A 55,822-nucleotide genomic window follows, 5' to 3' on the forward strand; every position below is an offset into this window, starting at 1 on the left:
GGCCCCTGCCATTACGGCGGGTCGACATGAACAACACCATAAAGTCCTGAACGGCACCCGCCAGCACGACACCGGCGATCAGCCAGAGCGTACCGGGCAGGTAACCCATCTGCGCCGCCAATACCGGACCGACCAGAGGCCCTGCGCCGGCGATGGCCGCGAAGTGGTGACCGAAAAGAATGTGTTTGTTGGTCGGAACATAGTCCAGACCGTCATTATTGAGCACTGCGGGGGTGGCCCGTCGCGGGTCGAGTTGCATTACATTGTTAGCGATAAACAGACTGTAGTAGCGATACGCAACCAGATAAATGGCCACCGCAGCGACCACAATCCACAAGGCGTTGATCGCCTCACCTCGGCGCAATGCCACTACACCCAGGGCGCACGCACCGACGATTGCCAGCAGAAGCCAGGGTAAGTGGCGTAGCAGGCTATTATTATTTTTCATTTTATGATTCCAGCCAGAGTGGACAAGAAAGACAGCCACCCCGAGTTTAGCTCGCCTGACGGCAAAGGCCATACCCCGATATGGGTCTAGACACCCGTCTGCGCTGGCAGACCTTGATAATGCGGGTCTATAGTCAGCGTACCTTTTCGAGGATCGCGCCATGATTGCGCACGCAGCTGACCGCCGTCGCTTCAAACGTATCGCGTTCGATGCCAGAACCGAACTGAGTCAGGGGGAGTACATCTGGCCAGTGAAGTTGATCGACCTGTCACTCAAGGGCCTGCTGATCGAGAAGCCAGAGCCGTGGATGGGTAATGGAGAGTGGCATTTCCTCGTCGATATTCATCTCACCGATGACGTTGCCATCAAAATGGATGTGCAACTGACCCACGAAGATCATGGCCAACTCGGCTTCGTCTGCAAACACATCAGCCTGGAATCCATCGAGCGCCTGCGGCGGTTGATCGAACTCAACCTGGGGGATCCAGAGGAACTGGAACGCGAACTCGGCGCCCTGATCGAAGTTTGAAGCGACCACAAATCCACTGTGGGAGCCGGGCTTGCCCGCGATGACGGTTTTCAATTTCAACATCATCATTGAATGACCGATCGCTATCGCGGGCAAGCCCGGCTCCCACAGGGGCGTGGTTTATTCGAACAACGCGTCGAGGGCCTGCTCCAGACGCGTCACCGCAATAATCTGCAACCCCGGCGGGGCCTCTTTGGGCGCATTGCCCTTGGGCACGATGGCGCGCTTGAAGCCGTGCTTGGCGGCTTCTTTCAGACGCTCCTGACCGCTAGGCACCGGGCGCACTTCGCCGGAAAGACCGACCTCGCCAAACACCAACAGATCATGCGGCAATGGCCGATTGCGCAGACTGGACATCACCGCCGCCATCAACGCCAGGTCAGAGGCAGTTTCCAGGACCTTCACCCCGCCAACCACGTTGAGGAACACGTCCTGATCGTGGGTCGGAATGCCGCCGTGACGGTGCAAGACCGCCAGCAACATCGCCAGACGATTCTGATCCAGCCCCAGCGTAACCCGGCGCGGATTGGCTAAATGGCTGTCGTCCACCAACGCCTGGACTTCCACCAGCATTGGCCGTGTGCCTTCCCACGTCGCCATGACCACACTGCCCGGGACTTCTTCCTGAGCGCGGGTGAGAAAAATCGCCGATGGATTGGAAACTTCTTTCAGGCCTTTGTCGGTCATGCCGAACACACCCAATTCGTTGACTGCGCCGAAACGGTTTTTTACCGCACGCAGCAATCGCAAACGCCCATCGGATTCGCCTTCGAAATACAGAACGGTGTCGACCATGTGCTCCAGCACGCGAGGACCAGCCAGTGCGCCTTCTTTAGTCACGTGGCCCACCAGGAAAATCGCGGTGCCGCTCTGCTTGGCATAACGCACCAGCAAAGCCGCGCTCTCGCGAACCTGGGAGACGCCGCCCGGCGCCGATTGCAGTTGTTCGGTGAAGATCGTCTGAATCGAGTCGATCACCATGACTTTGGGCTTTTCCAACCGGGCCGTGGCGATGATCGTTTCGATGCAGGTTTCGGTCATCACCCGCAGTTGATCCTGAGGCAAACCCAGCCGACGGGCGCGCATGGCCACTTGCTGCTGCGACTCTTCGCCGGTGACGTACAGCGCTGGCATGCTCTTGGCGAGGTTGCACAAGGTTTGCAGGAGGATGGTCGATTTACCGATGCCAGGATCACCACCGATCAATACGACCGACCCGTCGACCAAGCCACCACCCAGCACCCGATCGAGTTCGCTGGAGGCCGTGGAAAAGCGCGGAATTTCTTCAACACTGACTTCGGCCAGGGTCTTGATCTGGGCCTGTTGGCCGGTCCAGCCAGTGCGACCGCTCGGGGCGGCGGCGCCACCGCTTTCCACCATGGTTTCGGTCAGCGTGTTCCAGGCCCCGCACTCGCCGCACTGGCCAGCCCACTTGGGGAAGGTGGAGCCGCACTCGGTGCAGCCGTACATGCGTTTGGCCTTGGCCATCTGAACCCCCGGCAAAAACCGCGATGATAGCTCAGCTGACGTCGTTCAGCGCATCGCTGCGGTGTGGATCTCATCGATGCTTATCGCACTTCCTGATTACCGGTGTTCTCGGCAACTTTTGGAGCGTTGAGTGTCGATACAGGAAAACACTCAGCCTTGAATAAGCAACCTGCCAAAGATGCTCACCCACAATCAAGGCAGGCAGATGCCATTGCAACTTTAAAAATTGTCCAACTTTTCGCGCAGAAATCCCGAGAAAGATCTTTGTTTCGCTGAACGCCCCCATATTAAACCTATACAAGCCTTGAGCTTTCAAACGCTAACCGTACAAGCTTCACCTTTAAATATCGCCTTGTTTCAATATATGCAAACAAGCCGTTGATCATTTGACAGAAGTCCTGACCCTACACACTTGTAACTGATTCGGATCGAACTATTAACGCTTTGCGAATGAAGCAGACCGAAAAGTTTTACACCGCACGACCCCGTTACCGTCGGCGGTGTAGAACCCAGTGTCGAAACCGCGAATATCACGCAAGTCTTGCGGTCAACGGTCGCCAGCGAACACCTCCACCCATGCCAGGTCGCCGAGGTCATCGGTCAGGATCACGGTGAAGGTCCATGGACGTCGGTGCCACGCATGACAGCACGCGCTTTCAAACTAAATGCCGACAGGCAGGTCGATTACCTCGAGCATTGTAATTCGGTGTTTCGAGCAAGAGCTGCCGCGCTGATTTACACTGCGTTCACCAACCTCATCTGTAACAGGGAAATAACCTATGGGCGTGATAAGTGAGTTCAAGGCCTTCGCGGTCAAAGGTAACGTGATCGACATGGCGGTCGGCATCATCATCGGTGCAGCCTTCGGCAAGATCGTTACCTCGTTTGTCGGCGACGTGGTCATGCCACCCATTGGCTTGCTGATCGGCGGGGTGGACTTCAGTGATCTGGCCATTACGCTCAAGGCAGCCGAAGGCGATGCCCCGGCCGTGGTGTTGGCCTACGGCAAATTCATCCAGAGCTTGATTGACTTCATCATTGTCGCTTTCGCTATTTTCATGGGGATCAAAGCGATCAACCAACTGAAGCGCGAAGAGGCTGCTGCCCCATCGCTACCACCGGTTCCGAGCAAGGAGGAAGAGTTGTTGAGCGAGATCCGTGATCTGCTCAAGGCCCAGAACAATCAGCCCTGAACGCTGGTTACATTTAAAAACGGCGCCCGTGAGGCGCCGTTTTTTTACCAAAAGTTTTCCACAGCCACCTGGCCTGGTCGTCTGCTGAGGCTCAGGTGCATGTCACGCTGTTTGAGCAGCTTGCGCGTGTCATCGATCATCTGCGGGTTACCGCAGAGCATGACCCGCGAGTGCTCGGGGGTCAGCGCCACGCCTGCTGCCCGCTCCAGTTCGCCATTTTCGATCAGCGTAGTGATCCGCCCGCTCAGGGCGCCGGGGTGTTGTTCGCGAGTGACGGTGGCGATGAACTGCAATTTGTGGGCGTTTTCGGCCAGATAGTCGCGCTGCCCCAACTCGGCGATCAACGCCTGATACGCCAGCTCCCGGGCTTCGCGCACGCTGTAGACGAGGATAATGCGTTCGAACCTTTCCCAGACCTCAAAGTCTTGCAGGATAGACAGAAACGGGGCAATGCCGGTACCTGTGGATAACAGCCACAGATCACGCCCATCGACAAAACGATCAGGGGTCAAATAGCCAAAGGCCTGGCGGTCGACCAGCAACGTATCGCCGGCCTCCAGGCGACTCAGCTCGCTGGTGAACTCCCCGCCCGGCACGACAATGGAGAAGAACTCGAGAAATTCGTCATGGGGTGCCGAAACCATGGAATAAGCACGCCAGACTGTACTGCCATCGGCCTTGGTAACGCCTAATCGGGCGAACTGCCCTGCCCTGAAACGAAAACCCGAATCCCGGGTAGCCCGCAAGGTAAACAGGTTCGGGGTCAACGGCTGGACGTCGAGCAAGGTTTGGCGGGTGAACTTATCGGCGCTGGCGGTCATGGGTCGCTCCATTGGACTGACCTGGCCAGTGTCGCGCAAAGCAGACGATGTAAACACCGGTGATTTGTAGTGTCTTTGAAAAGGAGATCTCTTGTTATTGATATAGCCTGACTATATGTTGCTGAGGCATACACCGACTCGTACAAAAAACGACACATTGAATGATGCACGCCATGTGACTTAGTTGTACTAGCTGTACAACTTCTAAGAACCGAACATACAGCTCAGAAAATTTTCAAGAACAAAATAATTGCAGCATATGTGTAGGATTGCTCCTACACTCGGCACGTTCTGGATCACGGATCCAATTTACACCCCAAAGATATCCGCATGGAGCTGCTGCAATGGAGATGTGGAAGGAATCACAGTTAAGACAGATATCCGATGCCAAGGAAATAAATTCTGCGTATGACGTTTCACTCAATCTCGTTCAGAGTCTTGGCTTCACCTTCTGTGCTTTTTCAATTACATCCCCCGCAGAAGCGCATCATCTCGACACAGTAAGTTTTAATAACTACCCGCTCGAATGGAATACGAAATATCACCACGACCATTTCGGTGACATAGATCCAATACGGAAACATTGCAATCAATCAGAACTGCCGATTCTTTGGGAGGATGAGCTTTTCTCAAAGGCGCCTCAGCTCCGGCAGGCGCAAAAAACACTAGGCTTGCAGTATGGCTGGTCACAATCGATTCATGACGGCAACGGTCTTCGCAGCATGTTTAGCCTGGCCAGAAGCAACAACCCGATCACTGCCTATGAATTGTATGAAAATCTGGGTTACGCCATTTTCATCAACCACCAATTGCATCGGCACGTAGCGCAAAAACTGCGTCATTGCCGGCCGGGCGCATGCGTCCCTCATTTGTCGACACGTGAAATCGAAATTCTCAGATTGTCGGCCGACGGCAAGACGGCGTATGAATGCTCCAGAATTCTCAGCATCAGTGAACGTACCATCAATTTCCACGTGCACAGTGCAATCCAGAAATTTGGCGTGAACAACAAGATTGCAGCGGTGATAAAGGCTGTGAGGACGGGGGCCATCTGAGTCCACGCCACGCCAGGAAAACCTGCGAGTAATCCAGCAGAAAAAAACGTACCATTTGCGGTCCCCTGAGTGATGTCGTGTATAACTTCACGACGCAGTGCACTCAGACGGCCCAGCCCGCGACAACGCCTCCGGCAGCGGGACACCACACTCGTTGATTACCCAGAGCCTCGCCTCATGCCCCTGCTCGAAACGCCCTTCGCCCAACTCGATCTGATCCGTCAACCAGAACAGCAGAATGAACCGCTGCAAGCTTTCGATGCAGCCGACGAATACCTGCTCAACCATCTCGCCGAACAACATCCTTCGGCCGAAACTCGGGTACTGGTGCTGAACGATAGTTTTGGCGCATTGGCCGCCAGCCTCGCGGGCAAGGTCCGGGTGATCAGCAGTGGCGACTCGTTTCTGGCGTTTCAGGGGCTGGAAAAAAATCTGATCCGTAACAACCAGGCGTTTGACGCCGTACCGAGCGTGCCCGCCAGCGAAGCGTTCAACGGCCCGTTTGACCGGGTATTGATCCGGGTGCCGAAAACCCTGGCGCTGCTGGAAGAACAGCTTATTCGCCTGCAAGGCCAGTTGGCGCCGGGCGCACAGGTGATTGCTGCGGCGATGATCAAGCATCTGCCACGTGCTGCCGGTGATCTGCTTGAACGCTACATCGGCCCGGTGCAAGCCTCTTTGGCGGTGAAAAAGGCCCGGCTATTGATCGCCACCCCAGAAACAAAAGCCCCTGTCGTGTCCCCCTACCCTTCGCGCTATCAACTCGATGAACCGGCCATTGAACTGCTGAACCACGCCAATGTGTTTTGCCGCGAAGGACTGGACATCGGCACCCGGGCCTTTCTGCCACACCTGCCAAAGAACCTCGGCACTGCGCGAGTCGCGGACCTCGGTTGCGGTAACGGCGTGCTGGCCATCGCCAGTGCGCTGCAAAACCCTCAGGCGCAGTACACGCTGGTGGACGAGTCGTTCATGGCGGTGCAATCGGCCACTGAAAACTGGCGCGCGGCGCTCGGTGACAGAGAAGTCATTGTGCGGGCCGGCGATGGCCTCGCGGGGCAGGAATCTCAATCCCTGGACGTGGTGCTGTGCAATCCGCCGTTCCATCAGCAACAAGTCGTCGGCGACTTCCTCGCCTGGCGCATGTTCCAGCAGGCCCGAGAGGCGCTGGTGGTGGGCGGTGCGCTGTATATCGTCGGCAACCGTCACTTGGGTTACCACAGCAAGCTTGCACGACTGTTCCGTGGTGTAGAGCAAGTGGCCGCCACGCCAAAATTCGTGATTCTCAAAGCCCGCAAATAAGCCCGAAAAAAACCTTCCACACAGGAGGGTTGTAAATCCGCGCCCCAAGGCAACGGGATGGGATCTTTAGTGCGTGGTCAGGCCTGCAGCATTCATGAACATGCGCATCAGGCTGGCCACGATAAACAGGGCGCCGACGCTACCGGCCCAGATCAGGGCCAGCCAGCCGAGCCGCTGCCACAGCGGTTTTTTTTCGGCTTCTTCGATGTCGTGCAGGGAATGTTTGCCGGTCATGCATCGATCCTCAGTAGATCGATGGCGCCGCTGAGGGCGCCATCGTCGGAACGCCGCCCGGAGCAGGCTCGCTCCCACAGTGTTAGTGATAACCGTCTTCATGGGTCACCTTGCCGCGGAACACATAGTAGCTCCAGAAGGTGTAACCCAGGATGAACGGGATGATGAACAACGTACCCACCAGCATGAACCCCTGGCTTTGCGGCGGTGAAGCCGCGTCCCAGATCGAGATCGACGGTGGCACGATGTTCGGCCACAGACTGATGCCCAGACCGCTGTAGCCGAGGAAAATCAGCACCAGGGTCAGCAGGAACGGCATGTAGTGCGCATGGCGGGCGACGGCGCGGATCAAACCGTACATCGTCGCCAGCACCAGAATCGGCACGGGCATGAACCAGAACAGATTAGGCAGCGTGAACCAGCGAGCGGAAATCTCAGGGTGAGTCAATGGCGTCCAGATGCTGACGATACCGATCACCGCCAACACCACGAAGGCCAGCGGCCGGGCCAGGCCGTACATTTTCTTCTGCAGTTCGCCTTCGGTCTTCATGATCAGCCAGGTGCAACCGAGCAGCGCATAAGCCACCACCAACGCCAAGCCGCAAAACAGTGTGAACGGTGTCAGCCAGTCCAGTGAACCACCGGCGAACTGACGATTGACCACCGGCAACCCATCAATGAAGGCCCCCAATGCCACACCCTGGAAGAAGGTCGCGGTGACGGAGCCACCGATAAAGGCCATGTCCCAGAGGTGACGCTTATCGTCCTTGGCCTTGAAGCGAAACTCGAATGCCACGCCACGGAAGATCAGCCCGATCAGCATCAGGATCAGCGGCAGGTACAGCGCCGAGAGCACCACTGAATAAGCCAGCGGAAACGCGCCAAACAACGCAGCGCCGCCCAGTACCAGCCAGGTTTCGTTACCGTCCCACACCGGGGCGACGGTGTTCATCATCACGTCACGGTCGGTCTTGCCCGGGATGAACGGGAAGAGAATTCCGATCCCGAGGTCGAAACCGTCCATGACCACGTACATCATGATGCCGAAGATGATGATCACGGCCCAGATCAGCGGAAGATCAATACCCATGGTTCAAATCTCCTTGGTCAGGCTGGGGCCGTGGTCACTGGCACCATCATCGTCAGCGGCGGACAGCGGACGGGCCGGCGTACGTTTCTGGCCTGGACCACCGTCATTGGTTTCCTTGCCTTCGTCGATCTTCGGCCCTTTGCGCACCAGGCGCATCATGTAGCCCAGACCGGTGCCGAACAGCGCGAAATACACCACAACGAACAGAATCAGCGTGATGCTCATCTGCATGAAACTATGGTGGGATGAAGCGTCCGCCGTACGCATCAGACCGTAGACCACCCACGGCTGACGACCGATTTCGGTGGTAAACCAACCCGCGAGGATCGCGATCAGGCCAGATGGCCCCATCCACAACGCCAGGTAAAGGAACGGCCGCGAGGTGTACAGCCGGTCACGCTTGCGCAGCAACAGGCTGCACAAACCGGTGAAAATCATCAGCAGGCCCATGCCGACCATGATTCGGAACGACCAGAACACAATGGTCGAATTGGGCCGGTCTTCAGGCGGGAACTCCTTGAGCGCTGGCACTTGCTTGTCCAGCGAGTGGGTGAGAATCAGGCTGCCCAGATACGGAATCTCGACGGCGAATCTGGTTTTCTCTTCTTTCATGTCCGGCCAGCCGAACAGGATCAGCGGAGTCGGCTCATCACCGTGATTTTCCCAGTGCCCTTCAATCGCAGCGATTTTCGCCGGCTGATACTTGAGAGTATTGAGACCGTGGAAGTCACCGATGACGGCTTGAATCGGTGCCACGATCAACGCCATCCACATGGCCATCGACAGCATCGTGCGGATGGCCGGGTTGTCCTTGCCGCGCAGCAAGTGCCAGGCCGCCGAAGATCCGACGAAAAACGCCGTGGCCACGAACGCCGCCGTTGCCATGTGCAGAAGTCGATAGGGGAACGAAGGGTTGAAGATCACCGCCAGCCAGTCGGTGGGGATCACCTGGCCATTAATGATTTCGAAACCCTGCGGTGTTTGCATCCAGCTGTTGGAGGCCAAAATCCAGAAGGTCGAGATCAGTGTGCCGATGGCCACCATGACCGTGGCGAAGAAGTGCAAATTGCGTCCGACCTTGTTCCAGCCGAACAGCATGACACCCAGGAAACCGGCTTCGAGGAAGAAGGCTGTCAGCACCTCGTACGTCAGCAATGGCCCGGTCACCGAACCGGCGAAGTCCGAAAAGCGGCTCCAGTTGGTGCCGAATTGATAAGCCATCACCAGCCCGGAGACCACGCCCATGCCGAAGTTGACGGCAAAGATTTTCGACCAGAAATGGTACAGGTCGCGGTATGTGTCGTTATGGGTTTTCAGCCACAAGCCTTCGAGCACCGCCAGGTAACTCGCCAGGCCAATGGTGATGGCAGGGAACAGGATGTGAAACGAGATAGTAAACGCGAACTGAATTCGGGCGAGATCAAGTGCCTCTAAACCGAACATAAGTCTTCCTCTGTCAGGTAATACGGCTGCTGGCTGGAAGCCTGCACCCAACGGCCCCCACGGTTATGGAGTGCGGCGAATTCGAATTCGTTCTTTTTTTAACAGCATCACAACGCAGGGAGTCTGGCCGGATGGCCGTCGGATCAATTCCTTTTGGTGTTTTGATCTGGATCAATCAATGTTGAAAGAGTAGTCCCATTTCCGGCCATGACCCGCGTGGTCTTTTGCCGCGTGACAACTTGCCCCATGACCTTGGACATGCGTCGCAATACTTTCCCTGTGGGAGAGTTGGGCATTTTCGGGATCGGTATCTAGCTAACTAAATTTCTGGTGGCTGCAACTTTTGGTTACAGGTTGGTGATAATCTCGCCCTTCCCCTCTCCCAGATTTCCCCGCAGATGCCCAGCCAAGAGCCCTTGCTGTTACGTCACCACCGTCCTTTCATCGCTTTCTGGCTGGCTCGGGTGTTTACCGCCAGTGGTTTTCAGATGCTCACGGTGGCTATTGGCTGGAACCTGTATCAACTGACCGGTAACGTGCTCGATCTGGGTCTGGTCGGATTGGTGGAATTTGCGCCGCGCGTGCTGTTCTTGCTGCACACCGGACACGTCGCGGACCGCTATGACCGGCGTAAAGTCGCGGCGATTTGCCAGTCCCTGCAAGCGCTGATTGCCTTGTCGCTGGCCATTGGCAGTGCCACCGATCATGTCACCCGAGAGATGATTTTCATCCTTGCGTTCCTGCTCGGTGCTGCGCGTTCATTTGAAATGCCCACTACTCAAGCCCTGTTACCGAGCATCGTGCCCAGCGCGCTGTTTCCCCGCGCCGTGGCCGCCGCACAGTCGGCACAACAATCGGCCACCATTGTCGCCCCGGCGCTCGGTGGTTTGCTGTATGCCTTCGGCAGTGTCTGGGTGTATGGCCCGACGGTGATTATCTACATCATCGCCTGCGTATTAATGCTCAACCTGCCGGCCCGACAAACGCCGCTGAACAAGGGCAAGGCGACGCTGGATTCATTGCTGGCAGGCATCCGCTTCATTCGCAGTCGCCCGGACATTCTCGGGGCGATCTCTCTGGACCTGTTTGCAGTCTTGCTCGGTGGCGCGACGGCGCTGCTGCCAGTGTTTGCCAAGGACATCCTGCTCACAGGCCCGTGGGGGCTGGGCCTGCTGCGTTCCGCACCGGCAGTCGGCGCGTTATTGATGTCGTTGTTCCTGGCTCGATATGCGGTTGAGCGCAACGTCGGACGGGTGATGTTCACGGCGGTGGGTGTGTTCGGCGTGGCCACCATCGCCTTCGGCCTCTCGACCTCGTTCTGGTTCTCGCTTGCGGTGCTGGTGGTGCTGGGCGCGGCAGACATGATCAGCATGGTGATCCGCGCCTCCTTCGTGCAGCTGGAAACCCCGGACGAAATGCGTGGCCGGGTCAGCGCCGTCAACGGCCTGTTCATCGGCGCGTCGAACCAATTGGGCGAGTTCGAATCCGGGCTGACGGCCCACTGGTTCGGCACCGTGCCAGCAGTGGTCATGGGCGGGATCGGCACCCTGGTGGTGACCGGGGTCTGGGTGAAACTGTTCCCAAGCCTGGCCAACCGCGACCGCATGCATGTGCCGGTGGAAGAAGTGAAGGTCTGAACCAAGTAGCTGGCATAAATTTGCCGACCAGGTGCAATACATAGATACCGCCTTCGGTGTAATGTATCGCCTTACACTCAACCCATGATCAAATCCTTTCAGCACAAGGGCCTTCGTGGCTTCTATGAAACAGGTTCGACTCGCGGGATTCGCGCAGACCATGCGAAGCGTCTGTCTCGAATGCTTCAGTTCATGGACCGGGCAGCACTACCCGGCGACCTCGATATTCCGGGATGGCGGCTGCATCCACTCAGAGGGCAATTGGCCGAATTCTGGTCACTGAGTGTTTCAGGGAACTGGCGAGTTGTTTTTCGGTTTATCGGTTCAGACATCGAACTGGTCGACTATCTGGACTACCACTGACAGGAGGCAGGCAATGCCCATGCACAACCCGCCACACCCTGGCGAAACTCTATTGATGGATGTCTTGCCCGAACTCGGCATCAGCGTTACAGAACTGGCCCGCCATCTGGGTTTTGCACGGCCGCACCTTTCTCGGGTATTGCATGGTCACGCGCCGATCAGCCCGGACTTGGCGGTGCGCCTGGAGCGAGCGGGAATTGGCAAGGCACGCATGTGGCTAGGGGTTCAGACCGATTTCGATCTCTGGCAAGCAGAACACCGCGAGCAACCGGCGATAGAACCCATTGCCATTCACGCCTGACATTTCCTATACCAGCAACTCCCCCGCCACCCCTCCACGCGTGGCTTTGCCGCAAAGTTGTTCCACTAATGTCAGGGCAAATGCCAAGGCGGCCCCGGAACCCTGGGCGGTCACGCAGTTGCCGTCGACCACTACCGGTTGGTCGACGAAGTTGCAGCCCAACAGCTGATGACTGGCCGAGGGCAGGCACGTCATGCGCCGCTGACGCAACACACCAAACTGTTGCAGCGCGACCGCCGGGGCTTCGGCGATACCCGCGAACAAGCGCCCGGCGGCGGCCTGATCCTTGATCAGTTGTTGCAGGGGTTGATGAGCGGCCAGGTGTTGTGCGCCAACGGCGCCGCCAGGCAACGCGATCAGGTCGAACGTCTGGGCCAGCAAATCCACCAGCATGGCATCGGCCGTCAGTCGCGTGCCACGGGCGCAGGTGAGCATGCGCCGCCCCTCGATGCTGGCCACCACCACTTCAACGTTGGCGCGGCGCAGCACATCGATCAGGGTCACTGTTTGCAGGTCATCAATGCCCTCGGCGAGGGTAATCAAAGCTCTAGAGGTCATGAGTGCAGTCCACAAGATGATCTTTAAAGCTTAGTCAGCTTTCCTCACGCTTGTTCGGGCGCAGCCGTTACTTGCTGCCGTTATTTGATATAGAGCTGCGTCGACAGGGTGTTGCCCGGCGCGTTGATCGAGGTATTGCTGAAGGTGAATACGCCGTTCTGCTTGCCGGCAAGGTCCAGGACATACAGGTACCCGACGGTTTTTCTACCGGCGGTGCACTCGGTCAGGTTACCGGTATCAAACGCACAGACCGGCGTGCGGGTGCCGTTCAGTTCAAAACCGTCCAGCGCCACAAATGCCTGACGTCCATAGCCGACTTCCAACACATAGACCTTGATACTCGGGCCGCTGTGGTCGCAGCGCGTCTGTTCCTGCCCCTCGGCAATGTCTTCAAAACCACACCCTGGCGATTCGACCTTGAGCACTTTCAGCTGGCTCAACGGTGGCGCCATCGCGGCGCAGGCGTTTTGCGCGCCCAGCAACAAGGCAAATACGACGCCAATCACGGCGATCACAGGCTTTTTCATGCAATACATAGCGTCTCCCAAAACCGGCGCGCAGTATGGCTCACTTCACTTGACGGCAAAACATCGACGACGATCGCAGCCATAAGCAGCCATAACCCCACGCGACTGGTATGATGCGCGGCTTTTTCCGGCCCACTGTAATTTCCCAGGCGCGTTCAGCGGTCTGTGCTTTGCTGTTGAGGTCGATACATTCACGGCGCCGGGCGCGCCACGGGGAGCGGACATGCTGGAAAGGCTGTTTCAACTCAGAGCACACAACACCAACGTGCGGACCGAGATTCTGGCGGGCGTCACGACTTTCTTGGCCATGGCCTACATTCTGTTCGTCAACCCGAGCATCATCGGCGAGACCGGCATGGACAAGGGCGCGGTGTTCGTGGCCACCTGTCTGGCCGCGGCCTTTGGCTCCACAATGATGGGCCTGATCGCCAACTACCCGATCGCGCTGGCGCCGGGCATGGGCCTCAACGCCTTCTTCTCCTACACCGTGGTCCTGCACATGGGCCATACCTGGCAAGTGGCGCTGGGCGCGGTGTTCATCTCGGCGGTGTGCTTCTTCCTGCTGTCGATCTTCCGCATCCGCGAATGGATCATCTACAGCATCCCCTTGCCGCTGCGCTCGGCGATTGCGGCCGGTATCGGCCTGTTCCTGGCGCTGATCGCCCTGCACAACGCCGGCATCGTAGTCAGCAACCCGGCGACCATGGTCGGCCTCGGTGACCTGAAACAACCGGCGCCGATTCTCGCAACCCTGGGTTTTGCCCTGATTGTTGCCCTCGAAGCGCTGAAAGTGCGCGGAGCGGTGCTGATCGGCATTCTGGTGGTGACCATCATTTCGATCGTGATGGGCTTCACCCCGTTCGGCGGCGTGATGTCGATGCCGCCCTCCCTGGCCCCGACCTTCTTGCAACTGGACATCAAAGGTGCACTCGACATCGGTCTGATCAGCGTGATTTTCGCCTTCCTGTTTGTTGACCTGTTCGACAACTCCGGCACCCTGATCGGCGTCGCCAAGCGCGCCGGCCTGATGGATAAGGACGGCCACATGCCGAAAATGGGTCGCGCGCTGGTCGCCGACAGTACCGCGGCCATGGCCGGCTCGCTGTTGGGCACCTCGACCACTACGAGCTATATCGAATCCGCAGCTGGCGTGAGTGCCGGTGGCCGCACCGGCCTGACCGCCGTTGTGGTGGCGCTTCTGTTCCTGCTGGCGCTGTTCTTCTCGCCATTGGCCTCCAGCGTTCCGGCATTCGCCACGGCACCGGCCCTGTTGTTCGTCGCCGTACTGATGACCTCCGGCCTGGCCGAAATAGAATGGGACGACATCACCGTTGCCGCACCGGTCGTGATCACCGCGCTGGCCATGCCGTTTACATATTCCATCGCCAACGGCATCGCCTTCGGTTTCATTTCCTGGACCGCGATCAAGCTGCTGTCCGGGCGTACCCGTGACCTGAACCCGGCGCTGGTGATTCTGTCGATTCTGTTCGTGATCAAGCTGGGTTGGTTCAACGCATGACTTTTGATTCCCAGGCCTACGCCGTTCAGCTCGAAGAAAAGGTCACGCGCCTGCGTGACCTGCTGGCCCCGTTCGATGCGCCAGAAACTGTGGTGTTCGACTCACCGCTGCAAAACTTTCGCCTGCGCGCCGAATTCCGCCTGTGGCGTGAAGCCGGTGAGCGGCACTACGCGATGTTTTCCCAGGAAGACAAACGTACGCCGATCCTGATCGAAGAATTTCCAATCGCCAGCGTGCGCATCAATCAGTTGATGCCACAGCTCAAAGCGGCATGGAAAGCCAGTGCGGCGCTGAGCCACAAGCTGTTTCAGGTGGAGTTCCTGACCACCCTGGCCGGCGATGCGATGATCACCCTGTGCTATCACCGCCCGCTGGACGAGCATTGGCATGCAGCCGCCACGAAACTGGCTGCTGACCTGAACGTCAGTATCATCGGTCGCTCGAAAGGCAAACGCGAAGTAATCGGTCACGACTATGTAGTCGAGAGGCTCGATGTCGGCGGCCGCACTTTCAGCTATCGCCAGCCGGAAGGCGCGTTCACCCAGCCCAACGGCACCGTGAACCAGAAGATGCTCAACTGGGCTTACGAGGCATTGGGCGATCGCAGCGACGATTTGCTGGAGTTGTACTGCGGCAACGGCAACTTCACCCTGCCGCTCGCCACTCGCGTACGCAAAGTGCTGGCCACCGAAATCAGCAAGACCTCGGTCAACGCAGCCCTGAGCAACCTCAGCGAAAACGCCGTGGATAACGTTACGTTGGTGCGTCTGTCCGCTGAAGAGCTGACCGAAGCGCTGAACGAGGTCCGCCCGTTCCGTCGCCTGCACGGCATCGACCTCAAGAGCTACGAGTTCGGTAGCGTATTCGTCGACCCGCCCCGTGCCGGCATGGACCCGGACACCTGCGAGTTGACCCGACGCTTCGACAACATCCTCTACATCTCCTGCAACCCGGAAACGCTGGCGGCGAACATCGCCCAGCTGCATGACACGCATCGCATCACTCAGTGCGCGATGTTTGACCAGTTCCCGTGGACGCATCACATGGAATCCGGGGTGTTGTTGACCCGCCGTTGATTGCAGTTGCCTGTACAAATCAGCCGTCATGACGACGGCTTTTTTGTGGGCGAATCAAAGAGCCGAATCCGCCTTGCGCGGGCGCCCGCCCTTTTTGCCATTGGCCCGCGCAGCCTCGGCCTTGGCAACACTGCTCTGACGACCATTGCGCGCGGCGATGACTGAAGACGCCATGTCCATCAGTGGCTTGCTCGCTGAAATCAATCCAGCGATGGACACCTGTAAATCCCTGCCTTCATGGCAGAGCGCGGTTCCCGAAAAACCGACCTTCAAATCAACGAAGTCCCCATCGTCAAAGCCATCAAACTCCGGGTAGTTCTTCGCCGGTAGCAGGACGCCACTGCCGTCCTCAAAGCCGATGACCAGGCAATGTCCTGACCATGTCACTGCTGTGGCATTCAAACCGCTACGGCGACTCAATTCGCCTCGCTGAATCGCCTGATCCAGTGATTCTTCCGTGACGGGGCGATCCGCCTGAATGCTCGCCTGTATGGTTTTCATAATTCGATTTCCACTCCCTCCACAGCCCCCAACAGGGCCAACAACGTTTTGTTCGCTTCGGCTTCGTAACTGGCCGAGCCAATCAGGTAGGTCGTGCTGGCAATACGTTTCATCACCACCACTTCATTGCCCTCCCAATCCCACAACTGATTATCAAGGCAAGCTGTGCGCAATTTGCTCCACCAGATGCCACGTGCTCGCCGTAAATGCGCCGGTTGCCGCAGCGCCTGACGCAATCCCTCCAACACCGCTGAAGGGGGGCGCTGCGAATGAGGGACGACATCCCACAGCTCCACGCCGTTGTGCCAGAAACTGAATTTGAAGCGTGCGCTCCACGTTCGGGCATCAACGTGAACATGAGGCGGGCAATGTTCATCGCGCAGCATGACGACCAATGAAAAGCCCTTGTAGCGACATACATTCATGCTAACCCATCCGTTAGGTTATAGAGTACAAAGATTCTCCTTTCCTTGAAGAACCCGATGACAGGTGCTGATCCGTTTGATGATCAATCCGACTTTCAGACTAGCGCTTGAGCACTTTTTGACTGCCCGATTACCGCGCCAAATAGTAAGCAATCCTTTCACCACACCTGCAAAAAGCCGCCGCTTCTGTTGAGTACTGCCACGACGATTTCATCTAAAGTGACGCCATTGAGTCCCTCATTTGATCCCCGGTGTAATCAATCATGCAGCGAGTCTTCGATGATCTTCAGCTGGGCAGCATCGAACTGTTTTGCCTGGCGGCCGAGGCCGGGAGCTTTACCGCTGCCGCGCTGGTGGCGGGTGTGACGCCGGCCGCCGTCAGCCGTTCGGTATCGCGCATGGAAGAACGCCTGGGCGTGCGGCTGTTCGCGCGCACCACCCGTAGCGTGAAGTTGACCGACAGTGGCCGCCGGTATTACGAAGAATGTCGTCAGGCATTGGCACAACTGGTCGAGGCGCAACGCGAGGTCATGGGCCAGCAGCAACAACCGTCCGGCACGTTGCGGATCAGTATCCCCACGACGTATGCACACCACCGGATCTTGCCGTTGCTACCGGCGTTTCGGGCGCGCTTTCCCGAGGTAAAGGTCGAGTCGCACATCAGCAATCGCAATATCGATTTCGTTGGCGAGGGCTATGACATGGCCATCCGCGTACGAGCAATTCCGGACTCAGGCTTGATCGCCCGACATCTGGAGGACGCTGCGTTGGTGCTGATCGCCAGTCCCGATTACCTAATGCGAGCGGGCGTTCCACAAACCCTGGACGACCTGGCGCAACACGAATGCATTCAATACGAACTGCCCAGCAGCGGCCGGCGAATTGCCTGGTTGTTCAATGACAACGGCACACCGCGGGAGATTCTCGCCGAGGGCAATCTCAGCTGCTCCGACGATGTGCTCGGCGGCGTGACCCTGGCCAAACACGGGGCAGGACTGTTTCAGACGTACCGGTTTATCGTCGAAAACGAACTGGCCGATGGCTCGCTGGTGGAGGTGTTGAAGCCGTACAACGGACGTTCACGACCGTTCACGTTGCTGTATCCGCAAAGCCGCCATGTGCCCCTGAAGTTGCGCGCCTTTATCGATTTCCTGATTGAGCATCTGCCCCGATAAACGCCGAAACTGTCCGATCACCGCCCACAAATCACGGCCGAAACATCTCTTCAATTGACCAAACTAACTAGCTAGTACAATTTATCTCCACAGGCTGAAACGACAGCCGATTCCAAAAACAATAAGTGGAGAGACCCTCGATGCCCCCTATCGTTCTGGTGCTCAACGGCCCGAACCTGAACCTGCTCGGCACCCGTGAACCGGCGACTTATGGTCACGAAACCCTGGCAGACATCTCTGCGCTGTGCGGACGTGCCGCTGAAGAATTCGGCCTGGCCGTGGAGTTTCGCCAGACTAACCACGAAGGTGAGTTGCTCGACTGGATTCACGCCGCTCGCGGTCGTTGCGCCGGGATTGTGATCAATCCGGCCGCGTGGACTCACACCTCGGTGGCGATCCGCGACGCCCTCGTCGCCAGCGAACTGCCCGTGATCGAAGTTCACCTGTCGAACGTCCACGCTCGTGAGCCTTTCCGGCATCACTCGTTCGTCTCGGCCATCGCCACCGCCGTGCTGGCCGGCTTCGGCAGCCTCGGCTATCGCCTGGCGCTTGAGCATTTCAGTCTGCAATTGAAGAGGTGAACGCGATGACTCAGCACAACACCGTATTGGCCGGGCTGATCGGCGCCGGCATTCAGGCGTCCCGCACACCCGCGATGCACGAGCACGAAGGCGACGCGCAGGGCATGCGTTACCTCTATCGCTTGATCGACCTGGATCAGTTGCAGCTCGATAGCAGTGCCCTGCCCGACCTGCTGATGGCGGCCGAGCGCATGAGTTTCACCGGGCTGAACATCACCTTCCCGTGCAAGCAGGCGATCATCCCGTTGCTCGACGAACTGTCGCCTGAAGCGCGCGGCATCGGCGCGGTGAATACCGTGGTGTTGAAAGACGGCAAACGCATCGGCCACAACACCGATTGCCTGGGTTTTGCCGAAGGTTTTCGCCGGGGCTTGAAGGACGCTGCCCGTGAGCATGTCGTACAAATGGGTGCCGGAGGCGCAGGCGCGGCAGTGGCCCACGCGCTATTGAGCGAAGGCGTACAACTGCTGAGTATTTTCGACGTGGAAATCAGCCGGGCGCAGGCCCTGGCGGACAACCTCAATCAGCATTTTGGCGCCGGCCGAGCGGTGTCCGGGCATGAGTTGCCAAGCACCATGGCCCAAGCGGATGGTTTAGTGAATACCACGCCCATGGGCATGAAAAAACTGCCGGGAATGCCGGTGCCGGTGGAGTTGCTTCGCCCCGAGTTGTGGGTGGCGGAGATCGTTTACTTCCCGCTGGAAACCGAATTGTTGCGCAATGCTCGCGCCCTTGGTTGCCGCACCCTGGATGGCGGCAACATGGCGGTGTTTCAGGCGGTGAAGGCGTTTGAATTGATCAGCGGCGTGGTGCCGGATGCGCAGCGAATGCTCGCGCATTTCCAGAGCATGAATGGCTGAGTGGATGCAGTGAGGGGGCAATCCCCTCACTGCATATCAAGCCTGCAGGTAGCGCAACACCGACTCGCAAATCATCGCCCGATGACGCTGCTTGATGGCTTCATCCGGCAAGTCGATCTGAAAAATCTCACCGAAGGTATGACGGTTCGACACGCGATAGAAGCAGAACGAACTGATCAACAGATGCACATCCAGCGCATCAAGTCCGCTTCGGAATACGCCCTCCTCGGCACCGCGACGCAAAATCTCGCCCAGTGAATCGAGGAGCGTATTGTTCATCGCCTTGATCGCATCGGAGCGCTTCACGAATTCAGCGTTGTGAATGTTCTCGATGCTGACGATGCGCACGAAATCGACATTGCGATCATGGTGGTCGAACGTGAACTCAACCAGACGACGAATCGCCTCGACCGGCGCCAGCTCGGTCAGGAGCAGACGGTTTTCGGTGCTGCGAATGTCTCCGTAGAGCTTTTCCAGCACTTCAACGTACAGCTGCTCTTTACTGCCGAAGTAGTAATAGATCATGCGTTTTGAGGTGTGGATGCGCTCGGCGATTGCATCGACGCGAGCCCCGGAAAGTCCCTGCTGGACGAACTCGACAATCGCCTCTTGAAGGATGTTCTCGCGGGTCTTTTCCGGATTGTTTTTGCGGCTTTTGCGAGGCTCGACGAGGGGTTCGCCGGGCACTGCGGAGCGTTCAGAAGTCATTGTCATTGCGGGCTCACGGCCATCACTGCACAGGCTGGCGATTATGGGCCGCGCCGCACAGCGAAGGAAGCCGTGCGGCAGCGGTTTGTGATCGACGCTTACGATTTTCCTACAACTTGGCCTGACGAATGGCCCCGCTGCGGGATTTGGCCATCGCCGCCAGTCGAACCGCGACGTTGGCCGCGCCGTAACCAGCATAGCCGTTCTTGCGCTGAATGATTTCAAAGAAGAACCGCCCTTCGAACGGCTCGGTGTACACATGAAACAGCTCGCCGCCCTGGGCATCGCGGTCGTACAGAACGTTGTAATAGGCCAGTTCGCTGAGGAATTCGTCATCGAAGTCGAAGCGCGCGGCGAGGTCATCGTAGTAATTGAGCGGGATATCCAGCAACGGCACGCCCGCCTCTTTCGCCCGGCTGACTTGGGCAAAGATGTCATCACAATCAAACGCGATGTGATGCACACCAGAACCGCGATAACTCGACAGCGCATGTGAGATTGCGGTGTTGCGGTTCTCGGAAATGTTCAACGGCAAGCGGATCGAACTATCACGGCTGCGTAGCGCGCGACTTTTTACCAGGCCGTACGGGTCGGGCAACACCACTTCGTCATCGGCTTCGAAATCCAGCAAGCTCTTGTAGAACAGCACCCAACTGTCGAGGCTGTCGGCTGGCAATGCCATGGCCATGTGGTCGATACGCTTGAGGCCGCCACTGGACACGGCGGCTGGGTCCAGATTGAAGTCGGTGCCGTAGACGTCAGCGTCCTGGTCCACCAGATAAATCAGGCTGCCATCCGGTGCACGTACCGCCGCCAATTCCAATTCATTGGGGCCAACCAGTCCGCGATACGGCTGACCTTTGTAAGCCACGGCCCGTGCCAGCGCGCTCGCACTGTCTTTGACTCGCACGGCGGTGGCGCACAGCGACGGACCATGCGCTTCGAAAAAGCTGTGGGCGAACGAGTAAGGCTCAGAGTTGAGGATCAGGTTGATATCGCCCTGGCGCAGCAGGCTTACGCTCTTGGAGCGATGTTGCCCGGCCTTGACGAAACCCAGGCGCTCCAGCCAATGGGAGAGCTTGGCGCCGAGGCTTTCGTCCACGGCGAATTCCAGAAACTCGACGCCGTTGTATTCGCTGGCTTTCGGTGTCTCGAACAAAATTTCCGGGTGGCCGGCAGGTTTGGCTTCTTGCGCCAGACGCTCGCGGGTTTTCTCTTCGAGGTACAGCAACGAACGCAAACCGTCAGCGGCATTGGCCCGAGGGGGCGCGGCGCGGAAACCGTCGTTGAAGATTTCCAGCGACAGCGGCCCGGTGTAGCCGCTCTTGATGATCGGTGCGAGGAACCCCGGCAAATCGAATTCGCCCTGACCCGGAAAGCAGCGAAAATGCCGGCTCCACTCCAGAACGTCCATGGCCAGGATCGGCGCGTCGGCCATTTGCACGAAGAAAATCTTGTCGCCAGGAATCTCGGCGATGGCACTCGGATCGCCCTTGAGAGACAGGGTGTGAAAGCTGTCGAGCAACACGCCGAGGTTCGGGTGATCGGCCTGACGGACGATGTTCCACACCTGTTGATAAGTGTTCACATGCCGGCCCCAAGCCAGGGCTTCGTAACCGATCCGCAGACCACGCGCGCCCGCGCGTTCGGCCAGCAGGCGCAAGTCGTCGACGAGGATTTGCTCATCGCCGACAGAATCGGCGGACGCGTTACTGCACACTAACACCAGGTCGGTGCCCAGTTCCTGCATCAAGTCGAACTTGCGCTCGGCCCGTTCCAGATTGCGCGGCAGTCGGTCACGGCGGCAACCTTCGAAGTCGCGGAACGGTTGAAACAGTGTGATCGCGATCCCGAGATCGGCGCACATCTGTTTGACCTCCCGTGGGCTACCGTCGTAGTAGAGAAGGTCATTCTCGAAAATCTCCACCCCGTCAAAACCGGCGGCTGCAATGGCTTCGAGTTTTTCCGGCAGGGTACCGCTCAAGGAAACGGTGGCAATGGAACGCTGCATATTTCGACTCCCGGTGGTGGAGACAATCTTGTTATCGATATCGCACGCTTTATGTAGCAGCTGGCGAAGCCTGCGTCCGGCTGCGAAGCAGTCGTGAATTCAGGCGACGCGGTCATACAGGTAAACCGCGTGCACAGGGTTTACGACTGCTTCGCAGCCGGACGCAGGCTTCGCCAGCTGCTACAAGGATCGCGTTTAACGAGGGGGAATTATTGGCCTGGCGGAATCGCACAGCAATGCAAAGTGTACTATCCGGTTAGTTTTGCGTGCGATTATCGAACAGAATGGCCTTTGGCGAATTGACGATTTTTTGTCCACTCCGCAACATTTACTCACATTGAGCCCGATCATGAACCTCGGGCCCGGTTACCAAAGACCCGGAACACCACATAAAAAGAATCGGTGGACTACATGACTCCTTCTCAAAGTTCTCCCGTGGAGCACTCCTCCATGACTCCTGCCAACGACAGCATCGGCGACAAGATCCGCGGCGCCATGGCAGTCGGCAAAACCCGTTGGGGCATGCTGGCGCTGGTGTTTTTCGCAACGACACTGAACTACATCGACCGTGCCGCCCTGGGCGTCATGCAGCCCATCCTCGCCAAGGAAATGAGCTGGACGGCGATGGACTACGCCAACATCAACTTCTGGTTCCAGGTCGGCTACGCCATCGGTTTCGTGCTGCAAGGCCGGTTGATCGACCGGGTCGGCGTCAAGCGCGTGTTCTTCTGCGCCGTGCTGCTCTGGAGTATCGCCACCGGCGCCCACGGCCTGGCCACTTCGGCCGTCGGCTTTATGGTCTGCCGATTCATCCTCGGCCTGACGGAAGCCGCCAACTACCCCGCCTGCGTGAAGACCACGCGCCTGTGGTTCCCGGCCGGCGAACGCGCCGTGGCCACCGGCATCTTCAATGCCGGCACCAACGTCGGTGCGATGTTCACCCCGATGCTGTTGCCGCTGATCCTTCAGGTCTGGGGCTGGCAAGCTGCGTTCCTGTGCATGGCGGCACTGGGCGCGATCTGGTTGCTGTTCTGGGGCTTGAAGTATTTCAACCCGGAAGATCACCCGAGCGTCAAACAATCGGAACTGGACTACATCCAGAAAGAAGTCGAGCCGGAACAGGCCCGCGTGCCGTTCTCGAAAATCCTGCGCATGCGCGGCACCTGGGCCTTCGCCCTCGCCTACTCGATGACTGCACCGGTGTTCTGGTTCTACCTGTATTGGCTGCCGCCGTTCCTCAATCAGCAATACAACCTGGGGATCAACGTGACCCAGATGGGTATTCCGCTGATCATCATCTACCTGACGGCAGACTTCGGCAGTGTCGGTGGCGGGATCCTCTCCTCGTTCCTGATCGGCCGCGGGGTCAACCCGATCAAGGCGCGATTGATGTCCATGTTCCTGTTCGCCTGCTGCATCATCGGCGTGGTCATGGCGGCCGGTTCGAGCAGTCTGTGGGTCGCGGTGGCCGCCATCTCCCTGGCCATCGGCGCGCACCAGGCCTGGACCGCGAATATCTGGAGCCTGGTGATGGACTACACGCCTAAACACATGATGAGTACGGTATTTGGTTTTGGCGGCATGTGCGCAGCCATCGGCGGGATGTTCATGACGCAGTTGGTCGGCCACATTCTGACCGTCACCAACAACAACTACACCGTGCTGTTCACCCTGATCCCGGCGATGTACTTCATTGCCCTGATCTGGATGTACTTCATGGCACCGCGCAAGATTCCTGCCGTTACCGAATAAAGAAAGGTCACCACAATCCCTGTGGGAGCGAGCCTGCTCGCGAAAGCGTACTGTCATTCAACATCGGCGTTGACTGACCTGACGCCTTCGCGAACAGGCTCGCTCCCACAGTTCGTTTGGCAGTTTATCGACGACTCTGCTGCCACGCTGCCGCCAAACCGCTGCAGCAAATCACCGCGATCCCGACCACGGTGGTCAGGGTCGGCGTGTGGGAAAACAGCAGCCAGCCCAGCAGACCGGCAAACACAATCTGGCAATAGCCGAAGGGTGCCAGCAGCGCAGGCGCGGCGTAGCGGAACGCCTGAGTCAGAAACAAGTGAGCCGTCATCCCGCAAGCCCCCAAGGCCACCATCAGCAAGCCGTGCCCAAAGGTTGGCATTTGCCAGAAGAACGGCACCAGCACACACATCACCAAGGTGTTGCACAGGCCGGCGAAGAAGTTACTGGTAGTCGGGCTGTCGATGTTGCTGAGCTTGCGGGTGAGCAATTGATAGAAGCAGAAAAACAGCGCCGAGCAGAACGGCAACAGCACCGCAGGCGTGAACAGATCACCGCCTGGGTGGACGATGATCAATACGCCGATAAACCCACAAATCACCGCGATCCACTGGCCACGGGTGACGTGCTCACCCAGCAACGGCACCGACAACGCAGTGACCAGCACCGGCGCAAGAAAGTTGACCGCCGTGGCTTCGGCCAACGGGATGTATTGCAAACCAGTGGTGAAAAACAGACTGGTGCCCAACAGACACAGCGCTCTCATTGTCTGCAGCAAAGGCCGCTTGGTACGCAGCACGCCCAATCCGGATTGCGGCAGAAAAATCCCGGCCATCAACAAGGTGTGAACCACATAACGCGCCCAAACGATCATGACCATCGGGTAAAAGCCCAAGAGGTATTTCGATATCGCGTCATGGCTGGAAAATAGGAAGGTGGCAAGAACGATCAGCAAAATCCCTTTGAAGGGGCGATTTACGCCGGAGAGCGGGGTGCTGACGGTCATATGGGTTCCCTTGTGCCTGGCGAATTCCAATAATTTAGAACCTGGTTCCAGATTCCTATACAAGCATAAGCCGAAAGTGTTCGAACAACGCACGGTTTTCCGATGAACAGAGTTCACATTGGAGTGGGGGTATGTCCGAGTTAACTGAACAACTCTGAAGCAAGGCTCGCTGCCGACAACTCTTGGGCAAACGCCAACAACAGCGGTGCCAATTCATGCAGCCGCGCCCCGGGCATGCGCGCACTGGGTCCGGCTATGCTCAACACCCCGATTACCCGCCCTTCGCTCGGGTGTCGCACCACGGCAGCAATGGCCGAGGTGCCCACCGCCGAACTCTCTTCAACCCAGGCGTAACCCTGTTCGCGCGCCAGACGCAGACGCTCCAGCAGTTCAATATTGGAACGTGGCGCATTCGGCCCCAGGTCCTTCGGCCGCTCATCGCCCTGACGCTCTACCAGCGACAACGCTTCGGCATCGCTCATGCACGCCAGCCACGCGTGGCCCGACGCGGTATAGAACAACGGCGCATCGCGGCCCATGTCCGGGTCGTATCGCAGGCCGGACCGCGCGCCTTGAGACTTGGCGATCCAGATCTGCCGCTCGCCTTCAATGACGCCCAGGCGCACCAGTTCACCGGTTTCCTCCGCCAGGCGATCCAGCACCGGCTGCACGATATCCGCACCACTGCCCGCCAGATAACGAAACCCCATCGCCACCAGTTTGGTCGACAGGTGATAGCGCAGGTTATCCGGATTCTGCCGCACGTAACCCAAGCGGATCAGCTCGGCAAGCAAGCGATGGGTCGCGCTTTTAGGGATGTCCAGTTGCTCTGCCAACGTCTGCATCGGCAGACCCCGAGGGTCACTGGTAAGACTTTCCAGCACGCTGAAAACACGTTCGATCTGACTGCCGGCCATGGGAGATTCCACACACAATTTGCCTGATTCTAGAAGATGAACCGGATAACGCGAAATCTGGAACTCAACGGTCGATAAGTAGTGGCCATTAACCCATTCCATAAAAACCCGTCGCCTTAAGGAATTCGACGGGCTATCCATGTTCCTACAGGGGCACACACAGAATCCCGGACGACCGGACTGGCGTCGTTCCACCGCACCAGCAACACTCATCTCCACGGACAATCAGAGGATTCCCACATGCTATGGAAAAAAGGCCGACGCAGCGACAACGTGGTCGATGCCCGTGGTGATGATGTCGGCGGTGGTGGCGGTGGGATGCGTTTCGGTGGCGGCAAGGGCTTGAGCCTGACCGCGATTATTCTGATTGTCGGCATCGGCTGGATCACCGGGCAGGACCCGCTGCAGATCCTCGGACAACTCACCGGGCAAATGAGCGAGCAATCGGCACCGGCCACCAACCAAACCCGCAAGGCGCCGCCGGCCAATGACGAAGGCGCCGAATTCGTGCGTTCTATCCTTGGCGATACCGAAGACACCTGGGGTCAGATTTTCCAGCAGGCAGGTCGGCAATATAAAGACCCGACCCTCGTGCTGTTCAGCAATCGCGTCAATTCCGCCTGTGGTCTGGCGACATCGGCAACCGGTCCGTTCTATTGCCCGGCCGACCAGAAGGTCTACCTGGACATGGCGTTCTTCCAGGAAATGTCGCAACGCTTTGCCGCCGCCGGCGACTTCGCTCAGGCCTACGTGATCGCTCACGAAGTCGGACACCACGTTCAGACCTTGCTCGGCGTTTCAGCGAAAATTCAGACTGCCCGCGCGCAAGGCCGGCAAATGGAAGGCGATGGCGGTTTACTCGTGCGTCAGGAATTGCAGGCCGATTGCCTGGCCGGGGTCTGGGCCAATCATGCGCAACAGCGTCTGAACTGGCTGGAACCCGGCGATATCGAAGAAGCCTTGAACGCCGCCAACGCCATCGGCGACGACCGCTTGCAGCAGCAAGGTCAGGGCCGAGTGGTACCGGACTCGTTTACCCATGGCACGTCAGCGCAAAGAATGCGCTGGTTCAAAACCGGATTTGCACAAGGCCAGGTGGGCCAGTGCGATACCTTTGCGGCGAAAAACCTGTAAATGAATAAGTGGCTGTTAGCTGTACTGTTTACCTGCGCAAGTACCCAAGCTGCCGAGCATGGGGTGAAAGAACTCAGCCCCGGCCGGCTGTTGCTCAAAGAAGGCGAAATGGCGGTGGGCATCGGCCCGACGCCCGAGAAAATCGAACGTGTGCTGATCATCATCCACGGCCGTTTACGCAATGCTGAAACCTACCGCCAGAGCGCCGAGCAGGCGGCTGAACTGGCAGGACAAAGCCAAACCACGCTGGTGATCGCCCCACAATTTCTCAACGAAACCGATGTAGCCCTGCATCCCGTGGCTGACACCGTGCTGCGCTGGCAGGGCAATGACTGGATGGCCGGCGGCTTATCCACCGCCCCGTTTGCGCTGAGTTCCTATGGAGCACTGGATCAGATCATCCAGAGGGTCAGCGACCGGAAACAATTTCCGGACGTGAAACAAATCGTCATTGCCGGTCATTCCGGTGGTGCCCAGGTGGTTCAACGTTATGCATTGCTGGCTCACGACCAACCGGCGCTCACCGCTGCCGGGGTGAAAATCCGCTATGTGGTCGCCAACCCTTCCTCGTATGCCTATTTCGATGAGCGCCGGCCCATGGCATTCGATCACGCGAAATGCCCCGGCTTTAACCGATGGAAATATGGCCTGACGGATTTACCCCTCTATGCCAGTGGGCAAACGGCGCCGCAGATTGAAGGCAATTACGTCACGCGTGACGTGACGTATCTGCTCGGGAAGCAAGACATCGACCCGCAGCATCCGGCGCTGGACAAGGGGTGCGAGGCGCAAGCTCAGGGCGCCAACCGCCTGGCTCGCGGGCACAATTATTTCGATTATTTGCTGCGCCGCAATCCTCGCGGGGTAAACCAGCAACTGGTCGACGTGCCGGGAGTTGGGCATAACGGGGATGGGATGTTTACGTCGCCGGAGGGGCAGAAGGTGTTGTTTGGGCAGTGAGTTTGGGGGTGCAGGGTTCCCCTGCAACATAGAATCTCCCACAGTGGATCTCTAGTGGACTCAAATTTTGTATTCCGTAGAGAACCCATGTGGGAGCGGGCTTGCTCCGGGCGGCGTTCCGACGATGGAGCCCTCAAGCCAACAGCATTTCCCGCAACGCCACACAATCCGCCGCATGCCAATCTGTCAGCTCCGGCCACGGGTTATCCGGCAAATTCACCAACACCGTCCGCGCCCCCGCCGCTCGCCCGCAATCCAGATCAAACCGGTAATCACCGACCATCACCATCTCGCTCGCAGGCACCTTCCAGGCTTCGGCCAGTTTCAGCAAGCCACCGGGATGCGGTTTAGGCGGTGCTTCGTCACGCCCCAGCACATCCTCCACTGCGAAACAGTCGGCCAGGCCGATGGCCTCCAGCGTGACGTGCGCCAGTTCCCGGGCATTGCGCGTGAGAATGCCCAGGCGATAGCCACGCCCGGCCAACTCCCGCACCAGCTCAACTGCCCCCGGCGCCGGTTTCGAACCCATCGCCAGATCCCGTTCGTGCTCCAGAAGCCACGCATGTTTAGCCGCCGCTTCATCGGCCGGCAATGCCGCAAGGTGCGTCAGGATGTCGTCTTCAGCCGGGATCGCCAATGCCACGCGAATCGCCGCGAAGTCATGCACGGCCACCGTCAGGGTGCCGTCCATGTCGAACACCCAGTGACGCACCTCGGCCAGGCTCATGCCCAATCCTTGCGATGGCGAATCAGGCCTTCCTGCGTGACCGACGCCACCAGTTGCCCGGCGCGGTTGAACACGCTGCCACGGTTAAAGCCACGGGAATTACCGGCCCACGGGCTGTCCATCGCGTAGAGCAACCAGTCATCGGCACGCAGATCCTGATGGAACCACAGCGCGTGATCGAGGCTGGCGACTTGCATATCTTTGTGCCAGACCGTTTTGCCATGGGGCTGCATCGAGGTGACCAGCAGACCGAAATCCGACGCATAGGCCAGCAAATATTTGTGTAGTGCCGGCGAGTCGGCCAAGGCACCGTCTGCGCGAAACCAGGCGTACTTGATCGGGTCGGACGGCAGCGGGTTGTAGGGATCTTTCTCGGTCACCGGGCGAAATTCGATCGGTTTCGGGCACAGCAGTTTTTCGCGCATGTGCTCGGGAATCAGGTGCGCCCGTTGCTGGGTGAGTTCCAGTTCCGAGGGCAGGTTTTCCGGGCCGACCACAACCGGCATCTCGGCCTGGTGCTCGAAGCCTTTTTCGTCGTACTGGAAGGAGGCGCTGCAAGTGAAAATCGGATTGCCTTTCTGGATCGCCGTCACCCGGCGCGTGCTGAAACTGCCACCGTCGCGCACCCGGTCCACCTGATACACCACGGGCAACGCGGAATCGCCCGGCCGCAGAAAATAGCCGTGCATGGAATGCACATGCCGCGCTTCTTCAACCGTCTGACTGGCTGCCGACAGCGACTGACCGATCACCTGACCGCCGAACAACTGGCGAAAACCCAGGTCCTGACTACGGCCACGGAACAGGTTTTCTTCGATCGGTTCCAGGGTCAGTAAATCGACCAGATCATCCAACACTTGGCTCATTCAGACTCTCCTCACGCAAAACATTGCCGCGCAGTCTTGGCTGCGACGGGCGATTCAATTTCTGGCCCGGGCCAATAATATGGGAGCCATTGTAAACGTCCGCGTCGGCTTATCCATGCAAGGTTTGCAGCCATTGTTCACGGGTGATGCGATAGAGCACATGGTGGCGCAGGGGATGATCGGCCGCGAGCCTGGGATGCTCGAAGTCATCGGCTGAATCATGGTGCATGCCGATGGCCTGCATGACTTTCTCGGAAGGCGTGTTGGTTTGCGTGGTAAAGGACACGATTTCTTTCAGCGCCAACCGGTCAAACCCACACCGCAGCGCGGTCCACGCCGCTTCACTGGCGTAGCCCAGGCCCCAATGTTCGCGAGCCAGGCGCCAGCCGATTTCGGTCGCGGGAGTGAATGGCGCGTCGAAACCCACTACACCCAGCCCTGTAAAGCCGATGAACTGGCTGGTGTCCTTGCGTTGCAGGGCCCACAGGCCGAAACCATGCTCGGCAAAATGCCCGCGTACGCGCCCGATCAGCGAGGCAGTTTCCAGCCGACTCAACGGCGCCGGGAAATAGCGCATCACCTGAGGATCGGCACACATCGCCGCAAACTCCGGCAGATCGTCATCGCGCCACTGCCGCAACAGCAGTCGCGCGCTTTCGAGTTCCAGTATTGGCTCCATCGCGTTCCCCCGTTTCCATGCTGCAAGTCTACATCGCTGGTAGGATCCTTCTCTCATTCCTACATGAAATCATCATGCCGCTGCCGCTGATTTATCACGAAGACTACAGCCCCGAGTTCCCGGCGGATCACCGCTTCCCCATGGACAAGTTTCGCCTGCTGCGCGATCACCTGGTGGACAGCGGCCTGACCCGGGACGCCGACCTGCTGCGCCCGGAACTCTGCCCTGCGCAGATTCTCGCCCTCGCCCATGATGCTGCGTATATCGAACGTTACATGAGTGGCGAGTTGTCCCGTGAAGACCAACGGCGCTTGGGCCTGCCCTGGAGCGAAGCTTTGGCCCGGCGCACGGTGCGCGCGGTCGGAGGTTCGTTGCTGGCGGCCGAACAAGCGCTGGAGCACGGACTGGCCTGTCACTTGGCCGGTGGCACGCATCACGCGCATTACGACTACCCGGCCGGCTTTTGCATCTTCAATGACCTGGCGGTGATCAGCCATTACCTGCTGGAAAGTGGCCGGGTGAATCGGGTGCTGATCTTCGATTGTGACGTGCATCAGGGCGACGGGACTGCACGAATCCTGCACAACACCCCGGACGCAGTGACGGTTTCCCTGCACTGCGAAAAGAATTTTCCTGCACGCAAAGCAGAAAGTGACTGGGACATTCCGTTGCCCAAGGGCATGGGCGATGCCGACTACCTGAAAGTGGTCGACGATGCGCTCAACTATTTGCTGCCGCTCTATCAACCGGATCTGGTGTTGTATGACGCCGGGGTCGATGTACACAAGGACGACGCCCTGGGTTATTTGAAGCTGACGGACGAAGGCGTGGCGGCGCGTGATGAAAGCGTGATGCGCCATTGCCTGGGCCGGGATATCCCGGTGGTTGGGGTAATTGGCGGCGGCTATAGCAAGGACCGCAAGGCCCTGGCGCGACGACATGGCATCCTGCATCACAGCGCGCAGCGGGTCTGGCAGTCATCAGGTTGTCATTGAACCGTGGGTCTTTACCCACAATGCCTGTGGAACTGCCTGTGGATAACCTGAGCGAAAGGGCCTACAGCCCATGCAGCGTATAGGCTACACAGCGATGGTTGTTTTTTAACCACATCTTGAGCACACAACAAATCCCCTGTGGGAGCGAGCCTGCTCGCGATTGCGGTGGGTCTGCTTGCATCAGTGTTGAATGTGCCACCGCTTTCGCGAGCAGGCTCGCTCCCACAAGGGATCAGGCTGGTAGAATGCCCCGCTTATCCCGCCAAACCGCAGCGCATTCCATGACCCAATCCTCCACCGCCCTCTCCCCTCACGTCGCCATCATCGGCGGCGGCCCTGCCGGCCTGATGGCGGCTGAAGTGTTGAGTAAGGCCGGGGTCAAGGTTGACCTGTACGACGGCATGCCTTCGGTGGGCCGCAAATTCCTGCTGGCCGGGGTCGGCGGCATGAACATCACCCATTCCGAGGCCTACCCGGCGTTTCTCTCGCGCTACGCCGAGCGCGCCCCGCAGATTGCACCGCTGCTGCGATCCTTTGGGGCTGAGGCGCTGTGCCAATGGATTCATGACCTGGGCATCGAAACCTTTGTCGGCAGCTCAGGCAGGGTGTTTCCAACCGATATGAAAGCCGCGCCCCTGCTGCGCGCCTGGCTCAAACGCCTGCGAGACGCCGGCGTAATTATCCACACCCGCCACCGCTGGCTCGGCTGGGACGACAACGGTGGATTGCGAATCGACAGCCCAGAGGGAGAAAAAACCGTTAAGGCTGACGCCACCCTGCTCGCCCTCGGCGGCGGCAGTTGGTCGCGCCTGGGTTCGGATGGCGCATGGATGCTGCCGCTGGAGCAATGCGGCGTAGGCCTGGCGCCGTTGCAACCGAGCAATTGCGGTTTCGAGGTGAAGGCCTGGAGCGAATTAATGGTCAGTAAATTTGCCGGCGCACCGCTGAAAAACATCGCCATCGGCCTCAATGACGACGTGCCAAGGCTCGGTGAATGTGTGATCACGGCCACCGGGATTGAAGGCAGCCTGATCTATGCCCTGTCGGCACCAATCCGCGAAGCCATCAACCTCAACGGTTGCGCGACCATTCATCTGGACCTGCTGCCGGGCAAGCCTGTGGATAAAGTACAGACAGCACTGAGCAAACCACGCGGTTCACGTTCGATGTCCAAACACCTGCACAGTCAGCTGGGCCTTGATGGGGTCAAAGCCGCGTTGCTGCGTGAACTGACGCCGGCCGACTGCTTCACCGACCCGGCGTTGCTGGCCAAAGCAATCAAGGCACTGCCACTGACGCTGGTTAAAACCCGCCCCCTGGACGAAGCCATCAGCAGCGCGGGTGGTGTGCTGTTCGAGTCGATGGATGAACGTTTGATGCTCAAGCCATTGCCTGGCGTGTTCTGTGCGGGAGAGATGCTGGACTGGGAAGCGCCGACGGGCGGCTATCTTTTGACCGCGTGCTTCGCCAGTGGGCGTGCGGCGGGGATGGGTGTGGTGGAGTGGCTGAAGCGCCAAGGCTGAAGACCGAGGCGCACCCATCGCGAGCAGGCTCGCTCCCACACTGGATCTGTATCGTTCACAAATCCCCTGTGGGAGCGAGCCTGCTCGCGATGGCGTCCTGACAGACGCCGCCGCTATTTAAGGCTTACGCTTACGCGGCCCAGTGTTGAACACCGGCACTTTGCGCACAGGCTTGATCGAAGGCTCTGGCGCCGAAGCGTCCCCGCTCTCAACCCACTTGCCCAGGTTGCGCTTGCCGCCGCCACTAGAGGTCTTGGGCTTCTTCGGCTTTTTCGGTTTCTTGACTACCTGTCCGCTGGCATCGGTATCCGGCACGCGGTGCTCAGGTTCGAAGTCGTGCTCCATTTGCCGAGGCAATGTCTGACGGGTCAACGTCTCGATGGCCGACAGCAGATTCACTTCATCGGCGCACACCAGCGAAATCGCCTGCCCGGTGTTACCCGCACGGCCGGTACGACCGATGCGGTGGATGTAGTCCTCGGCCACGATCGGCAGGTCAAAGTTGACCACCAACGGCAAGTCCTCGATGTCCAGACCACGGGCCGCGACGTCCGTAGCAACCAGGATCTGCACTTCGCTGGCCTTGAAACGGTCCAGCGCGCGCTGACGCGTGGCCTGAGGCTTGTCACCGTGGATGCCGTCGGCATTGATACCCAGGCCCTGGAGTTTTTCCACCAGCGCGTCGACACCGTTGCGGGTCTTGGCGAACACCAGCACTTGCTTCCACTTGCCTTTGCGCAGCAAGTGAACGAACAGTTCCGGCTTGCGCTTCTTGTCGACCGTCACAACCCACTGTTTAACCGTGTTGGCGGCTACGTTACGCGGGCTGACTTCGATGCTCAGCGGATCGTTTAGCATCTGCCCGGCCAAGGTGCGGATCGCATCCGAGAACGTTGCGGAGAACAACAGCGTCTGACGTTTCTTCGGCAGCGCCTTGTAGATGTTGCCCAGTTCTTCGGAAAAGCCCAGATCGAGCATGCGATCGGCTTCGTCCAGCACCAGGGTTTGCAGCTGATTGAACTTGAGCGCGTTCTGACGGAACAGGTCGAGCAAGCGGCCCGGCGTGGCCACCAGCAGGTCGACGCCTTTGCGCAGTTTCATCATTTGCGGGTTGATGCTGACGCCGCCGTATACCGCGTAAGTGCTCAGCGGCAGGTTCTCGGCGTACTGACGCACGGCTTCGTGAACCTGTTCCGCCAGCTCGCGGGTCGGCACCAGAATCAGTGCGCGTACCGAGTTGGCGGTGACTTTCGGCCCTTCCATGGCCAGCAATTGCAGGAGCGGCAGCGCGAAACCGGCGGTCTTGCCGGTGCCCGTCTGGGCGGCGGCCATCAGGTCGCGACCGGCCAGCACCGCCGGAATGGCTTGCGCCTGAACCGGCGTCGGAGTCTGGTAGCCGAGCGTCTCGAGAGAGCGCAGCAAGGGTTCGATCAGGCCAAGGGTGGCGAAAGTCATGGGAGTACCGTAGGAAAATTCAGCGCGGGTTTTTCAAAACAAGTGTGCAAAACAAGATGCAATGGCGCGCAGTTTACCCTAATTCACACGGGATTCTGTCGGCGCGACTACGGCCGGCTGCTCAGGCACCCGGCGCCACTGCGGCAAACCGATCAACACCACGGCGCTGATGATCACCAGCATCGCCAGCCCTTCTTCGATGCCGATAGTCTCGCCGACAAACACGATGCCCAACAACACCGCCACCGCCGGGTTGACGTAGGCATAGCTGGTCGCCGCCGCCGGACGCACGTTTTTCAACAGATACATATAAGCGTTGAACGCGATAATCGAGCCGAAGAACGTCAGATACGCCAAGGCCGCCCACCCTTCGATCGCCGGCATGGCTTGCAGATGCTCGCCGCTCAATGCACTGCCGATCAACAGCACCACGCCACCGACCAGCATTTCCACCGCACTGGCCATCGCCCCCTCGGGCAACGGCAAGTGTTTGCTCCAGACCGAACCGAACGCCCAGGAAGCTGCTGCGAGCACCAGCAACGTCGCCCCCAGCGGGCTCGATTGCAGGTTCGAACCGAGATTCAACATGGCAATGCCGATCAGCCCGAGCACAATCCCGGCCCATTCGAGACGGGTATTACGCGCGCCCCAGAAATATCCGCACAACAAGGTAAACAACGGCACCGTCGCAATCGCCAAGGCTGCCACACCGGAGGCCACCCCCATGTGCTCGGCCACAGTGACTCCGCCGTTACCGCCAGCGAGCAGCAAGATCCCGATCATGCCGGCCGCTTTCCACTGTGCCCAGGTCGGAGCCGGCGCGCCGCGCCAGCGCAGGAAGGCATACATCAGCGTCCCGGCGACCACAAAACGGATTCCGGCGAGCAACAACGGCGGCCAGTACTCCACACCGATGCGGATCGCCAGATAGGTTGATCCCCAAATCACGTACAACGCGAAAAAAGCAGCGATCAACGGTAAGGGAAAACGACGTAAGCCAGGCATGAGCAGCTCGATGGCAGGACAATGTGAACAGCTATTCTAGAAAGGCCAACGGCGAAAAATAAGTTACAAAACCTGTTTATAGCGCCGGTACACTTTTCAAAACACGGAGTTCGGCGTTATAAACCGTGCTTTCGAAAGTCAGTCATTTTCCAGGTGTACGACGATGGATAAATACGACCGCATGCTCCTCGGCGCCCTGCTGGACAACGGCCGTGCGTCTTACGCCGACCTGGCGCGCAAGGTCAACCTGTCCGCCCCGGCCGTGGCCGAGCGCGTGGCCAAACTGGAAGCCAGTGGTGTGATTACCGGTTACCAGGCGAAAGTCGACATGGCCAAGCTTGGGCTGCCGATCCAGTGCGTGATCGAACTGCGCCTGAACCAGCATGGCAATCAAAAGGCTTACGACGACTTGATCAAAATCCCGCAATTGACCGAGTGCCACCGGGTCACGGGCGATCCGTGCGTGATCATGCAAGCGGCGGTGGGTTCGATGCCGGAGCTGGAAGAGTTGATTAACCGGATTGCCAAGTTCGGGTTCAGCAAGACGTCGATTGTGCTTTCGAGCGCAATAGAAAAACGCGTACCGTTGGGGCACATCGAAGGCAACGGCAAGACGATTTAAAGCTGCAGGAGATCAAATGTGGGAGCAACTGTCTTGATGACTTATTTTTGGGCTTATCGGAAGACAGCTGAACTCCCACAGCTCCAACCCATGCTTGTGTCGCAATTCCCGCGCCAGATGCGCGGTGAGGTTGGCGGCCATTTCAGCATCCTTCATGGCCGGTGAGATTGCCAACATCCCGTCCCCACAGGTGTCACCTAATTCCTGTGGGAGCGGGCTTGCCCGCGAAGCGATCTGTTAGACGCCGCTGTAATTTGCAGACAACAAACCCGGCATATCCCGCAGGCGCACCCAAGGTTCTTTGCGCCAATGCAGCAGCCGCAGCGTTCCGCCCGCCCATTCCATCGCCCGCATATGCGGTGCTTGATTCGAAATGGACCCCGTATCTTCCCGCAACATCGGCACCACGTCGTGTGTCAGCCAACGTCGTAAATGGCGGTTTTCCGGGCAGTAGTGATAGACCAACATCGCGTACACGCCTGACTCGCTGAGCATCAAGGTCTCTTGCGCGTCATCGCTTCCGGACAAACTCATCACCCGCCGCTGATCCGCATCGAGCTTGAGCGCCTGTCTGCCGTTTATATCTACTCCCATCAACCGGCCGATATCGCGGGCACAGAACCAAGGTTCTGCGTGCAATAAAAGTGCGCGCAGCTGGATGTGATGGCGGATGAATGTTTTGGGGGTGAAGTGAGCTGCGCTCGCAACTGATTGCGCAGAATCTTCAGGGGGATTGGGGGTAACTTTGATCATGGCGAATAATCCATCGAAAAGTTGGAGATACCAGCATCACTTGCAGGTGATGGGTGGCAGCTGTGTACGAGTCTGCAAGACCGAGTCGATAGATAACCCCGGCAGACCCAAAGGTCACCCCGTACACAGCCACCATAAATCGATGGTCGCCAAGTAAAGCGACGCGATTATAGGTGCGACTGTAGTTATCTACCAAACCTCGACGAGCTTGCAGGCCCGGTCGCTGAATTGGCAGCGACGTCCCAGAGGTTATCGATGCCGCAGGTACGGGGCAAGACGGACAAATTCCTAATATTTGGTAGGAGCAATCATCGAATTTGAGGCGTGGTTAAACACAAGAACAACGTCAGACACCGACCCTGTGGGAGCGAGCCTGCTCGCGAAGCGATTTACCATTCAACATTGATGTCGACTGACACTCCAAGCAGGCTCGCTCCTACAGGGGATTGGCGGTGGTTTTAGAACCCGCGATGGCGCTTGAGATGTTCATTGATCTTCGCCGCCGGCACTTTCTGCAAGCTGCACAGCAAATCATGGGACAACTCGCGCAACCCATGCTTGCTCCGCAGCTCTTGCGCCAGATGCGCCGTCAGGTTGGCGGCCATTTCGGCATCGGCCATGGCCCGGTGAGCCTTGCCGGTATCGGGCAAGTTGGCGAAGGTGGTGAGGGTGCCGAGTTTGTGATTCGGCGCAGCCGGCATTAGCCGACGGGCCAATAGCAGTGAGCATGCAAAGTTCTGCAACCGCGTGCGCTTGATCCGCCCCAGCTCAAAGTCCCAGAACTTCTGGTCGAACGCCGCGTTGTGCGCCAGCAGCGGCGTGATGCCGACAAACTCGTTGACCTCGTTCATCACTTGCTCGGCCGACGGCGCGGTGCGCAGCATGGCGTTGCTGATGCCGGTCAGTTGCTCGATGAAAGCCGGGACGCGCACGCCGGCATTCATCAGGCTTTGGTAACGCTCGACGATGCGCCCCTGTTCAAGAATCACCACGGCAATTTCCGTGGCCCGGCAGCTGCTGCTCGGGGAGATCCCGGTGGTTTCAAAGTCGATGACTGCTATGCGTTCCAAACCTGTTTCAACTCCGTAAAAGTCAATTCTTGAGCAGCAACGCGCCTTCGATGGGCACGTAACGGCTGGCGGCGCGGATCAGCGAATTGGCGGTCAGGCCCGGCACGCCGTAGGCCACCGCTTGCACGCCGTGTTTACTGATGATGCGCTCCAGCAGCATGTCAAAATCACCATCGCCGGAGGCCAGCACCACTTCGTCAACATGATCGGCGGCGTCCATGATGTCGAGGGTGATGCCCACATCCCAGTCGCCCTTGGCCGAACCGTCACTGCGCTGGATGTAGGGTTTGAGCTTCACGGTGAAGCCGAGATTGCGCAGGATCTGCTGAAACTGCTGCTGTTTGCTGTCACCACGATCGATCGCGTAGGCATAGGCCTCGACGATCTCGCCCTGCTTGCTGATATCGGCCCACAACGCGGCGTAGTTGAAATGGCAACCATAGGCCTGACGCACGGTGTAATAGAGGTTTTGAACATCGGCGAACACTGCGATTTTTTTCACCGCGGACTTCCTCTTGGCGCACAGGCGCGCAGGCGAGATCAGGCACCGGGCCCGAAAAGTTGCCCAGTATGCCAGCCCGAAGGATTGTTCCGCGAATAATCGGCCTGGGGCACGGTTGTGCCCCGGACGAATGGCGTGTCAGACGAAGGAATCGTCGTCGCCGCCGAAGAACGATGAGTCGTCATCACTGTAATCAGTGTCGGCAAAGTCGCCCTGATTGCTGGAGTTGTCAGCCAGGCGCTGGTCGTCGCCCCAGCCATTACCGCTATCGCTCTGATCGCTGACCTGAGCCGGCTCTTCCTTGATCACTTCAGCCACTTCCGGCTGCTGGTTTTGATGGAACAGGCTGCTGATACCTTGTGCCAGCATCACGCCACCCGCCACACCGGCCGCGGTCTTCAGCGCACCACCGAGAAAACTGTTGCCCCCCGCCGGAGCCTGCTGTTGCGGGATGTAATTTTGTTGAGGCGGTGCTGCGCCGAAGTTTTGCTGTGGCGATTGCGAATTGAACGACGGCCGCGCCGGCTCACGCCAGCCGCCCGTGGACGACACTGCACTCTGGGTTGGAGCTGGCTGCGGATCGCGGGCACTGCCCCCGAAGATGCTCGACAAAAAGCCACCACCGCTCGGCGCCGGTGCCGCTGCCTGAGCCTTGGCCGATTGCAGTTCGGCCTGCAATTGCTGCACCTGCCGGGTCAGTTGTTTGTTCTGCTCGTCGAGACTCTTGAGGGCGACTTCCTGAACCAGAATCGCCTGGGTCATGAAATAGCCGGCCGCAGGCTGGCGAGTCAGGTGTTCCTTGATCCGCGCCTCAGCCTGGGCGTCGCGCGGGGCTGAATCCGTTTCGGCCTGCTGTAGCCGGGAAAACAGTCCATCGATCAGGGTTTGTTCTTCGCTGTTCATGGCGACCTCGTAGATTGCCGGGGAAATCGTCGCCCTTCTCCACTGCGGAAAAGGTGCTCATCGGTAATGGAGGCGAGTGCAGGATGTTTCAATGAGCTTTACCGAACGTTTACGTTTGCGCCCAAAAGGGTTTCATCGGTTAAAGTGGGCCACTGCTTCCAACCTGCGATACCGACTGATGAATCCGTTAGATGTACTGCGTGACTCCCTGTATTTCTTCAAGCGCAATCTGCGCCAGATCGTGCAGCTGTGCCTGCCGCTGGTGATCTTCGAGTCGCTGCTGCAACAAGTGGTCGACCACTCCACCGAGCCGGACAGTTTTCCCGGCGTCAGTGTGATCGTCGGCTTGCTGGTTTATCCGCTGTACACCGCCGCCCTGATTCTGTTTCTCGACGCTCGCAGTCGTGGCGAATCGCCGGGCAATCGCGCGTTGCTGTCGAGAGCCGCTTACCTGTGGCCGCGCTTCGCCCTGCTGACCGCCCTGAACACCCTGCTGATCCTGCTCGGCCTGTCGCTGTATTTCCTGCCCGGTATCTATCTGATGGTGACCCTGGCGTTCGGCGAATACCTGCTGGTGCTGCGAGGCCTGGCTCCGTTGGCGGCGATGAAGGAAAGCCTGCGCCTGACCCGTGGACATTTCATGCGCATCCTGGTGTGCATTTTGTGCGTGATGGGGCCGTTGTGGCTGCTCAAGGGCGCAACGCTGGCGGTCTACCCCGAGCCGCAGAACCCGGTGATCTCGCTACTGATCGACAGTGCCCACAGCTTCCTGCAACTGTTCACCAGCGTGGTGCTGTTTCGCCTGTTCATGCTGATCAGCGAGGTCCCTGAAAAAATCGATGGGCCACTCTGACCTTGGGTGACCACCCGTCACTCGGTTATGCTCAGGGTCAATTTCCGTAACGCTATAAGCCGAGCCATGACCCGACTGCTGCGCTACACCTTGCTGGGATTGTTGATCGTGATCGGCCTGACCGGCCTGATGATTTACAACTGGACCTGGCGCCCCGAAGCCCGGGAAGTGCTGCCGGTCAGTTGCAGTACCCCGGCGCCACCCCTGGTTCCCGGCCAGGCGCTGAAGGTGATGACCTGGAACGTCCAGTACCTGGCGGGCAAGCGCTACGTGTTCTGGAATGACCTGGCTTCCGGCACCGACGACTCCCCCACCCCCGAAGACATGGCCTTCAGCCTCGATGAAGTGGCGCGGGTGATTCGCGACGAGCAACCGGACGTTGTGCTGTTGCAGGAGCTCGACGACGGCGCCAAGGCCAGTGATTACCAGAACCAGCTCAAACTGCTGCAGGAACGGGTCGCCGACCTGTACCCATGCAGCGCCCACGCCTTCGACTGGAAGGCTGACTTCATCCCGGATCCGCACATCTTCGGCAGCGTTGGCCGGCAACTGGCAACCCTCAGCCGCTTCAAGATCGAACAAGCCCAGCGCCTGCAATTGCCGCTCGCGACCGCCAACCTGATCAGCCGTCAGTTCCAAGCGAAAAATGCCTTGCTGGTGACCTACCTGCCGTTGAGCGACGGCGGCCAGATTGCCGTGTTCAACACCCACCTGGATCGCGTAACCCAACCTGACGAGACCCTGCAAGCGCAAGTCTCGGCCGTGGCCAGGGAGCTCGACAAACTCGAAAGTAGCGGCACGCCGTGGCTGCTCGGCGGCGATTTCAACCTGTTGCCGCTGGGGCAATACCAACGCCTGCCCAGCGAGCAGCGCACACCCTATTCCGCCGACAGCGCCTTGCATGTGTTGTGGGACAAATACCCGATGATCCCGACCAACAACGAAGCCGGCGGAATCGACCGCGCGCGCTGGCTGACCCACTACCCGAACGATCCTGGCCTGAACGGCCCGGACCGGACCGTCGACTATCTGTTCTACAGCCCACGCATCAAACGGGTCGAGGCGCTGGTCAGGCAGGACGATACCTTGCGCATCTCCGACCACCTTCCCGTCATTGCGCGGTTCCTGTTGCCGGCCAACTGACAATGCAAAAACTTGTGGGAGCTGGCTTGCTCCCACAGGGTTCTTCGCAATTATTGAGGGACTATTTACGCGGTTTGATCCGCGCAGTCGCTTCAGCTACCAATGGATCATCCGGCCAGTAATGTTTCGGGTAACGGCCCTTCAAATCTTTCTTGACCTCGGCGTAGGTGCTGCGCCAGAAGTTCGCCAGATCCTGAGTCACCTGCACCGGCCGCCGCGCCGGAGACAGCAGATGCAGCTTCACCACTTGCCGCCCACCAGCAATGCGCGGGGTCTCGGCCAGGCCAAACAATTCCTGCAAGCGCACCGCGAGAATGGGCGGCTGCTCGCTGTAATCCAGACGAATCGATGAACCTGACGGCACGCTCAAATGATGCGGTGCCAGCTCATCGAGCCGTTGGGGCAGCGGCCACGGCAGCAGGTTGTGGACGATGCTCGACAGGTCCAGATTGGCAAAATGACTGAGCCGCGAAACTTTGCCCAGATACGGCATCAGCCACTGTTCGAGGCTTTTGAGCAACGCGGTGTCGCTGACATCCGGCCACTCGCTCTCGCCCTTGCCGGCTATATCCAACTGACGCAACAAGGCAACCCGCGCCTGCCACTGACGCAGCTCCGGGGTCCACGGCAACAACTCCAGGCCTTTGCGCCGCACCAGATTGACCAGTGCCTGACTGCGCGCGGTTTCGTCGAGGCCGGTCAGTGGTTCGCGGCTGATTATCAACTCGCCAACCTTGCGCTGACGCTCGGCGCGCAACACGCCTTCGCGCTCATCCCAATCCAGTTGATCGACGCAACGCACCTGCTCGGCCAACACTGAATCGAACAGCTCCGGATCGAATTCCGCCGCCAGATAAATCCGTTCCTCGCGCTGGCCCTGACGACTGCTAAGGTCGGCAATCACCAGCCACGCCTGTTTCATCAGGCTGTCAGCCTCGGCGAACAACGCCGCGCGCCCGTTGGCCAAGCGATATTCCGCACCACCTGCACGGCGTTGCTGGGCAACGCGGTCGGGATAGGCCAGCGCCAGCAGCGCGCCGAGCCAGCGCGGATGATCGGGGTCGCTGACCGGCTCCGAGGCTTTTGCGCGCAGATAACCGCGATACTGCCGTGCCAGTTGCCGGGCCCGTTGCACACCGCCCTGAGCACCCCGCGCGGCGCGTTCTTCGCCGGACAGCAGCACCAGGCGGCTGTGTAAATCGGCGCCGGCACCGCGCAAAATATCCCGCTCACCGAGCAACGCCGCGACATCGCAGGCCATGTCAGCCAAACCGAGTGCCTGGCCGCGCAACAACAAATGCGCGATGCGCGGATGTGCCGGCAGTTCGGCCATGGCCTGGCCATGGCGGGTCAGCGCTTCGCCCTCCAATGCACCCAGCCGATCCAGCAAGTCCTGCGCTTGTGCATAAGCGGCGGCGGGAGGTACATCCAGCCAGACCAACTGACCCGGTGTCACGCCCCAACGCCCGAGTTGCAACGCCAGACCTGCAAGGTCAGCCGAGAGAATTTCCGCACTGCCGTAGGCCGCCAGTTGCTCGTGCTGATCCTGCGACCACAAGCGATAACACACGCCCGGCTCCAGGCGCCCTGCCCGCCCCGCACGCTGGGTAGCGCTGGCCTTGGAGATACGCTGGGTGTCGAGACGGGTCATGCCGCTGCCGGGGTCGAAACGCGGCACCCGCGCCAGCCCGGCATCGATCACCACGCGCACGCCGTCAATGGTCAGGCTGGTCTCGGCGATGTTGGTCGCCAGCACCACTTTGCGCTTGCCCGCCGGTGCCGGATCAATCGCCGCGCGTTGGGCATTGAGGTCCAGATCACCGTGCAACGGACAGAGCAGCACCTGCGGGCTATCGCCCAGCGCATCGGCCAGTTGTTGATGCACGCGACGGATTTCCGCTTGTCCCGGCAGGAATACCAATACGCTGCCGGTTTCGTCGTTCAACGCCTCAAGGATGGTCTGCACCAGCCGTGGCTCGATAAATTCACCAGCCTGAAATGGCCGGCCCCAGCGCATTGCCACCGGGTACATCCGGCCTTCACTGCGTAGAATCGGGGCATCGTCGAGCAACCCGGCCAGGCGTTCGCCTTCCAGAGTCGCCGACATCAAAAGAATTTTCAGTGGCTGATCGTCGCGAAACAGCTCCCGGCCGTTCAGGCTCAGGGCCAACGCCAGATCGGCGTCGAGGCTGCGCTCGTGGAATTCGTCGAAGATCAGCAGACCAACGCCTTCCAGTGCCGGGTCATCCTGCAAACGGCGCGTGAGAATGCCTTCGGTAACCACTTCAATACGTGTGTTGGGCCCGACCTTGCTGTCCAGCCGAATCCGATAGCCGACGGTTTCACCGACCTTCTCGCCCAATTCACTGGCTAGACGCTCCGCCGCCGCCCGTGCTGCCAACCGGCGCGGTTCAAGCATCAGAATGGTCTGCCCGGCCAGCCAGGTCTCGTTGAGCAAGGCCAAAGGTACGCGGGTGGTTTTACCGGCGCCAGGCGGTGCTTCGAGCACGGCTTCGTGGCGTGTCGCCAAGGCTTCACGCAGGGCGGGTAAAACTTCATCAATCGGCAAAGAAATCATGCTGGCTCCCAAACAGAGCGGCGAGTATAACGACGAACTGCCGGGCGTTCGTCAGGGTCCTAATTCATATCGACGCCTTTTCGTTTTGAAATTACCCAGGAGATTTCATATGCGTGTTCCCTTTCGCCTGATTGGCGGTGTATTGGTCGCCACCCTGCTGACCCAGGTTACGGCTTGCGGCTCGATTTTCTACCCCGACCGCCGAGGGCAGATCGACGGCAAGATCGACCCGGTCGTTGCGGCACTGGATGCCGTGGGCCTGCTGTTCTACATCATCCCCGGCCTGATCGCTTTTGCGGTCGACTTCGCCACCGGCGCGATTTATCTGGAGCCAGGCAAGACCGCTCAGGTAGCCCCGGAAAAACTCAAGGAAGCAATCGGCGCCGACGGCAAGGTCGATAACCACAAGTTGCAGACTATTCTCGAAACGGAACTGGGCCGCAGCTTCCCGCTGGACGACCCACGCCTGATTCAACACAAGGGCAGCGCCCAGCAACTGGCGATGTTCGGCCTGCAACCCGCCGCGTAAACCAAAAGGAACCGCCGCACTTATGATTTCCAGCTCCGAACACGCCCGCCTGCTGCGGCTGGCGACCCGTGCCTCGGTGGCAGTGGCGTGTACGCTGATTGTCGCCAAAGGTATTGCGTGGTGGTTGAGCGGTTCGGTGAGCATGCTCGCCGGGTTGACCGACTCGGCGCTCGACGGCATCGCGTCACTGCTCAACCTGCTGGCAGTGCAATACGCCTTGCGCCCGGCCGATGACGATCACCGTTACGGGCATGGCAAGGCCGAGTCGCTGGCGGGCATGGCCCAGGCGTTGTTCATTGGTGGCAGCGCGGTGTTGATTGCCTGGCAGGCGTTTGAACGGCTACAACATCCGGAACCGGTGGGTGCGCCGTGGATCAGCATCGGCGTGATTGTGATGTCCCTGGCGCTGACGCTGGCGTTGCTGGTTTTGCAACATCGCGTCGTCAAGGCAACGGGCTCCAACGCGGTGCGCGCCGACTCGTTGCACTACCGCTCGGACATGCTGCTCAACGGCAGCATTCTGGTGGCGCTAGTGCTGGCCGGGTTTGGCTGGCATCGGGTCGACCCCTGGTTCGGTCTGGGGATTGCCGCGTACATTCTTTGGAGCGCGATCCAGATCGCCCGGGAAAGTTTTACGGTGTTGATGGATGAGGAGCTGCCGCCGGACGTCAGTCAGCACATGCTTGAATTGGCGTGCAGTGTGCCAGGGGTTTTGGGTGCGCATGATCTGCGCACGCGAGTTTCCGGCAGCCAGTGGTTCGTGCAATTGCACCTGGAACTGCCGGGGGATTTGACCTTGTCAGTCGCCCATGGCATCAGCGATCAGGCCGCCGATGCGATTCACGCCGCCTACCCGCGAGCCGAAGTGCTGGTGCACGCCGATCCTATGAAAGCAGCTTCGAGCTACAAGCCTTAAGCTTGAAGCTTGAAGCTTGAAGCTTATATCTGCTACTGAACCTGATAACCGCGACTGCTCAGGCAGTTGCCCTGAGCCTGGCGATAGGTTTGAACCACCGACGGGTCCGGTTGATAGGTTGCGGTTCGCGGGTCGAAACCACTCTGCTGCACCGCGTATTGATAGCACTCGTAACCATCCTGATTGACCTGCTCTGCCGACTGCCCATTGGCTGGATACGCCTCTACGTCATATCCGTTGCTGGCGACTTGCGGCTGCTGTTGCGGTTGAAAGGTGCCAACCGGTGGCTCGACCACGACGTAATCCCGGGTGCTCTCCTCATAGGCGTAATACGAGCCCGCCGCCAGGAACAGCACCGACCCGCCGATCAACACCTGCTCCGCGTACTCCGGCAAATAGCTGACGCGAATCCCGCGTGGTGGTTCAACCACCACATAGCGTGGGCCCAGCGGGCGATACCAGTAACCACCGGAGTAGAAATAATCCAGGCCACGGTAAGGCACGCGGTACTCACGATCCGGGAAGCGGTCGATCACGTGTCCGGGGCGATATTGCGGGCCGGGTCCCCAACCATTACCGTGGCCACTCGGGCGCCCCTGCCATTGATTGTCATTGGTTGGCGCACCGATATAGCCGTTCCAGTGCGGGTTGTTGTCATTGCGTCGCGGCACGTCCTGATAGTAACCACGCTGCGGCGGCTGGGTCTGGCGCACGGTGTCGGGCCGGGGCTGGATCGGCAGGTCATTGGCCGGCAGTTGTGGCGGGGGCGGCGGCGATCGAACCGGATTGTTGAAGTCGGGCTGCGGCCGGCTCTGCCACTGGCCATTGTTCTGATTCTGGCCGTTGTGCTCGAAATGGCGGTTGTGTTCGCCACGATTGACGTCGTTGTTCTGCGGATACGGCGGATTATTGCCACCATCGGGCCCACGGTTTTGTTGATCATCGGCCAGCGATTGCGCAGTGAAACTGACACACAACAAACCAACACCGGCCAAACGCCAGATGCGCGACTTCATGCTCTTCCTCACTGCGGGTTGGAGCCTGTACGTAAGACTGGAAAAGCACAGGCCGGTTCTGCAACAGGTTATCAGTCGCGAAACTTATTTATTGAGGGCGGAACATAACTGGCGGGAAAAAGAAAAGGGAGACCCGTCGGCCTCCCTTTGAGAACTTCGTCCGTGCTCGACGCTTTTGACGTCGGCTCACCTCACGCCGTCTTGTGGACAGTGTGCAGCTCGGGGGCCGGCACATCCCCGGTGGGGGTGGCGGCCGCGGCTGGCCTGATTGGGCGAGCCGCTGTGGACTGTTTGTCCGAGCAGTGATTCTGGTGATAAGAATAGGCCTGAGGCGCCGGCAGAGGATTGCGAAGATTGCTTAATTAAACACCACTTGCGCAATTTTTAACCCTGGATAGATAATCTGCCGCAATAGTTACGACAAGGGACTGATTGATGAGCAAACTCGACCGATACGACTTGAGCATTTTGGCGGAATTGCAGCGTGATGCGCGCATCTCCAACCAGGAACTGGCCGAACGCATCGGCCTGTCGCCTTCGCCATGCTCGCGCCGGGTCAAGCAACTGGAGGACGATGGCTACATATCCCGCCAGGTCGCCCTGCTGGACCGCAAGATGCTCGGTCTGAGCCTGACGGCTTACGTGCTGATCGGCATGGACCGGCACACGCCGGAACGATTCGAGAACTTCGAAGCGGCGATTCGGACTTTGCCGCAAGTGCTGGAATGCAGCCTGGTAACGGGGATGGATGCCGACTATCAGTTGAAGGTGGTGGTACCGGACATGGATCACTACCAGAAACTGCTGCTGGGGCACCTGACCCGGATTGAAGGGGTGACCAGCGTGCGGTCGAGTTTTGTGTTGAACCAGGTGCTCAACAGTACCGAGTTGCCGCTGACTCATCTGCGCAGCTGAGGACGCCATCGCGGGCAAGCCCGCTCCCACAAGGTTTTGTGTCAGACGCAAAACCTGTGGGCTTGCCCGTGAAGAGACCGGCACAGGCGACGAATGACTGCGACACACCGACGCAGGTCAATGCTCCGCCAATTCTCAGTGGCGTATACTCCAGCGCCTTTTAGTCTCGCCTACGCTGGAGATGTTCGATGGATCCTGCAGTATTTGAAGAGTGGATGATGACTGGCCTTGTCAGCATCCTGATCATTTTCATGGGTTTCATCGTCTGGGATCTGGCGAAGAAGTCCAAGGCCGGGCGCTTTGGCTCGCTCATTCTGTTCTTTGTCCTGGGCCTGGGCGTGGCCGCGTTCATCATCAAGAGCGTAGTGATCGGCCTGATCGAGTCCGGCACGTTATAAACGCGCCGGCACTTCTTTCCACTGACCCTGATCGAGCCCGTCGATTGTCCAGTCGCCGATTCTGACCCGCACCAGCCGCAACGTCGGCAAGCCGACCGCCGCCGTCATGCGCCGCACCTGACGGTTTCGCCCTTCGCGAATCACCAGCTCCAGCCAGCTCGTCGGCACGCTTTTGCGAAAGCGCACGGGCGGGTTGCGGGGCCACAGTTCCGGCTCTTCAAGCTGGCGCGCCTCGGCCGGCAAGGTCATCCCGTCGTTCAGTTCGACACCCTCGCGCAACCGCTGCAATTGCTCGGCACTCGGCTCACCTTCCACTTGCACCCAATAGGTCTTGGCCAGTTTGTGTTTCGGGTCGGCAATCCGCGCCTGGAGCTGACCATCGTTGGTCAACAGCAGCAAACCTTCGCTGTCACGGTCCAGCCGTCCTGCCGGGTAAATCCCCGGGATGTCGATGTAATCCTTGAGCGTCGCGCGCCCTTCGCCGTCACTGAATTGGGTCAGCACGTCGAACGGTTTATTGAAAAGGATCAGCTTCGGCTCGGCCGGCGGCGCTTTGGCGACACGGCGCGGGGCTGAGGAGGATGGCGCAGGCTTCGCGCCAGGGCGGCGAGAAACGGGACGTTGTGGACGGGACATGGGGAAAGAAACATCTAACGGTCAGGGCTGCTAATGCTAGTTCCCTGACCGCTAAATGACCATGTCTGTCAGCGAAATGGTGGCTCGTCGAAGCTGCGCAGTTTGCGCGAGTGCAGCGAGTTGAGTTCGGTGCGCAAAAGGTCCACTGCCTCGATGCCGATCTTCAAGTGCTGGCTGACTGCACGCTCATAGAAGGCGTTGGCCGATCCCGGCAGTTTGATTTCACTGTGCAACGGTTTGTCCGAGACACACAGCAATGTGCCGTAGGGCACACGCAAACGATAGCCTTGGGCGGCGATGGTGCCGCTTTCCATGTCCACCGCTACAGCGCGAGACAGGTTGATCAACGGACGTTCCTGGGCCCAACGCAATTCCCAGTTGCGGTCGTCGTAAGTCAGCACGGTGCCGGTGCGCAGGCGTTTTTTCAGCTCATCGCCCTTTTCGCCGGTGATGTTGGCCGCCGCTTGTTGCAACGCCATCTGCACTTCAGCCAGGGCCGGAATCGGAATGTTCGGTGGCACGACCCGGTCGAGAATCCCGTCGCGGCGCATGTAAGCGTGCGCCAGTACGTAGTCGCCAATGGTCTGCGACTGACGCAAGCCGCCGCAGTGCCCGATCATCAGCCAGCAATGCGGACGCAGCACCGCCAAGTGGTCGGTGATGTTCTTGGCGTTGGACGGGCCGACGCCGATGTTCACCAGGGTCACGCCGTGGCCATCGCTGGCGATCAGGTGATAGGCCGGCATCTGGTAACGGTGCCAGACCACGCCCGCCGCAATCGCCGATGCTTCGCCGTGATCCATGCTCTTTTCGATGATCACGTTGCCCGGCAAGACCATGCGCACAAAACGCGGGTCGCTGCGCAATTGCTCCAGACCATGGACGATGAACTGGTCCACGTAGCGGTGGTAGTTGGTCAACAGAATCCAAGGCTGCACATGACGCCAGTCACTGCCGGTGTAATGCACCAGTCGGCGCAGGGAAAAGTCCACGCGCGCCGCATCGAACAGCGCCAGTGGCAGCGGGTCGGTGTTTTCCCAATCGTACAAGCCATCGGCAATGCCATCCGTCGCGGCGGACAAATCGGTACTCGGGAATACTCGCGCCAGCACGGCAGCGGTCACACCGGAGCCGGCCAGTTCATCGCCCTGCTCGACCACATACGGATAAGGAATGTTTTGCTGACTGATGCCGACTTCGACGGTCACGGTGAAGTCGTGCATCAACGGCACGAGTTGTTCCAGCAGGTATTTACGGAAAGCGGCCGGATGGGTGACGGTGACACTGTAGGTCCCCGGCAGTTGAACCTTGGCGTAGGCGCGCGTGGTCTGCGGGACTTCGCCCTGACAGTGATAGGTCAGGCGCAGTTCGGGATAACGAAACATCGCACGCTGTTCGGCGTCCGGCTCGACACGATCCTTGAGGTAACGCTTGAGCGCCTGATTCAGCGCGGTGGTTGCACGATTGTGCAAGTGCGCAAGCTGGTCCACGGCTTGCTCGGCGGTTTGAACGACAATAAAAGCTTCGGTCACGATCAGCATCCTGTGTTCTGACTTGCAGACCTTCATCTTGCCTGCATCGTCGCTTCACGGGAACAGTGGCGGCTACACAAATGCCAAGTCCAGCGCGGATCCAATGTGGGAGCGAGCCTGCTCGCTCCCACAGGGATCCGGAGTCGCTCACATAAGTGGAGTCGACCGGGTGACAATCGCTTCCACATCCAGCCCACGCGGCAACGCGCCATACACCCGCCCCGCTGATCCCAGTCGACTGGTGATAAACGCATCACTGACCGCCGCATTCCCCGCCTCCAGCAATAGCTTCGCCTGAAGCCCCAACGCAATGTCTTCGGTCAACTGCCGCGCGCGGTACTGAATGTCGCTGGTATCCTTGAACGCCGCCTGCAACTGGCTGATGTGCGCGGCCAGGCGTTTGTCACCATGGCCATCGCCCAACTCGCTGAATAGCACGTCGAGCACACCCGGCTCTTTCGACAGCGCTCGAAGTACATCCAGGCACTGCACGTTGCCGGAACCTTCCCACGTCGAATTGACCGGCGCCTCACGGTACAGGCGCGGCAGGATGCTTTCTTCGACGTACCCGGCGCCGCCCATGCATTCGGCGGCTTCGTTGATCATCGCGGGGGCGCGTTTGCAGATCCAGTATTTGCCCACGGCCGTCACCAGTCGGGCGAATTTCGCTTCCTGGCTGTCGTCCAGATGATCCAGCGCCTTGCCCATGCGCAGGCTCAAGGCCAGGGCGGCTTCGCTTTCCAGCGCCAGATCGGCGAGTACGTTTTGCATCAACGGTTGTTCGCTGAGCAACTTGCCGCCGACGCCGCGGTGAGCGCAGTGATGACTGGCCTGGGTCAGGGCCTGGCGCATCAATGCACTGGAGCCGACCATGCAATCGAAGCGGGTCATGGCGACCATTTCGATGATGGTTGGCACGCCCCGCCCTTCTTCGCCAACCATCCACGCCAGCGCACCACGAAATTCCACTTCGCTGGAGGCGTTGGAACAATTACCCAGTTTGTTTTTCAGGCGCTGGATGTAGAACTGATTGCGCGTGTCATCGGGGCGATGGCGCGGCAGCAGGAAACAGGTCAACCCCTTGTCAGTCTGCGCCAGGGTCAGAAAGGCGTCGCACATCGGTGCCGAGCAGAACCACTTGTGGCCGACCAGTTCGTAGGCCTGTCCCGGACCGCTGGCGCCGACCGGATACGCCTTGGTGGTGTTGGCACGCACGTCGGTGCCGCCCTGCTTCTCGGTCATGGCCATGCCGATGGTCACACCGGCCTTGTGCGCCATGCCGACGTTACGCGGGTCGTATTCGGTAGAAAGGATTTTCGGCAGCCATTGCTCGGCCAGATCCGGTTGCAGGCGCATCGCCGGAACGCTGGCAAACGTCATGGTCAATGGGCAACCGCTGCCGGCTTCAGCCTGGCTATGCAGATAACTCATGGACGCGCGGGCCACATGCGCACCCGACTGCGGATGGGCCCAAGGCAACGAAGTCAGCCCGTGCTCGACCGCTGTGCTCATCAATTTGTGATAGGCCGGGTGGAACTCCACCAGATCAATGCGATGACCATAACGGTCATGGCTGACGAATACCGGTTTGTTCTGGTTGGCCAGAAACCCGGCTTCCATCAAGGGCCCGCCCGCCAGTGCGCCGTACGCGTCGATCCGCGACTCGGCCCAACCAGCCCCGAACCGCCGCGACCATTCCTGCAATGGCAAGTCGATGCGATACAGGTTGGTGCCGTCCAGCGACGGAGGCTGGTTGGTGACTTCGTGGGTTTCGGCGAACTGATGCAGGTTCATGACGAGGGCTCCTTTGGGTCAGCCAAGGAAGTCAGTTAAGCACTGCCCCGAGGTTGAACAAAGTGGCATATCCGCCGAACTGTCGGCGCTTTCGCCCTACCCTGGGCACAACACCCGACGATAGAGCGCGGCCTGCAAATCTTCGAATTTCACCGGTTTGTTCAGGTAATCAATCAAGTCACCGGTCGGGCAGCGTTCACGATCCACACTCAGAGCCACCACGAACACCGGCAAGTCGGCGCAACCTGGCAAGGCGCGGATCTGGCAGCACAGGGAGAGGCCGTCTTGAGGCGGCAACTGACCATCGACCAGCACCGCATCAAAGGTTTCACGCTGCAACTGATCGACCGCGCTCAGGCCGTTGTCGGCGGAACGCACCCGGAACCCGAGCTTGAGCAACATGCCGCGCATCACTAACTGGTTGACGCTGTTGTCATCCACCAACAACACGCTGCAATCCTGCGGTAAGCGCAAACGCCCAAAATCGCCGCTCATCAACGGTACAGGCGGTCGCTCTACCACCGGCAAATCAAAGTCGACATCTAGCTGGAAGCGGCTGCCGCTGCCCGGCTCGGAGCGGTGCGTCAAGCGCCCACCGAGCAGTTCGACGAGTTGCCGACAAATCGCCAGCCCCACGCCCAGACCGCCGTATTCGCGAGTCATTGAACCGTCGAGCTGGAAGAAACGCTGATACATCGTCGCCTCCCCCAGATCGGTGAAGCCGATACCCGTGTCGATCACCGCAAACGACAAAGACAACCGACCGTTTTCCACCGGCTTGCCCGTCACCCGTAGCGCCAAGCCGCCGACTCGGGTGAACTTGATCGCGTTATCCAACAGGCATTCCAGGCATTGCGTCAGTTTGGTGCTGTCACCGTGCAAGCGATCCGGCAGTCCCGAGGCTACGTCGACTTTGAAGTCCAGCGACTTGCTCGATGCGTTGACCTCGAACTGCGCGCGCAAGGCATCGACCACGCCCCGCAAGCTGAACGCTGCAGGGGAAACCTTGAGCGTGCCAGCCTGCAATTCGGTCAGGGTCAGGATGCCGTTGACCATGCGCATCATGTCCCGCGCGGAACCGGCGGCGGTTTGCTGGTATTGCTCCAGCTCAGGATCCATCTCGACGGTCTGCATCAACTCCAGCGAACCGATCACACCGTTCATCGGGGTGCGCAATTCGTGGGTCAGGGTGGCGAGGAATTCATCTTTGAGCTTGTTACCGTGAGCCAGTTGCTGGTTCAGCACTTCGAGTTTTTGACCCGCATCAAACAGCGTTTGCGCTTGCTGCTCGCGCATGGCGTTGATTCGGTCAGCCAGGGCCAGCGACAACAACGCCACTTCGATCGCTGAGCCGATCTGGCTCGAATACATGGTCAGGAACACGTTCGGCAGGTAACCCAGCACCATCAGCGTATTGACGACGCCACCGAGCAAAAACGCCGACCAGGCAATGATGAAATACCGCGCCACACGCAAGCCACGCAACCAGGCACACAACCCGGCGGCGAAAATCACCACCGTGAAGGTCAAGGCCAGGGCAGTGGCCAGTCGCAAGGCCAGGGCGTAACTGGCCATCAATGACAGCCCGATCACCACTGCGCTGAATGCAATCAATGCCAGCAGCATACGATCGAGCCAGCGCCCGTAAGAACCTGTCTGCAAGAAGCTACGGGCGAACTGGCTGCCAAACAGCCCGGCGCAACCGATGAAGAATGGTGTGGCGGCGTTGGCCCACCACGGATTGTCAGGCCAGAAATATTCCACAGCCGCGCCGTTGACCGACAGCTGATACAACCCGAACGAGGCGATATAGAAAATGTAATAGAGGTAGCTGGTGTCACGCACGCTGAGGTAGATGAACAGGTTGTAAACCAGCATCCCCAACAACACACCATAGATCAGCCCCAACACATAAAGCCGGACCGGCTGTTCTTCGAGAAAAGCGGTGCTCGACCACAAGGTAACCGGCGCCTGGATCGAGCCTTGACTTTGCAGGCGCAGGTACACCGTTTGTACCTGGTCAGGCGTGAATTTCAAATCGAACAGGTAGTTGTTCTGGCGGATCTCGCGCGTGGAAAACGGTAATGCATCGCCGGTCTGCCGCACCAATTGATAGCTGCCGGCAGCATCGGGCAAAAACAGATCAAGGTGATCAAGGGGCGGATAGGCCAGTTCGAGCAGCCAGGTGCGTTGTGCTTGCGGGTTGGTCGGGCGGTAGAGCAGGTCGATTTTCAGCCAGAACACCGAACGCGAATAACCGGCGTTGAGCGTCGCTTTGTCGTGGGTCTTGAAGTTACCGGCCGCGGCTTGCGCACGGACATCGGCGATGGTCGCCTGACCACCCGCGTCTTCGTACACTTGCAGGCTTCGGCCCAAAGGCAGGCTTTGAGTGAACTCGTCGAACTCGACGGCGCTCGCCATGAGGGGCAAGCAAAGCAGCAATATCAGCAAATAGCGCATTTAAGCCCCAGCGTGGCCTGTCCGGTTATCTCAGGAAGCCCCTCATTCCTTTTGAGTAGACGTAAAACCGGCATTACCTGTTATTGGTTTGGATCCACTCTAGCATAGCCGTTGATGGCCAATGAACACCATTGAAATTTTTCATTCAAAGGCTCTAGCCCGGACATTACAGCCGCACACACAACACAAAACGCGCTGTTTTGCTCAGGTTATGACAGTGCATCGGCCATTCTGCGCATTCCTGTAGCCGCTGGTGAAGCCTGCGGCTACATAGTCCGTCTCATGACTCGCTGGTCGACTGGTGATAAGCTCGCGCACCATGAATATCTACAGCTCTCGCCCCGTTGTCCTCTGTCTCTCCGGCCACGACCCAAGTGGTGGCGCCGGCTTGCAGGCAGATATCGAAGCCCTGCTCGCTCAGGGTTGTCATGCGGCCCCGACCGTTACCGCCCTGACCGTGCAAGACACGGTCAACGTCACTGACTTTCGCGTCCTCGATCGTGAGTGGGTGTTGGCCCAGGCCAATGCCGTACTCAACGACTCCGAAGTCGCCGCGGTCAAACTGGGCATGCTCGGTTCCCTGGAGATGGTCGACACGGTAGTCGAACTGCTCTCCGCGCACCCGCACCTGCCAGTGGTCTGCGATCCGGTGCTACGTGCCGGTGGTGGTGGACGACTGGGCAAGGATGAAGTCGGCTATGCCATGCGCGAACGCCTGCTGCCACTGTCCATCATTGCCACCCCTAACTTGCCTGAAGCGCGCATCCTCGCCGAACTGCCCGAAGGCACCGCCGACGAGTGCGCCGAAAAACTGCTGCCATTCGTCAAACACCTGCTGATCACCGGTGGCCATGGCGACGAACACGAAATCCACAATCGCCTGTACAGCCGCGACGGCCTCCGCGAAACCTTTACCTGCCAGCGCTTGCCCGGCAGTTATCACGGTTCGGGTTGCACACTGGCCAGTGCCCTGGCCGGTCGTCTGGCCCAGGGTGAAAACCTCGCCAGTGCCGTGCAGACCGCGCTTAACTACACATGGCGAACCCTGCGTGACGCGGAGCAATTGGGCAAAGGCCAGTTCGTGCCGCGCCGTCTGCCGCTGGATTTCTGTTCGTAACTTCTAATTAGTCATGCGGTGAGGCTTGCTCGATGAAACTACGTGGCCTGTACGCTATTACCGACCGCCAGTTGCTGGCCGGTAAACTGCTTGAGTACGTGGAGGCGGCGCTGGAAGGCGGCGTCACCCTGCTGCAGTACCGCGACAAAAGCACCGACGAGGCCCGCCGCCTGCGTGAGGCCGAAACCTTGCGCGATCTGTGCAACCGCTATAAGACCCAGCTGATCATCAATGACGATGCCGAACTGGCCGCACGCCTGAACGTCGGTGTGCACCTGGGCCAGACCGATGGTCCGCTGTCGCCGACCCGCGCTCTGCTCGGCTCCAAAGCCATCATCGGCTCGACCTGCCACGCGCAGCTCGAACTCGCCGAACAAGCCGCGAAGGAAGGCGCCAGTTATGTCGCCTTCGGCCGCTTCTTCAATTCCAACACCAAACCCGGCGCCCCCACGTGCAGCCTCGAACTGCTCGATCAGGCCCGCCGCACACTGCACCTGCCGATCTGCGCGATTGGTGGCATCACCCTGGAGAACGCCGCGCCACTGGTGGCCCACGGGGCAGATCTGCTGGCGGTCGTCCACGGTCTGTTTGGCGCCGAGAGCCCTGGTGAAGTGACACGCCGCGCCCGCGCCTTTAACGAACTGCTTTTTAAGTAGCTTAAAATCTGATTTGAGAGCCCGACCATGTCTCGTTCCGAAACCCTGTTTGCCAATGCCCAGAAACACATCCCCGGGGGCGTGAATTCGCCTGTTCGCGCGTTCAAAAGCGTGGGTGGTACCCCGCTGTTTTTCAAACATGCCGAAGGCGCTTACGTCACCGACGAAGACGACAAGCGTTATGTCGACTACGTAGGTTCCTGGGGCCCGATGATCCTCGGCCACAGCCATCCGGACGTGCTGGACGCGGTGCGTAAACAGCTGGAACACGGTTTGTCCTACGGCGCCCCGACCGCGATGGAAACCGAGATGGCCGACCTGGTCTGCTCGATCGTGCCATCAATGGAAATGGTGCGCATGGTCAGCTCCGGCACTGAAGCAACCATGAGCGCGATCCGCCTGGCCCGTGGCTTCACCGGCCGCGACAACATCATCAAGTTCGAAGGCTGCTACCACGGTCACTCCGACAGCCTGCTGGTCAAGGCCGGTTCTGGCGCATTGACCCAAGGCGTACCGAGCTCGGCCGGCGTGCCGGCGGACTTCGCCAAACACACCCTGACCCTGCCGT

56 protein-coding genes (1 of these 56 cut by a window edge) are annotated in these 55,822 nt (G+C 59.3%); 27 read left to right on the forward strand and 29 right to left on the reverse strand.

Going from position 1 to position 55,822, the window contains the following annotated elements:
- Nucleotides 1–448 (reverse strand): carbon starvation CstA family protein (locus tag PMI22_RS12030; protein ID WP_007946581.1); only part of this gene is annotated, 448 nt, incomplete at its 3' end.
- Between the two features lie 160 nt (nt 449–608).
- On the opposite strand from PMI22_RS12030, the gene PMI22_RS12025 reads away from it, so the two are divergent.
- Complete coding sequence (locus tag PMI22_RS12025; protein WP_007946582.1) at nt 609–977, forward strand: PilZ domain-containing protein; 369 nt, start codon at nt 609–611, stop codon at nt 975–977.
- A 120-nt stretch (nt 978–1,097) separates the two neighbouring features.
- Here the strand turns inward: PMI22_RS12025 and radA are convergent, their stop codons facing one another.
- Nucleotides 1,098–2,465, reverse strand: a complete 1,368-nt coding sequence (radA, locus tag PMI22_RS12020) for a DNA repair protein RadA (protein ID WP_007946583.1) — start codon at nt 2,463–2,465, stop codon at nt 1,098–1,100.
- Between the two features lie 779 nt (nt 2,466–3,244).
- On the opposite strand from radA, the gene mscL reads away from it, so the two are divergent.
- On the forward strand, nt 3,245–3,658 hold the full coding sequence (gene mscL / locus PMI22_RS12015; protein WP_007946584.1) for a large-conductance mechanosensitive channel protein MscL: 414 nt from the start codon (nt 3,245–3,247) through the stop codon (nt 3,656–3,658).
- 44 nt (nt 3,659–3,702) lie between these two features.
- Here the strand turns inward: mscL and PMI22_RS12010 are convergent, their stop codons facing one another.
- Nucleotides 3,703–4,479: a ferredoxin--NADP reductase gene (locus PMI22_RS12010; RefSeq protein WP_007946586.1), complete on the reverse strand. Its 777-nt coding sequence runs from the start codon at nt 4,477–4,479 to the stop codon at nt 3,703–3,705.
- Between the two features lie 344 nt (nt 4,480–4,823).
- Between PMI22_RS12010 and PMI22_RS12005 the strand changes: the two genes are divergently transcribed.
- Nucleotides 4,824–5,534 (forward strand): autoinducer binding domain-containing protein, encoded by a 711-nt coding sequence (locus PMI22_RS12005; protein ID WP_007946587.1) that lies wholly within the window; start codon nt 4,824–4,826, stop codon nt 5,532–5,534.
- Between the two features lie 177 nt (nt 5,535–5,711).
- On the forward strand, nt 5,712–6,836 hold the full coding sequence (locus PMI22_RS12000) for a methyltransferase (RefSeq protein WP_007946588.1): 1,125 nt from the start codon (nt 5,712–5,714) through the stop codon (nt 6,834–6,836).
- A gap of 66 nt (nt 6,837–6,902) precedes the next feature.
- Here PMI22_RS12000 and PMI22_RS30625 read toward each other — a convergent pair whose 3' ends face one another.
- From PMI22_RS30625 to PMI22_RS11990, 3 genes are all read right to left on the reverse strand, one after another.
- Nucleotides 6,903–7,070 (reverse strand): DUF2474 domain-containing protein, encoded by a 168-nt coding sequence (locus PMI22_RS30625; protein WP_007946590.1) that lies wholly within the window; start codon nt 7,068–7,070, stop codon nt 6,903–6,905.
- An 82-nt stretch (nt 7,071–7,152) separates the two neighbouring features.
- Nucleotides 7,153–8,160: a cytochrome d ubiquinol oxidase subunit II gene (gene cydB, locus PMI22_RS11995; RefSeq protein ID WP_007946593.1), complete on the reverse strand. Its 1,008-nt coding sequence runs from the start codon at nt 8,158–8,160 to the stop codon at nt 7,153–7,155.
- 3 nt (nt 8,161–8,163) lie between these two features.
- On the reverse strand, nt 8,164–9,603 hold the full coding sequence (locus PMI22_RS11990; protein ID WP_007946594.1) for a cytochrome ubiquinol oxidase subunit I: 1,440 nt from the start codon (nt 9,601–9,603) through the stop codon (nt 8,164–8,166).
- Nucleotides 9,604–10,001: 398 nt separating this feature from the next.
- Here PMI22_RS11990 and PMI22_RS11985 point away from each other — a divergent pair, with 398 nt between their 5' ends.
- From PMI22_RS11985 to PMI22_RS11980, 3 genes are all read left to right on the forward strand, one after another.
- The gene (locus PMI22_RS11985) at nt 10,002–11,240 is read left to right on the forward strand and encodes an MFS transporter (RefSeq protein WP_007946595.1); all 1,239 of its coding nucleotides are present in this window, start codon (nt 10,002–10,004) and stop codon (nt 11,238–11,240) included.
- Between the two features lie 84 nt (nt 11,241–11,324).
- The gene (locus PMI22_RS30630; protein WP_081502801.1) at nt 11,325–11,603 is read left to right on the forward strand and encodes a type II toxin-antitoxin system RelE/ParE family toxin; all 279 of its coding nucleotides are present in this window, start codon (nt 11,325–11,327) and stop codon (nt 11,601–11,603) included.
- Nucleotides 11,604–11,616: 13 nt separating this feature from the next.
- On the forward strand, nt 11,617–11,904 hold the full coding sequence (locus PMI22_RS11980; RefSeq protein ID WP_007946596.1) for a HigA family addiction module antitoxin: 288 nt from the start codon (nt 11,617–11,619) through the stop codon (nt 11,902–11,904).
- A 6-nt stretch (nt 11,905–11,910) separates the two neighbouring features.
- Here PMI22_RS11980 and PMI22_RS11975 read toward each other — a convergent pair whose 3' ends face one another.
- Nucleotides 11,911–12,462: a DJ-1 family glyoxalase III gene (locus PMI22_RS11975; protein ID WP_007946597.1), complete on the reverse strand. Its 552-nt coding sequence runs from the start codon at nt 12,460–12,462 to the stop codon at nt 11,911–11,913.
- A gap of 80 nt (nt 12,463–12,542) precedes the next feature.
- Nucleotides 12,543–12,998, reverse strand: a complete 456-nt coding sequence (locus tag PMI22_RS11970; RefSeq protein ID WP_007946598.1) for a DUF4879 domain-containing protein — start codon at nt 12,996–12,998, stop codon at nt 12,543–12,545.
- 214 nt (nt 12,999–13,212) lie between these two features.
- Between PMI22_RS11970 and PMI22_RS11965 the strand changes: the two genes are divergently transcribed.
- On the forward strand, nt 13,213–14,508 hold the full coding sequence (locus PMI22_RS11965; RefSeq protein ID WP_007946599.1) for an NCS2 family permease: 1,296 nt from the start codon (nt 13,213–13,215) through the stop codon (nt 14,506–14,508).
- Nucleotides 14,505–15,584, forward strand: coding sequence for a tRNA (uridine(54)-C5)-methyltransferase TrmA (gene trmA / locus PMI22_RS11960; protein ID WP_007946600.1), 1,080 nt, complete (start codon nt 14,505–14,507; stop codon nt 15,582–15,584). Before PMI22_RS11965 ends, trmA begins: the two co-directional genes overlap by 4 nt.
- 54 nt (nt 15,585–15,638) lie before the next feature.
- On the opposite strand, the gene PMI22_RS11955 is transcribed toward trmA, so the two are convergent.
- Together PMI22_RS11955 and PMI22_RS11950 are read right to left on the reverse strand one after the other, a co-directional pair.
- Nucleotides 15,639–16,085 (reverse strand): DUF2442 domain-containing protein, encoded by a 447-nt coding sequence (locus PMI22_RS11955; protein ID WP_007946602.1) that lies wholly within the window; start codon nt 16,083–16,085, stop codon nt 15,639–15,641.
- Nucleotides 16,082–16,510 (reverse strand): hypothetical protein, encoded by a 429-nt coding sequence (locus PMI22_RS11950; protein WP_007946603.1) that lies wholly within the window; start codon nt 16,508–16,510, stop codon nt 16,082–16,084. Before PMI22_RS11950 ends, PMI22_RS11955 begins: the two co-directional genes overlap by 4 nt.
- Nucleotides 16,511–16,773: 263 nt before the next feature.
- On the opposite strand from PMI22_RS11950, the gene PMI22_RS11945 reads away from it, so the two are divergent.
- The 3 genes from PMI22_RS11945 (at nt 16,774) to PMI22_RS11935 (ending at nt 19,126) form a co-directional block, all read left to right on the forward strand.
- Nucleotides 16,774–17,685, forward strand: a complete 912-nt coding sequence (locus PMI22_RS11945; protein WP_007946604.1) for a LysR family transcriptional regulator — start codon at nt 16,774–16,776, stop codon at nt 17,683–17,685.
- A 140-nt stretch (nt 17,686–17,825) separates the two neighbouring features.
- Nucleotides 17,826–18,266 (forward strand): type II 3-dehydroquinate dehydratase, encoded by a 441-nt coding sequence (aroQ, locus tag PMI22_RS11940; RefSeq protein ID WP_007946605.1) that lies wholly within the window; start codon nt 17,826–17,828, stop codon nt 18,264–18,266.
- A 5-nt stretch (nt 18,267–18,271) separates the two neighbouring features.
- Nucleotides 18,272–19,126 carry a shikimate dehydrogenase gene (locus PMI22_RS11935; RefSeq protein ID WP_007946606.1) on the forward strand — a complete coding sequence of 285 codons (855 nt, stop codon included), beginning with the start codon at nt 18,272–18,274 and terminating at the stop codon, nt 19,124–19,126.
- A gap of 36 nt (nt 19,127–19,162) precedes the next feature.
- Here the strand turns inward: PMI22_RS11935 and PMI22_RS11930 are convergent, their stop codons facing one another.
- Both PMI22_RS11930 and quiC read right to left on the reverse strand, forming a co-directional pair.
- Nucleotides 19,163–19,840: a TetR family transcriptional regulator gene (locus PMI22_RS11930; protein ID WP_007946607.1), complete on the reverse strand. Its 678-nt coding sequence runs from the start codon at nt 19,838–19,840 to the stop codon at nt 19,163–19,165.
- A 103-nt stretch (nt 19,841–19,943) separates the two neighbouring features.
- Nucleotides 19,944–21,845, reverse strand: coding sequence for a 3-dehydroshikimate dehydratase QuiC (quiC, locus tag PMI22_RS11925; protein WP_007946608.1), 1,902 nt, complete (start codon nt 21,843–21,845; stop codon nt 19,944–19,946).
- A 450-nt stretch (nt 21,846–22,295) separates the two neighbouring features.
- Here quiC and PMI22_RS11920 point away from each other — a divergent pair, with 450 nt between their 5' ends.
- Entirely contained in the window at nt 22,296–23,597 is a 1,302-nt protein-coding gene (locus PMI22_RS11920; RefSeq protein ID WP_007946609.1) for an MFS transporter, read from the forward strand.
- Nucleotides 23,598–23,721: 124 nt separating this feature from the next.
- Here PMI22_RS11920 and PMI22_RS11915 read toward each other — a convergent pair whose 3' ends face one another.
- Nucleotides 23,722–24,600: a DMT family transporter gene (locus PMI22_RS11915; RefSeq protein WP_007946610.1), complete on the reverse strand. Its 879-nt coding sequence runs from the start codon at nt 24,598–24,600 to the stop codon at nt 23,722–23,724.
- A gap of 140 nt (nt 24,601–24,740) precedes the next feature.
- The gene (locus PMI22_RS11910) at nt 24,741–25,517 is read right to left on the reverse strand and encodes an IclR family transcriptional regulator (protein WP_007946612.1); all 777 of its coding nucleotides are present in this window, start codon (nt 25,515–25,517) and stop codon (nt 24,741–24,743) included.
- A 240-nt stretch (nt 25,518–25,757) separates the two neighbouring features.
- Between PMI22_RS11910 and ypfJ the strand changes: the two genes are divergently transcribed.
- Both ypfJ and PMI22_RS11900 read left to right on the forward strand, forming a co-directional pair.
- Nucleotides 25,758–26,651: a KPN_02809 family neutral zinc metallopeptidase gene (gene ypfJ, locus PMI22_RS11905; RefSeq protein WP_007946613.1), complete on the forward strand. Its 894-nt coding sequence runs from the start codon at nt 25,758–25,760 to the stop codon at nt 26,649–26,651.
- Nucleotides 26,652–27,611, forward strand: a complete 960-nt coding sequence (locus PMI22_RS11900; RefSeq protein WP_007946615.1) for a hypothetical protein — start codon at nt 26,652–26,654, stop codon at nt 27,609–27,611.
- A 133-nt stretch (nt 27,612–27,744) separates the two neighbouring features.
- Here PMI22_RS11900 and PMI22_RS11895 read toward each other — a convergent pair whose 3' ends face one another.
- The 3 genes from PMI22_RS11895 to PMI22_RS11885 form a co-directional block, all read right to left on the reverse strand.
- Nucleotides 27,745–28,338, reverse strand: coding sequence for an HAD family hydrolase (locus PMI22_RS11895; RefSeq protein WP_007946616.1), 594 nt, complete (start codon nt 28,336–28,338; stop codon nt 27,745–27,747).
- Nucleotides 28,335–29,204 (reverse strand): acyl-CoA thioesterase II, encoded by an 870-nt coding sequence (gene tesB, locus PMI22_RS11890; protein WP_007946617.1) that lies wholly within the window; start codon nt 29,202–29,204, stop codon nt 28,335–28,337. The genes PMI22_RS11895 and tesB overlap by 4 nt, the downstream gene beginning before the upstream one ends.
- 109 nt (nt 29,205–29,313) lie before the next feature.
- Nucleotides 29,314–29,883 (reverse strand): GNAT family N-acetyltransferase, encoded by a 570-nt coding sequence (locus tag PMI22_RS11885; protein ID WP_007946618.1) that lies wholly within the window; start codon nt 29,881–29,883, stop codon nt 29,314–29,316.
- A gap of 74 nt (nt 29,884–29,957) precedes the next feature.
- Between PMI22_RS11885 and PMI22_RS11880 the strand changes: the two genes are divergently transcribed.
- Complete coding sequence (locus PMI22_RS11880; RefSeq protein ID WP_033049344.1) at nt 29,958–30,878, forward strand: histone deacetylase family protein; 921 nt, start codon at nt 29,958–29,960, stop codon at nt 30,876–30,878.
- Nucleotides 30,879–31,159: 281 nt separating this feature from the next.
- Nucleotides 31,160–32,401 (forward strand): TIGR03862 family flavoprotein, encoded by a 1,242-nt coding sequence (locus PMI22_RS11875; protein ID WP_085984707.1) that lies wholly within the window; start codon nt 31,160–31,162, stop codon nt 32,399–32,401.
- A gap of 117 nt (nt 32,402–32,518) precedes the next feature.
- On the opposite strand, the gene PMI22_RS11870 is transcribed toward PMI22_RS11875, so the two are convergent.
- Nucleotides 32,519–33,856 (reverse strand): DEAD/DEAH box helicase, encoded by a 1,338-nt coding sequence (locus tag PMI22_RS11870; RefSeq protein ID WP_007946624.1) that lies wholly within the window; start codon nt 33,854–33,856, stop codon nt 32,519–32,521.
- A 78-nt stretch (nt 33,857–33,934) separates the two neighbouring features.
- Nucleotides 33,935–34,861 (reverse strand): drug/metabolite exporter YedA, encoded by a 927-nt coding sequence (gene yedA / locus PMI22_RS11865; RefSeq protein WP_007946625.1) that lies wholly within the window; start codon nt 34,859–34,861, stop codon nt 33,935–33,937.
- A 163-nt stretch (nt 34,862–35,024) separates the two neighbouring features.
- Here yedA and PMI22_RS11860 point away from each other — a divergent pair, with 163 nt between their 5' ends.
- Entirely contained in the window at nt 35,025–35,483 is a 459-nt protein-coding gene (locus PMI22_RS11860; RefSeq protein ID WP_007946626.1) for an Lrp/AsnC family transcriptional regulator, read from the forward strand.
- A 237-nt stretch (nt 35,484–35,720) separates the two neighbouring features.
- On the opposite strand, the gene PMI22_RS11855 is transcribed toward PMI22_RS11860, so the two are convergent.
- The 4 genes from PMI22_RS11855 to PMI22_RS11840 all read right to left on the reverse strand — a co-directional run bounded on the left by PMI22_RS11855 (nt 35,721) and on the right by PMI22_RS11840 (nt 38,711).
- Entirely contained in the window at nt 35,721–36,236 is a 516-nt protein-coding gene (locus PMI22_RS11855; protein WP_007946627.1) for a BRO-N domain-containing protein, read from the reverse strand.
- Nucleotides 36,237–36,694: 458 nt separating this feature from the next.
- Nucleotides 36,695–37,306, reverse strand: a complete 612-nt coding sequence (locus tag PMI22_RS11850) for a 3'-5' exonuclease (protein WP_007946628.1) — start codon at nt 37,304–37,306, stop codon at nt 36,695–36,697.
- 22 nt (nt 37,307–37,328) lie between these two features.
- Nucleotides 37,329–37,808 (reverse strand): LabA-like NYN domain-containing protein, encoded by a 480-nt coding sequence (locus PMI22_RS11845; protein ID WP_007946629.1) that lies wholly within the window; start codon nt 37,806–37,808, stop codon nt 37,329–37,331.
- 138 nt (nt 37,809–37,946) lie between these two features.
- The gene (locus PMI22_RS11840) at nt 37,947–38,711 is read right to left on the reverse strand and encodes a DUF2076 domain-containing protein (protein ID WP_007946631.1); all 765 of its coding nucleotides are present in this window, start codon (nt 38,709–38,711) and stop codon (nt 37,947–37,949) included.
- A 178-nt stretch (nt 38,712–38,889) separates the two neighbouring features.
- Between PMI22_RS11840 and PMI22_RS11835 the strand changes: the two genes are divergently transcribed.
- Together PMI22_RS11835 and PMI22_RS11830 are read left to right on the forward strand one after the other, a co-directional pair.
- Complete coding sequence (locus PMI22_RS11835; protein WP_033049356.1) at nt 38,890–39,564, forward strand: YciC family protein; 675 nt, start codon at nt 38,890–38,892, stop codon at nt 39,562–39,564.
- Between the two features lie 66 nt (nt 39,565–39,630).
- Nucleotides 39,631–40,707, forward strand: a complete 1,077-nt coding sequence (locus PMI22_RS11830) for an endonuclease/exonuclease/phosphatase family protein (RefSeq protein ID WP_033049345.1) — start codon at nt 39,631–39,633, stop codon at nt 40,705–40,707.
- A gap of 61 nt (nt 40,708–40,768) precedes the next feature.
- On the opposite strand, the gene hrpB is transcribed toward PMI22_RS11830, so the two are convergent.
- On the reverse strand, nt 40,769–43,285 hold the full coding sequence (gene hrpB / locus PMI22_RS11825) for an ATP-dependent helicase HrpB (RefSeq protein WP_007946634.1): 2,517 nt from the start codon (nt 43,283–43,285) through the stop codon (nt 40,769–40,771).
- A 109-nt stretch (nt 43,286–43,394) separates the two neighbouring features.
- Between hrpB and PMI22_RS11820 the strand changes: the two genes are divergently transcribed.
- Together PMI22_RS11820 and PMI22_RS11815 are read left to right on the forward strand one after the other, a co-directional pair.
- Nucleotides 43,395–43,814 (forward strand): hypothetical protein, encoded by a 420-nt coding sequence (locus tag PMI22_RS11820; protein ID WP_007946635.1) that lies wholly within the window; start codon nt 43,395–43,397, stop codon nt 43,812–43,814.
- Between the two features lie 22 nt (nt 43,815–43,836).
- Nucleotides 43,837–44,730 carry a cation diffusion facilitator family transporter gene (locus tag PMI22_RS11815; protein ID WP_007946636.1) on the forward strand — a complete coding sequence of 298 codons (894 nt, stop codon included), beginning with the start codon at nt 43,837–43,839 and terminating at the stop codon, nt 44,728–44,730.
- A 32-nt stretch (nt 44,731–44,762) separates the two neighbouring features.
- Here the strand turns inward: PMI22_RS11815 and PMI22_RS11810 are convergent, their stop codons facing one another.
- Nucleotides 44,763–45,746: a DUF6515 family protein gene (locus PMI22_RS11810; RefSeq protein WP_007946637.1), complete on the reverse strand. Its 984-nt coding sequence runs from the start codon at nt 45,744–45,746 to the stop codon at nt 44,763–44,765.
- 435 nt (nt 45,747–46,181) lie between these two features.
- On the opposite strand from PMI22_RS11810, the gene PMI22_RS11805 reads away from it, so the two are divergent.
- Both PMI22_RS11805 and PMI22_RS11800 read left to right on the forward strand, forming a co-directional pair.
- Nucleotides 46,182–46,661, forward strand: coding sequence for an Lrp/AsnC family transcriptional regulator (locus tag PMI22_RS11805; RefSeq protein WP_007937367.1), 480 nt, complete (start codon nt 46,182–46,184; stop codon nt 46,659–46,661).
- Between the two features lie 188 nt (nt 46,662–46,849).
- On the forward strand, nt 46,850–47,059 hold the full coding sequence (locus PMI22_RS11800) for a DUF2788 domain-containing protein (protein ID WP_007946638.1): 210 nt from the start codon (nt 46,850–46,852) through the stop codon (nt 47,057–47,059).
- Here PMI22_RS11800 and PMI22_RS11795 read toward each other — a convergent pair.
- The 4 genes from PMI22_RS11795 to PMI22_RS11780 form a co-directional block, all read right to left on the reverse strand.
- On the reverse strand, nt 47,054–47,695 hold the full coding sequence (locus tag PMI22_RS11795; RefSeq protein WP_007946639.1) for a pseudouridine synthase: 642 nt from the start codon (nt 47,693–47,695) through the stop codon (nt 47,054–47,056). The two genes, PMI22_RS11800 and PMI22_RS11795, sit on opposite strands and share 6 nt — an antisense overlap.
- Before the next feature lie 68 nt (nt 47,696–47,763).
- Complete coding sequence (gene amn / locus PMI22_RS11790) at nt 47,764–49,263, reverse strand: AMP nucleosidase (protein ID WP_177323432.1); 1,500 nt, start codon at nt 49,261–49,263, stop codon at nt 47,764–47,766.
- A 111-nt stretch (nt 49,264–49,374) separates the two neighbouring features.
- Entirely contained in the window at nt 49,375–51,021 is a 1,647-nt protein-coding gene (locus tag PMI22_RS11785; RefSeq protein ID WP_007946641.1) for an acyl-CoA dehydrogenase family protein, read from the reverse strand.
- Nucleotides 51,022–51,117: 96 nt separating this feature from the next.
- Nucleotides 51,118–53,481: a hybrid sensor histidine kinase/response regulator gene (locus tag PMI22_RS11780; RefSeq protein WP_007946642.1), complete on the reverse strand. Its 2,364-nt coding sequence runs from the start codon at nt 53,479–53,481 to the stop codon at nt 51,118–51,120.
- A gap of 319 nt (nt 53,482–53,800) precedes the next feature.
- Here PMI22_RS11780 and PMI22_RS11775 point away from each other — a divergent pair, with 319 nt between their 5' ends.
- The 3 genes in view from PMI22_RS11775 to hemL are tightly spaced (at most 32 nt apart) and all read left to right on the forward strand, a layout consistent with a single transcriptional unit that may run on beyond the window.
- A complete protein-coding gene (locus PMI22_RS11775) occupies nt 53,801–54,598 on the forward strand; it encodes a hydroxymethylpyrimidine/phosphomethylpyrimidine kinase (RefSeq protein WP_007946643.1) in 798 nt (265 codons plus the stop codon).
- Nucleotides 54,599–54,630: 32 nt separating this feature from the next.
- Entirely contained in the window at nt 54,631–55,254 is a 624-nt protein-coding gene (gene thiE / locus PMI22_RS11770; protein ID WP_007946645.1) for a thiamine phosphate synthase, read from the forward strand.
- A 27-nt stretch (nt 55,255–55,281) separates the two neighbouring features.
- A protein-coding gene (hemL, locus tag PMI22_RS11765; protein WP_007946646.1) for a glutamate-1-semialdehyde 2,1-aminomutase crosses the window boundary here: on the forward strand, nt 55,282–55,822 show its start. 743 nt of this gene lie beyond the right edge of the window; the window shows 541 of its 1,284 coding nt (coding positions 1–541); the start codon lies at nt 55,282–55,284; the stop codon falls past the right edge of the window.

The organism is Pseudomonas sp. GM21 (assembly GCF_000282215.1).
Lineage (GTDB): Bacteria > Pseudomonadota > Gammaproteobacteria > Pseudomonadales > Pseudomonadaceae > Aquipseudomonas.

Excerpts from the sequence above, each read along its gene's own strand:
- PMI22_RS11955 (WP_007946602.1), bottom strand. The coding sequence starts at position 16,085 with ATGAAAACCATACAGGCGAGCATTCAGGCGGATCGCCCCGTCACGGAA.
- PMI22_RS11870 (WP_007946624.1), bottom strand. The coding sequence starts at position 33,856 with ATGACTTTCGCCACCCTTGGCCTGATCGAACCCTTGCTGCGCTCTCTC.
- PMI22_RS11785 (WP_007946641.1), bottom strand. The coding sequence starts at position 51,021 with ATGAACCTGCATCAGTTCGCCGAAACCCACGAAGTCACCAACCAGCCT.
- cydB (WP_007946593.1), bottom strand. The coding sequence starts at position 8,160 with ATGGGTATTGATCTTCCGCTGATCTGGGCCGTGATCATCATCTTCGGC.
- amn (WP_177323432.1), bottom strand. The coding sequence starts at position 49,263 with ATGAAGGTCTGCAAGTCAGAACACAGGATGCTGATCGTGACCGAAGCT.
- PMI22_RS12025 (WP_007946582.1), top strand. The coding sequence starts at position 609 with ATGATTGCGCACGCAGCTGACCGCCGTCGCTTCAAACGTATCGCGTTC.
- mscL (WP_007946584.1), top strand. The coding sequence starts at position 3,245 with ATGGGCGTGATAAGTGAGTTCAAGGCCTTCGCGGTCAAAGGTAACGTG.
- thiE (WP_007946645.1), top strand. The coding sequence starts at position 54,631 with ATGAAACTACGTGGCCTGTACGCTATTACCGACCGCCAGTTGCTGGCC.
- PMI22_RS11880 (WP_033049344.1), top strand. The coding sequence starts at position 29,958 with ATGCCGCTGCCGCTGATTTATCACGAAGACTACAGCCCCGAGTTCCCG.
- PMI22_RS11975 (WP_007946597.1), bottom strand. The coding sequence starts at position 12,462 with ATGACCTCTAGAGCTTTGATTACCCTCGCCGAGGGCATTGATGACCTG.
- PMI22_RS11965 (WP_007946599.1), top strand. The coding sequence starts at position 13,213 with ATGCTGGAAAGGCTGTTTCAACTCAGAGCACACAACACCAACGTGCGG.
- PMI22_RS11915 (WP_007946610.1), bottom strand. The coding sequence starts at position 24,600 with ATGACCGTCAGCACCCCGCTCTCCGGCGTAAATCGCCCCTTCAAAGGG.
- PMI22_RS11885 (WP_007946618.1), bottom strand. The coding sequence starts at position 29,883 with ATGGAGCCAATACTGGAACTCGAAAGCGCGCGACTGCTGTTGCGGCAG.
- PMI22_RS12010 (WP_007946586.1), bottom strand. The coding sequence starts at position 4,479 with ATGACCGCCAGCGCCGATAAGTTCACCCGCCAAACCTTGCTCGACGTC.
- PMI22_RS11815 (WP_007946636.1), top strand. The coding sequence starts at position 43,837 with ATGATTTCCAGCTCCGAACACGCCCGCCTGCTGCGGCTGGCGACCCGT.
- PMI22_RS12000 (WP_007946588.1), top strand. The coding sequence starts at position 5,712 with ATGCCCCTGCTCGAAACGCCCTTCGCCCAACTCGATCTGATCCGTCAA.
- PMI22_RS11985 (WP_007946595.1), top strand. The coding sequence starts at position 10,002 with ATGCCCAGCCAAGAGCCCTTGCTGTTACGTCACCACCGTCCTTTCATC.
- PMI22_RS11945 (WP_007946604.1), top strand. The coding sequence starts at position 16,774 with ATGCAGCGAGTCTTCGATGATCTTCAGCTGGGCAGCATCGAACTGTTT.
- PMI22_RS11895 (WP_007946616.1), bottom strand. The coding sequence starts at position 28,338 with ATGAGCCTGGCCGAGGTGCGTCACTGGGTGTTCGACATGGACGGCACC.
- PMI22_RS11840 (WP_007946631.1), bottom strand. The coding sequence starts at position 38,711 with ATGAACAGCGAAGAACAAACCCTGATCGATGGACTGTTTTCCCGGCTA.
- PMI22_RS11855 (WP_007946627.1), bottom strand. The coding sequence starts at position 36,236 with ATGATCAAAGTTACCCCCAATCCCCCTGAAGATTCTGCGCAATCAGTT.
- PMI22_RS11860 (WP_007946626.1), top strand. The coding sequence starts at position 35,025 with ATGGATAAATACGACCGCATGCTCCTCGGCGCCCTGCTGGACAACGGC.
- PMI22_RS11935 (WP_007946606.1), top strand. The coding sequence starts at position 18,272 with ATGACTCAGCACAACACCGTATTGGCCGGGCTGATCGGCGCCGGCATT.
- PMI22_RS11800 (WP_007946638.1), top strand. The coding sequence starts at position 46,850 with ATGGATCCTGCAGTATTTGAAGAGTGGATGATGACTGGCCTTGTCAGC.
- PMI22_RS11810 (WP_007946637.1), bottom strand. The coding sequence starts at position 45,746 with ATGAAGTCGCGCATCTGGCGTTTGGCCGGTGTTGGTTTGTTGTGTGTC.
- hrpB (WP_007946634.1), bottom strand. The coding sequence starts at position 43,285 with ATGATTTCTTTGCCGATTGATGAAGTTTTACCCGCCCTGCGTGAAGCC.
- radA (WP_007946583.1), bottom strand. The coding sequence starts at position 2,465 with ATGGCCAAGGCCAAACGCATGTACGGCTGCACCGAGTGCGGCTCCACC.
- PMI22_RS30625 (WP_007946590.1), bottom strand. The coding sequence starts at position 7,070 with ATGACCGGCAAACATTCCCTGCACGACATCGAAGAAGCCGAAAAAAAA.
- PMI22_RS11830 (WP_033049345.1), top strand. The coding sequence starts at position 39,631 with ATGACCCGACTGCTGCGCTACACCTTGCTGGGATTGTTGATCGTGATC.
- PMI22_RS11990 (WP_007946594.1), bottom strand. The coding sequence starts at position 9,603 with ATGTTCGGTTTAGAGGCACTTGATCTCGCCCGAATTCAGTTCGCGTTT.
- PMI22_RS11980 (WP_007946596.1), top strand. The coding sequence starts at position 11,617 with ATGCCCATGCACAACCCGCCACACCCTGGCGAAACTCTATTGATGGAT.
- PMI22_RS11930 (WP_007946607.1), bottom strand. The coding sequence starts at position 19,840 with ATGACAATGACTTCTGAACGCTCCGCAGTGCCCGGCGAACCCCTCGTC.
- quiC (WP_007946608.1), bottom strand. The coding sequence starts at position 21,845 with ATGCAGCGTTCCATTGCCACCGTTTCCTTGAGCGGTACCCTGCCGGAA.
- yedA (WP_007946625.1), bottom strand. The coding sequence starts at position 34,861 with ATGCCTGGCTTACGTCGTTTTCCCTTACCGTTGATCGCTGCTTTTTTC.
- PMI22_RS11775 (WP_007946643.1), top strand. The coding sequence starts at position 53,801 with ATGAATATCTACAGCTCTCGCCCCGTTGTCCTCTGTCTCTCCGGCCAC.
- trmA (WP_007946600.1), top strand. The coding sequence starts at position 14,505 with ATGACTTTTGATTCCCAGGCCTACGCCGTTCAGCTCGAAGAAAAGGTC.
- PMI22_RS11780 (WP_007946642.1), bottom strand. The coding sequence starts at position 53,481 with ATGCGCTATTTGCTGATATTGCTGCTTTGCTTGCCCCTCATGGCGAGC.
- PMI22_RS11805 (WP_007937367.1), top strand. The coding sequence starts at position 46,182 with ATGAGCAAACTCGACCGATACGACTTGAGCATTTTGGCGGAATTGCAG.
- PMI22_RS30630 (WP_081502801.1), top strand. The coding sequence starts at position 11,325 with ATGATCAAATCCTTTCAGCACAAGGGCCTTCGTGGCTTCTATGAAACA.
- aroQ (WP_007946605.1), top strand. The coding sequence starts at position 17,826 with ATGCCCCCTATCGTTCTGGTGCTCAACGGCCCGAACCTGAACCTGCTC.
- PMI22_RS12005 (WP_007946587.1), top strand. The coding sequence starts at position 4,824 with ATGGAGATGTGGAAGGAATCACAGTTAAGACAGATATCCGATGCCAAG.
- PMI22_RS11875 (WP_085984707.1), top strand. The coding sequence starts at position 31,160 with ATGACCCAATCCTCCACCGCCCTCTCCCCTCACGTCGCCATCATCGGC.
- PMI22_RS11795 (WP_007946639.1), bottom strand. The coding sequence starts at position 47,695 with ATGTCCCGTCCACAACGTCCCGTTTCTCGCCGCCCTGGCGCGAAGCCT.
- PMI22_RS11920 (WP_007946609.1), top strand. The coding sequence starts at position 22,296 with ATGACTCCTGCCAACGACAGCATCGGCGACAAGATCCGCGGCGCCATG.
- ypfJ (WP_007946613.1), top strand. The coding sequence starts at position 25,758 with ATGCTATGGAAAAAAGGCCGACGCAGCGACAACGTGGTCGATGCCCGT.
- PMI22_RS11820 (WP_007946635.1), top strand. The coding sequence starts at position 43,395 with ATGCGTGTTCCCTTTCGCCTGATTGGCGGTGTATTGGTCGCCACCCTG.
- tesB (WP_007946617.1), bottom strand. The coding sequence starts at position 29,204 with ATGAGCCAAGTGTTGGATGATCTGGTCGATTTACTGACCCTGGAACCG.
- PMI22_RS11835 (WP_033049356.1), top strand. The coding sequence starts at position 38,890 with ATGAATCCGTTAGATGTACTGCGTGACTCCCTGTATTTCTTCAAGCGC.
- PMI22_RS11910 (WP_007946612.1), bottom strand. The coding sequence starts at position 25,517 with ATGGCCGGCAGTCAGATCGAACGTGTTTTCAGCGTGCTGGAAAGTCTT.
- PMI22_RS11950 (WP_007946603.1), bottom strand. The coding sequence starts at position 16,510 with ATGAATGTATGTCGCTACAAGGGCTTTTCATTGGTCGTCATGCTGCGC.
- PMI22_RS11970 (WP_007946598.1), bottom strand. The coding sequence starts at position 12,998 with ATGTATTGCATGAAAAAGCCTGTGATCGCCGTGATTGGCGTCGTATTT.
- PMI22_RS11900 (WP_007946615.1), top strand. The coding sequence starts at position 26,652 with ATGAATAAGTGGCTGTTAGCTGTACTGTTTACCTGCGCAAGTACCCAA.